This is a genomic window from Acidovorax sp. FG42 (assembly GCF_057809195.1).
In genome coordinates this window covers 114685-171188 of sequence record NZ_JBMDJM010000006.1, presented here as the reverse complement: position 1 = coordinate 171188, position 56504 = coordinate 114685, and the positions used below count along the sequence as shown (strand labels likewise).

Here is a 56504-nt window from a genome sequence, read left to right as displayed (position 1 = left end):
AGGCGGGGCCGGTGCGGTGGTAGGTAGAGGAAGGCTGTGGACAGCCATGTGCGATCTGAAGCGGCAGCTCAAAGCGCAAGCTCACCGCTCTAGATCACCAGCGCCATCGCGCGCAGGACACGGATACAGAATTTGTAAATGGCGAAGTCAAGGCCTGTCATAGCGCCAGCGCTGAACCATCAGTCAGGGCTGCGCATTTGCGATGCCCCTTTCTAGCGCCTTGCAAACTGCTTTGACGCCACACGAAGGTGGAGATTTTCTCTACACGCCTCCCAACGCTCATTGTGAGCAGCCGATAAGCCGCAAGCAAGGTGCGCGAACTCATGACAGAGCACTTCCACTAGCTCACTATCCGGCAGCTCCCGTCGAATGGCAATTTCTGGAGGCGAGCAACTGAAATCGCGCATTCCGGTGAACGAGCGATTCGTCGCATTCGCCACCTCTTGAACGAACAGCAACGTGAAAGGCAGTTCGCCATGAATCTCTTTGAATGCAGAAACTACGTCGGAGACCAAATCTGATTGATACAGCGGCACAGCGTGCTCCCCCAGTGGACCGAAGTTTGAAGTTGATGGGGCACGCGGTCGTCATACACGGCTGAATTTTGCGAACGACTGAACGCCATCCCCAACTTTGAGAGGCACTAACGTAAATTCCCTATGGCCCACAACCGCCTCTCGTTTGACGCAGCAAACAAACTCATACCGCACTCGACAGCGAGAGCGCCGCAACATCGCTTACTGCTTAGTCCCAAAGTCCACGTGACCAGCTTCATAACGTCCGCATCTGCCCCCAAAGCGGGTTTGGCGATCTGCACGCCGAAGCCTTAGGACTCCACCACTTGCGGTTGGCAGTCTGCCAATGCCAGCAAGATTCCAAAGCTCCATCCAATTGCAAGAAATCTCCTGGGAGTATTGCCTGTGAGGTAACGCAGTGGCATCCGGTGAGCGGGCCTGGGCCAGGCGGAGGCACAGGCGGGACAAACAGTCCACGGAACCGGCATAGGCGCCATGCAACGTCCCGCCTACTGCAGCACCAACTCCACCCGCCGGTTTTTGGCCTTGCCCTCGTCGCTGCTGTTGCTTGCCACAGGTGCCAACGATGCCACCCCATTTCCAACAAGGCGATTGGCCGCAATGCCGTAGTCCTTGGCCAGCACGGCCGCCACGGCGTCGGCGCGGCGTTTGGATAGCGCCAGGTTGCCGTCAAAGCTGCCCACGCTGTCGGTGTGGCCCACCACATGCAGCTTGACAGCAGGCTCGGCCTTCAAAAACGCGGCGATCTGGTCCAGCGACGGCTTGGACTCTGGCTTAACATCGGCTTTGCCGGTATCGAAAAGAATGCCGTAGATCGCCACCTTGCCGTTAGCCGTGATGGACTTGCTGATGTCGGATGCGCTGACCACCACCATGTTCTGCTCCATCGCCTTGGTTTCGAGGATGTCCACTGCGATGTAAGCCCCCTGCTTGGCCTTGTAGGTCCGGTCGTCCTTGGGCCAGTCCACAGCGATCAAGCGTACGGTGGTGTTGTCCTTCTGAAAGGTTCCTGTGCGCAGACTGCTGACGTTGGCCGCGTACATCACGTACTCAGTACGATTGTTTTTGATGTAATCGCGTCGGCTGCTGCTGAGCGTAGCCAAAAAGTTGTTGTACTTGCCCGCAGCACTGTCGCGCGTGGAGTCGTATAGCGCGGTGAAGCCGCTGGCAGTGAGGTCATTGGCATAGTTCCGAAACAGTTCTAAAGAGCGCGTTTCCCCGGGAGCCTCGTACCACAGACGAGTGAGCTTCCCTTCCAGTGCGAGCGGAGGCTGCACGTAGATGCGCCGGTAGGCCTGCAGATCGAATTCCTTGAAGGTGGATGTCTGAAACTCCACAGCATCAAAGTTGCGCACCTCGTAACCCACTATGGTGCTACCGCCAAAACGTTTGACTGCAGGGTGGTCCTTGGCCCCCGCAAGGTCTTGCGCAAGCGCTGGCACCACACAGGCCATGGCCAGAAAACCAAGGCCCAACGACACTCCCCATTGACGAAAAATCTTCAAGCTCATGGACATTCTCCCCCTGATGTCTAGCAACGCGACTTGGTCTTGTACACCCCGTAAATCAAGGCCGAAGGCATCATAGGTGAGGTGCTGAACGAAGGCCATCCTCACTTGACGGATGCCCGGACGGTACAGCGCTGTTTTTGCCAAATGCATCACAGGTTCGCCAAGTTTGGGATCTGAACACTTCGCTTTCTGAAGACAACCTTTTGCATCGCGCGAAACGACAAGCCGATCAAAATTGGATAGTGAGCCCAGCGTTTCGTGGCATGGGCGTTGCATGCGCACGGCATACCTACCAGCACTCTCCATGACTTCGTCCTCTTCTGCCACCGCCCTACTCGCACATCGCCCCCCTGACGCGCCGCCCCCCGGCGCGCCAGGCCTAAGTACCCCCGTGCTCTTGCTCATGGCCGTGGCCTGCGGCCTGTGTGCGGGCAGCAACTACTTCAACCAGCCGCTGTTGCATTCCATTGCCACGCAGCTGCAGGTGCGCGATGCATCGGCAGCGCTCATCGTGACGCTGGCGCAGGTGGCGTATGCGGCGGGGCTGCTGCTGTTGGTGCCGCTGGGTGACCTGCTGGAGCGGCGGCGGCTCATCGTCACGCTGATGCTGCTGGCGGCGCTCGGGCTGTTCACCAGCGGTTTCGCTCGCAGCTACGCCATGCTGGGGCTGGGCACGCTGCTCACCGGTCTGTTCTCGGTGGCGGCGCAGGTGCTGGTGCCGCTGGCGGCCACCCTGGCGGCACCTGGGCGCAGCGGCCGGGCGGTGGGACTGGTGATGAGCGGGCTGCTCACCGGCATTCTGGCGGCGCGCAGCGTGGCGGGGCTGCTGTCGGAGGTGGGTGGCTGGACGCTTGTGTACCGCGTGGCGGGCGTTGCCATGGTGGCGGTGGCGCTGGCGCTGTGGTGGGTGATGCCGATGTCGCGCAATGCAGCCTCGGCACAGACGCAAACTTATGGCCAGGTCTTGCGGTCGCTGGGCACGCTGGCGCTGCGACACCCCCGGTTGCGCGGTCGGGCCTTGCTGGGTGCGCTGTCGTTTGCATCGGTGAGTGTGTTGTTCTCCACCATGGCGCTACTGCTCGCGGGACCTGCGCACCGTCTGGGTGATGCAGGCATCGGGCTGGTGGGGCTGGCGGGCGTGGCGGGTGCGCTGATGGCCAGTGTGGCGGGGCGCATGGCAGACCGGGGGCAGGCACAGGTGGCCACGGCCCTGTCGGTGGGCTTGTTGCTGCTGGGCTGGGTGGCGTTGTGGCTGGGCGCGAGCAGCCTGGCGTGGTTTGTGGTGGGCATGCTGGTGGCCGACCTGGCGCTGCAGGGCGTGCACATCAGCAACCAGAACGTGATCTACCGCCTGGACCCCACGGCCCGCGCGCGGCTGAACGCGGTGTACATGACCAGCTACTTTGTGGGTGCAGCGACCGGCTCGGCCATGGGGTCGGTGGCCTGGCTGTGGGGCGGCTGGGGCGCCACCTGCGCGCTGGGGCTGGGTCTTGCCGTGCTGAACGCACTGGCACTGGCACATGACCAGCGGCTGGCCCGGCGGGCGCGCAGCGGCGCGGCGGCGCCGCAGGCGCTCCAAGGCGCGGGGATGTAGCCGCGTGGCGACCGCCAACGACGCACGTTGTGACGTACCATGCTTGTACGGTCCCATCCCGAGACCTTTCAAGGAGGCCCCATGGCCAAAGGCGAACAGCGCAGCAACAAGATGGCGAAGAAACCCAAAAAGGACACCTCGCCACCCAAGGAACACAGCGCATCAGACCGGCCCATGCCGCCCGTGACCACTGTCATGCCCAAGGGCAAAGAAAAAAACAGGTAATCCACCACAGTGCGCTGCCGCCCCAAAAGGCGAAGCGCTACCAAATCAATAGCTGCAGGCGCATATTCAACAAGCCCCTGCAGCTATTTTTTCTTATAACCACGTATCAACAGCGCTGCACCCGGCGCGCAACGCCACCTCGCTCATGCAGGCTGGGTCAGCCGCTCCAGCCACTGCACATCGGGCTCGGGCCGGCCAAACAGGTAGCCCTGGTACACGATGTCCGGCGCACGCTGGCGCAGGAAGTCGGCCTGGGCCTGGGTCTCCACCCCCTCGGCCACCACGCGCAGGCCAAAGTGCCGGGCCACCGACAGGATGCCCTCGACCAGCACGCCGTCGTCGGCATTGGTGGGGGCCTCGTGCACAAACGACCGGTCGATCTTGATCTCCTGGATCGGCAGGCGCTTGAGGTAGGCCAGCGATGAATAGCCGGTGCCGAAGTCGTCCAGCGACATGTCCACGCCCAGTGCCGCCAGGGCGCGCATCTTGGCCACCGCATCGTCAAAGTCGTCGATCACTAGGCCTTCGGTCACCTCCAGCGTGAGCAGCCGGGGGTCGGCCCCCGTGGCGGCCAGCACGGCCCGCAGTTGCCCCACAAAGCCCGCCTGCCGGAACTGCCGCGCGCTGAGGTTGACCGACAGCCGCAAGCGCCGCTCGCGGAACACCGGCTGCGCCAGCAGCGCACAGGCATGGGCCAGCACCCACTCGCCCAGGCTGACGATGAGGTCGGACTCTTCGGCCACCGGGATGAACACGCCCGGCGCCACCAGCCCGTCGCGCGGGTGTTGCCAGCGCACCAGCACTTCGGCCCCTGTGACCTGCCCCGACACATCGACCTGCGACTGCAGGTGCAGCCGCAACTCGCCCGCGCCAATGGCGTGGCGCAGCTCGCGCTCCACCCGAAACCGCTGCTCGGCCGCCTCGCCCATGCCCTGTTCAAAAAAGGCCGCCTGGCCGCCGCCGGCCTGCTTGGCCCGGTGCAAGGCGGTGCCCGCGCGCCGCAGTGCGTCGTGCGCCCCATCGTCCGAGGTTTGGGGGTACAGGGTGATGCCGATGCTGGCGCCCAGTTGGGCGTCCTGCGCGTCGCCCTCCAGCCGCAGGGGGCGCAACAAGGCGGTCTGCAGCTTTTCGGCAAAGGCCAGCGCGTGGCGGCCGGCCAGCGAGGCATCGGCCCCCAGGCCATGCAGCACCACGGCAAACTCGTCGCCCGCCACCCGCACCAGCAGGTCCTGCGGGGGCAGGATCTCGGACAGGCGCAGCGCCACGGCACACAGAAGGCGGTCGCCCATTTCGCTGCCACGCGCATCGTTGAAGGTGGTGAACCGGTCCAGGTCCAGCAGCAGCAGGGCGTGCTGGGTGGACAACACACGGCCGGGGCGCCCACGCAGCGCATGAAGGCGCTCCATCAGCGTGGACCGGTTGGGCAGGCTGGTGAGGCTGTCGAAATGCGCCAAGCGGTGGATCTCGTCGGCGGCGCGCTTGCGTTCGGTGATGTCCTGCTTGAGTTCCACAAAGTGGCTCACACGGCCATCGGTCTGGCGGATGGGCGCCACCACCACGGACTCGATCAGCGGTTGCCCGTCCTTGCGGTAGTTGACCTGCTCACCCGCCCAGCTGTCCCCGCGTGCCAGCGTGGTGCGCAGGCCCTCGCGCTGCGCGGGCGCCAGGCCGTTGCTGGAGTAGTGGGCCGAGGCCTGGCCCACCACCTCGTCGCGCGCGTAGCCGGTGCGGCGCACAAAGGCCTCGTTCACGTACTCGATGTCCTCGCGCAGATCGGTGATGACGATGGCCTCGGGGCTTTGCTCCACGGCCCGCAGCAGCTTGCGCAGCGACGCCTCGCTGGCTGCCAGATTGGCTGCGGTCTGCTGGGCCTCGCGCACCCGGCTCATGTAGTTGCGGCGCGACAGCAGCGTGGCGGCGGCGGTCAGCACCAGAATGCCCGCAAGGTACACCGCACCCGCCACGCGGTTGGCCACCTGCACGGGCTTGAGCAGGCCCTGCATGTCCGCCCAGATGAAGCCCAGGAACAGCAGCGCCGTGAGTACCACCAGCGTCAGCGTGGCACGCACGCCCAGCAGCCATCCGGCCAGCACAACGATCACGGGGTAGTTCAGCAGATTGGGGCCATTGACGCCGCCATTGCGCGCCGCCACCAGCGACACCGACACCCACACGCCCCACACCAGCAGATGGGTGGCCAGCGTCCACCGCCGCCAGCGCGCCAGCAGCAGCGCGGTGCCGCCAATGCAGCCCGCAACAAAGTTGAGCGCCACGCGCATCGGCTGCACGGGCTGGTCCCAGAGCAGCAGCAGGCCGATGACAAAACCCAGCAACATCACGGACCAGCCCGCCACCCGCACCAGGTGGCGCGTTGTGGCGTCTTCGTGGTCTGGCAGCGGAACAGCGGGAGCTTCGGCCATGGCGACGGGAAGTGCGGGGGAGGAAACCATCGTAACCGCAGGCATAGAAAACGCCTATGAACAAAATGCCGCTGGCGAGGCTGCAGCGCCCGCCCGTCGGCATCCCGTCGGCCCCCCCGTCGGCATCTGTACGTTGCGCCCCCGGTACCGTCGCCAGCGTCGGCACGGGATGGCCTACAGCGCCTGCTGGCCCACAGGCGCAGGCCGGCTCACTCAGTCCGCGTCGCTGTCCGGCGCGGGCTCACGCACGCCAGAGCCTTTGCCCTTGGCCTTGGCGCGCGCAGCCTTCTTGGCCTGGCGCTTGGCGTCCTCGGCCAGGCCAGCAGCGCGCCAGGCCTCGAACTCGGCCGGGGTCTCCAGCGTGATGCGGCCCAGGATGGCGCTGCGGAAATCGGTCATCACGATCTCGGCCGCCTTTTGCAAGTTGACCTTGCCGCCACCCAGCATGGCCCCGCGTTTGCGGCCAATGGCTTCGAGCAGTTCTTCGTCGTGCATCTCGGCCACCGCACCCGCAGGCAGGCCCAGCTTGTAGCGCGCCTCCAGCAAGGGGGCGTAATGCTTCTGCAGGCGGCGCAGCAGCTCCAGCGCGACCAGTTCTTCGTCATACGCATTGCGGCCTACGGCGCCGCTGGCGGCCAGGTTGTAGCCGGTCTCGGGCACCACGATGCGCGGCCACAGCATGCCCGGCGTGTCCCACAGGTAGAAGTCGTCAGCCAGCGTGATGCGCTGCTCCAGCTTGGTGATGCCCGCCTCGTCACCGGTCTTGGCCTGGCGCTTGTTGCTCAGCGTGTTGATCAGCGTGGACTTGCCCACGTTGGGCACACCGCAGATCAGCACGCGCATGGGCTTGGCCATGCCGCCCCGGCTGGGCGCCAGCAGGTGGCAGGCGTCGATGAGCTTGCGCGCAGGGGCGGGGTCAGACGCATCGAGCGGCACGGCGCGCGTGTCGCTCTGGGCGTTGTACCAGTCCACCCACAGCGCGGTGCGCTCGGGGTCGGCCACGTCCTGCTTGTTGAGCACCTTGAGCGTGGGCTTGTGGCCCGTGATCTCGGCCAGCAGCGGGTTGGCGCTGGAGCCGGGCAGGCGCGCGTCCAGCACCTCGATCACCACGTCAATGTCCTTGATGCGTTCGGTGATGGCTTTGCGGGTCAGGTGCATGTGACCGGGGAACCACTGGATGGCCATGCGGTGTACTTTCTACGTTGTTCTGAGGTGTCCGAGGGTGGCAAGGATAATCGCGGTCTTCCTTCTGCCCACGCCACGGCGTTTTTATCTGCATGCCAGCCCCTCTCGACACCTCGCGCAAGCCCAAGGCCACCAAGGCCGACACAGAGCTGCTGTTCAAGGGCGTGACCCTGGCCCTCATCGGCCTGGTCATCTTGCTGGCGCCCTATGTGGCCCGCTCCACCAGTGTGCGCGACCTCATGGGCCAGGTGGCGCTGGTGGGCTGGTTTGCGCTGGTGCTGGGCATTGCGTTTGGCGTGCAGTACGGCCTGCGCCGCGCCAAAGCAGGGCGCCGCCAGCCGTGACCTTGCCTGAGGAGACAGCCCCGGTCCCGGCGGTGGACGGCGCCACGGCGCAAGCCATGTTCGCGGTACTGCAGCAGCGCGCGGCCGCTCTTGGCATCACACTGCGCAACCCGCCGCCCGAGCCCACGACCTGCTGCGGGCGCGGCTGCAACGGCTGCGTGTGGGAAGGGTTTCTGAGCGCCGCCGAATACTGGCGGCAAGAGGCCTTGCTGCAGCTGCAGGACTGACTTTGAGGCGTTTTGGGCTGGTAGCGCTAGTGCAATATGCCTGAGCAGCTACTAATTCAATAGCAGATCAATTTGACCTGCCCCTGATCGCGCCTTCAGCCTAGTTGCTCCACCGCCATGTACTGCTCGCGCCACTCCTCAAACGGCAGCGTGTCGGCAGCCTCGATGGCCTTTTGTGCAGCGATCGACTCATCGGCCATCGCCACGTAGCGCGCCTGCTGCTCGGCCGTCCAGGGCAGCGACAGCAGCGCGTCGCGGGCGGCCATGGACTGCTGGCGCGCAAAAGCTTCAAAGCTGTGCTGGTGGCTTTGCACGATGCTGTCCAGCACGCGGGCTGAGGGCGTGCGCTCGGGTGCAGCCATCAAGGCACGGGCGTCGCGCAGTGCGGCGCTGTAGTCGCCGGTGCCATGGGTGGCATCAAGGGCTGCGGCCAAGGGCTCGCACGCCGCCAGCACCTCGGCGCCCCATTCGGTGAGCAGCACGCTCTGGCCATTGCGGGACAGGCGCAGGCCGGGCTCGCGGCCGCGCTCTGCGGTCAGGTGCTGGTTCTGCTTGAGTTCGGCAATCTCGGCGGGCGTATCGGGCGGGCTGTCGGACAGCAGGCAGTGCAGCAAGAACACATCCAGCAGGCGCATGGTGGGCGCGGTGATGCCCACAGGCACGAACGGGTCCAGGTCCATCAGACGGACTTCGACGTATTCGACCCCGCGTTCGCGCAGCGCGTGCAGCGGGCGCTCGCCCGTGCGCACCGTGCGCTTGGGGCGGATGGTGCCGTAGAACTCGTTCTCGATCTGCAGCAGGCTGGTGCCCAGCTGGTTGTAGTCGCCGCCCGGGTTGCGGATGCCCACGGCTTCATAGGCCGGGTACGGCTTGGTCAGCGCCTCGTGCAGCGAGTTGGCATAGCCCGTCAGGCCGTTGTAGCTCACGGCCAGCGTGGCCTGCGCATCGCTCTGGTAGCCCAGGCGGCCCATGCGCAGCGAAGTGGCGTGGGGCAGGTACAGCGCGCTGCCGCCCTCCATGGGCTGCAGGCGGTGTTCGCGCCCTTCCACAAAACAGGGGCACAGCGCAGGCGATGCGCCAAACAGGTACAGCAGCACAAACGCGTGGCGACGAAAGTTGCGGATGAGCGCGAAATACTGTTCGCTGTCCACACCCGGCAGCGACCAGTTGTAGTGAATGCCCGAGATGGTCTGCATGCGGCGGCCATAGCGGTGGCCCAGGCCCATGCGGTACACGCTCTTGGCGCGGCCCACGTTGGAGCTGCCGTAGCGACCAATCGGAATCGTCTCGTCGGTGGGCAGGCCGCAGGGCATGCTGGAGGCCCACAGCAGCTCGCCGCCGCTGTCCTTCAGCGTGTGGTGCACGAACTGGTGCACCTCGGTCAGCTCGTCCAGGCACTGCTGCACGCCCTTGTGGGCGCCGGTGATCAGCTCCAGTTGCGACTCGCTGTAGTCGGTGGTGATCAGGGGGTGTGTGAGGGCCGAGCCCAGCGCCAGCGGGTGGGGCGTGAGGGCCAGGCCGCCGGTGGGCAGCACACGCAGCCCTTCCTTTTCAATGCCGCGGCGAATCCCCCCCAGGGCGTCCGCCGGGTAGGCGGCCAGTCTCTCGTGCAGTTTGCTCATATGTTTATACCGATCCAACTTCTGTCGGCCCGGAACTTAGCACGTTGAGCGCTGGCCCGCCCACGGGGGTGTCAAGCCCTTGCGGCCAAAGCGCGTCCAACCTCGTTGGTTCCTTGCGCTGCGCCACTTTGTGGTACTTGCTCGCCCGCGCGCTCGGTCACCTCGGCCAGGCGGGCCGCCAGTTGCTCTGGCACATCGGCGCCAATACCCAAGTGGATGCCCTGCGTGAGGGTGATGTGGGCCGCTTCAAACGTGCCCGCACCGGCGCACAGGATGGTGCGCGAAGGCGCGCTTTCGTGCGCCAGCACCAGCATGGCGGGCACCACGGCCTCGGGCTTCAGGGCGTCCAGCACCTCCTGGGGCATCAGGCCCTCGGTCATGCGCGTGGCGGCCGTGGGGGCCAGGGCGTTCACGTGGATGTTGTACTTGGCGCCTTCGATGGCCAGGGTCTGCATCAGCCCCACCTGGGCCAGCTTGGCCGCGCCGTAGTTGGCCTGGCCGAAGTTGCCGTACAGGCCCGTGGACGAGGTGGTCATGACGATGCGGCCGTACTGCTGGGCCACCATGTGCGGCCACACGGCCTTGCAGCAGTTGGCGGCGCCCATCAGGTGCACGTCCACCACCAGGCGGAAGTCGGCCATGTCCATCTTGGCGAACGACTTGTCGCGCAGGATGCCTGCGTTGTTGACCAAGATGTCCACCCGGCCCCAGGCGTCGATGGCCTGCTGCACCATGGCTTCGACGGCCGCGAAGTCGGTGACCGATGCGCCGTTGGCCAGGGCCTCGCCGCCTGCGGCGCGGATCTCCTCGACCACAGCCTGCGCGGCCGTCACCGTGCCGCCGCTGCCGTCCACCGCGCCGCCCAGGTCATTGACCAGCACCTTGGCGCCGCGCTTGGCCAGAGCCAGTGCATGCTGGCGGCCCAGGCCACCGCCTGCGCCCGTCACGATGGCCACGCGGCCTTGGAAATCAATACCCATGGTGAAGGTTCTCCTGTTGTCTTGGTCGATGAATGTGTGGAACGCAAAAACCCCTGGCACCCCACCGCAGGTGTGGATGCCGCGCGCTGCACTGTAAGCCACTGCGGGGCCCGTGCGCGTTGCGCAGGCGACTAGGTACCTCATCAACCCATTCCAGAGCCAGAACATGGCGCACGGTAACGCGGCACATTGGGAATAATGGGCAGCTGCGCAGGTCCTCACGAGTGGCTGGCGCATCCCTCCTTCACTCATTTTTTGATAGCTGCTAGCGCTTGCAGTACTAGCGCTACCGGCCACTTTGACCCAAGGATCTCCCATGAAAGCCATCTGGAACGGCGTAGTGCTTGCCGAAAGCGATGACACGGTGGTGGTGGAAGGCAACCACTACTTTCCCGAAAGCGCGCTGCACCGCGAGTACTTCACGTTCAGCAACCACAAGACCACCTGCGCCTGGAAGGGCCAGGCCAGCTACCTGTCGCTGCTGGTCAACGGCGAGATGAACACTGACGCCGCCTGGTTCTACGCCGACCCCAAGCCCGAGGCCGCCGAAATCAAGGGCCGCGTCGCGTTCTGGAAGGGCGTGAAGGTCACGGCCTGAAAAGGCCTTCCAGCACGCTCAGCAGGTTATCCCTGCGCGCGCTGGACAATCATGTGGATAAGTTTTGGCAAGTCCTGTATGACAACGCCAAGTGCTTGATTTGCAAGGGAATGCACTGCATTGCCTCATTTTTAGGCAATTTACAAAATCTTGGCGCGGGTTATCCCAACAGGCACTGGACAATGGTGTGGATAACCTTGGATAAGCCTTGTATGGCACGTTTAAGTGATTGATTTACAAGGATTATCCTTGTGTCGCTCAAAAAACAGGCACTCGCAACCCGCTGTGCACGGACCTTTCCCACTGCCCCACAGAAGGCTCCAAAACCCCTGGTTATCCCTGTCTGCACTGGACAATCTTGTGGATAACTGTGAACAAGCCTTGTATGGCAGTTTTAAGTCATTGATTTACAAGGAAACTTCTTGTGCCGCTGAAAAAACAGGCAGCTACGGTGGGTAAGGCGTCTGCGGTACAGTCCACGGCGGTTCTTTGTTGACCGCTCTTTATTTCATAGCTGCCAGCGCATGGTCCACTAGCGCTAGCGGCCCAAAACACTCCATATCCTCGTGTCCACCCCGCCCCTTCAGCATAGCCCCGCCGCAGAGCGCAACCAGGGGCCCATCCTGGCCCAGCTGCTGGCGTTGCTGCCCCCCACCGGCACTGCGCTGGAGATCGCCAGCGGCACCGGCCAGCATGCGGCCCACTTTGCCGCCGCCCTGCCCGGCTGGATCTGGCAGCCCACCGACCTGCACGACACGCACTTTGGCTCCATCACCGGCTGGGCCGCGCAGGCCGGTGCCCGCAACGTGCAGGCGCCACGGCGGCTGGACGTGCTGCACGACTGCTGGCCCAGCGAGGGCCCGGCATTCGGCGCCGCATCGTTTGACCTGGTCTACTGCGCCAACATGCTGCACATCGCCCCCTGGGCCTGCTGCACCGGGCTGATGCAGGGCGCGGCGCGGCACCTGGCACCGGGCGGTCGCCTGGTCACGTATGGCCCCTACCTCGAAGACGGTATCCCCACCGCACCGGGCAACCTGGCCTTTGACGCCAGCCTGCGTGCGCAAGACGCCGCCTGGGGCATTCGCCGCATCGAAGACGTAACGGCCGTGGCTGCCCAGGCCGGTCTGCAACTGGCCGCGCGGCACGCCATGCCCACCAACAACCTGCTGCTGGTGTGGACCCACGCCGCCCACCAACCCTGAAGAGACACGTCCATGACGACACCCACCGCCGCCCCCTTCTTCATCGCCAAGGTCGAGCCCGATGGCACCCAGTGCGACGCCTGGCCCGAGCAGCCGCTGCTGCTGTCCATGGAGCAAGGCGGCATCGACTGGCCCAGCTCCTGCCGCAACGGCACCTGCCGCACCTGCCTGGGCCAGCTGGTCGAAGGCACGGTGCGCTACGCCATCGAATGGCCAGGCCTCACGGCCGAGGAAAAGGAAGAAGGTTGCGTGTTGCCCTGCGTGGCCTACCCCACGTCGGACGTGGTGCTGCAGGGCAGCGCCATCTGATCTGCGTCAGGCACCGCGCCCTTCAAACACCAAGCAGGCCCCGGTGCACTAAAATCCAGGGCTTTGGGGGCCAGGGAGCCTCTGCATGAATGACGCGGCGTGTGCGCTGCGGATCGGGATGGGTTGCAAGGCGCAAAGCACAGCAATAGCGGGGCTATTGCGAGCATTTGCAACGCAGCAGACCGCCCGAGACCGCAGATGCACGCGGTGCGATGATTCATGCAGAGGCTCCCCAGCTCCTTTGACGTGCGGCAGCGCCGCATCGCATGTTCTTTGGGGCGGTTTCTTGGGGGCACACCAGCTGCCTTCGGCCACGGGGACCTGTGCTGCAGCACACCGCCAGCTGGCACACCGCCAGAGGCTCCCACAGAAAGCCCCAACCTTCCATGAACACCCCCCTCACCCCCGTGCCGATCTCGCCCGTCGAGGACATCGTGGCCGAGATGCGCGCCGGGCGCATCGTCATCCTGGTGGATGAAGAAGACCGCGAAAACGAAGGCGACCTCGTCCTGGCCGCCGACCATGTGACGCCCGAGGCCATCAACTTCATGGCCCGCTTTGGCCGGGGCCTGATCTGCCTGACGCTCACCCGCGAGCGCTGCGAGTTTCTCAAGCTGCCGCCCATGGCCGCGCGCAACGGCACGGTGTACAGCACCGCGTTCACCGTCTCCATCGAAGCCGCCGAGGGCGTGACCACCGGCATCTCGGCCGCCGACCGCGCCCGCACCGTGCAGGTGGCGGTGGACCGCAACAGCCAGCCCAGCGACCTGGTGCAGCCCGGCCACATCTTCCCGCTGCAGGCGGTGGACGGCGGCGTGCTGATGCGCGCAGGCCATACCGAAGCCGGTTGCGACCTGGCCGCCATGGCGGGCTGCAGCCCCGCTTCGGTGATCTGCGAGATCATGAAAGACGACGGCACCATGGCCCGCCTGCCCGATCTGCAGCTGTTTGCGGCCGAACACGGCCTCAAGATCGGCACCATTGCCGACCTCATCGAATACCGCAGCCGCAACGAGTCGCTGGTCGAAAAGGTCGGCACGCGCACGCTGCACACAGCCTATGGCGAGTTCACCGCCCACGCCTTCCGCGACCAACCCAGCCAGGCTGTGCACCTGGCGCTGGTCAAGGGCCAGTGGAGCGCCGACGACGTGGTGCCCGTGCGGGTGCACGAGCCGCTGTCGGTGTTCGATGCGCTCGAAGTCAACCGCTCCATGCACTCGTGGGGCCTGGACACCAGCCTGCAGTACCTGGCCAAACAGGGCAAGGGCGTGGCCGTGCTGCTGAACTGCGGCGAAAGCGCCGCGCAACTGCTGGCGCAGTTTGAAGGCACCGCGCGCTCTGCCCAGGCGCCCGAGCGCGGCCGCATGGACCTGCGCACCTACGGCGTGGGCGCGCAGATCCTGCGCGAATGCGGCGTGCATAAGATGGCCCTGATGGGCCAGCCGCGCCGCATGCCCAGCATGACCGGCTACGGCCTCGAAATCACCGGCTTCATCCCCAAAGAATAAAGACAGGAACAGGATCACTATGTTTGGCGCAGACAAAGGCACCGCAGACAAACTGGACGGCAAGAAGCTGCACATCGGCATCGTGCAGGCCCGGTTCAACGAGAGCATCACCAACACCCTGGCCGCCGCCTGCCGCGCAGAGCTGCTGGCCCTGGGCGTGCAAGAAAAGCACATCAAGCACGTGCTGGTGCCCGGCGCACTCGAAGTGCCCGTGGCCCTGCAGGCCATGGCCGAGAGCGACGAGTACGACGCGCTGATCGCGCTGGGCTGCATCATCCGCGGCGAGACCTACCACTTCGAGCTGGTGGCCAACGAATCCGGCGCGGGCGTCACACGCCTGTCGCTGGACTACCAGATCCCGATCGCCAACGCGATCATCACCACCGAAAACATGGAACAGGCCATCGCGCGCCAGACCGAAAAGGGTGTGGACGCGGCCCGCGTGGCGGTGGAAATGGCCAACCTGCTGGACGAACTGTCATGAGCGAAAACACCCCCACGCCCTCGTCGGCACGCCCGCCCAAGCAGAGCCGCACCGGCCTCAAGAGCACCGGCACACGCAAGGCTGCCTCCAAGTCCAACCGCAGCCGCGCGCGCGAATTCGCGTTGCAGGCGTTGTACCAGCACCTGGTGGGCGGCAACGACGCTACTGCCATCGATGCGTTCACGCGCGACCTGGCGGGCTTCCACAAGGCTGACTCGGCGCACTACGACGCGCTGCTGCATGGCTGCATCGAGCATGCCGCCAGCATGGACGCATTGATCACCCCGTTGCTGGACCGCAAGATGGCCGAGATCTCGCCCATCGAACACGCCACCATGTGGATCGGCGTGTACGAGTTCCAGAACTGCCTGGATGTGCCCTGGCGCGTGGTGCTCAACGAATGCATCGAACTCGCCAAGGAATTTGGCGGCACGGACGGCCACAAGTACGTGAACGCCGTGCTCAACGGCCTGGCCCCGAAGCTGCGCGCAGTGGAAGTGGCGGCCGACAAGGCCGCAGGCGCGGGCGCTGCCTGACCTGCCACCGCCCCGCTGCCGCCCTGCCCGTTGAACCGGGGCGGCTTGGTTTCTTTTCTTTCTACGCCCTCACGCCACCACGCCCACAAGGGGCCCGGTCGGGGCAGGATGCCATTCCATGAAGTTTTCCACGCGCGCCGAGCGCATTGAACCGTTTTATGTGATGGAGGTCGCCAAGGCCGCGCAGGCCCTGGCCCGCGAGGTGGCGGGCACGCGCGAACCGATGATCTTCTTGAACATCGGCGAACCCGACTTCACCGCCCCGCCCCTGGTGCAGGAAGCCGCCGCCCGCGCCGTGCACGACGGCGCCACGCAGTACACCAACGCGCTGGGGCTGGATGCGCTGCGCGAGCGCATCAGCGGCTGGTATCAGAGCCGCTTTGGCGTCAACGTGCCTGCGCGCCGCATTGTGGTCACCGCAGGCGCATCGGCCGCGCTGCAACTGGCGTGCCTGGCGCTCATCGAGTCGGGCGACGAAATTTTGATGCCCGACCCGAGCTACCCCTGCAACCGCCACTTTGTGAGCGCCGCAGAAGGCAAGGCCGTGCTGCTGCCCACCACGGCGGCAGAGCGCTACCAGCTGAGCGCCGACAAGGTGCGTGCGGCATGGAATGAAAAAACGCGCGGCGTGCTGCTGGCCTCGCCCTCCAACCCCACGGGCACCTCGATAGCGCCCGATGAGCTGCGCCGCATCCACGACGTGGTGCGGTCGCATGACGGCATCACGATGATCGACGAGATCTACCTGGGCCTGTCGTACGAGGAAGAGTTTGGCCACACCGCGCTCGCCATCGACGACAACATCATCAGCATCAACAGCTTCAGCAAATACTTCAACATGACCGGCTGGCGCCTGGGCTGGATGGTGGTGCCCGAGGCCATGGTGCCGGTGGTCGAGCGCCTGGCGCAGAACCTGTTCATCTGCGCCAGCACCGTGTCGCAGCATGCAGCGCTGGCCTGCTTCGAGGCAGAGAGCATTGCCGAATACGAACGCCGCCGTGCCGAGTTCAAGGCGCGGCGCGACTTCTTCATCCCCGCGCTGCAATCGCTGGGTCTGAATGTGCCCGTGATGCCTGATGGCGCCTTCTATGCCTGGGCCGACTGCACGCAGGCCGCGCAGCATCTGGGCGTGAGCGGCAGCTGGGACTTTGCGTTTGAGCTGATGCGCCGCGCGCACATCGCCGTGACACCGGGGCGCGACTTTGGCACGGCCGAGCCCGAGCGGTTTATCCGCTTCTCGGCCGCCAACTCCATGGCGCAACTGCAGGAGTCCGTGGAGCGGCTGCGCAAGCTGCTCGGATGACCAAGGCGAGCGACCCCACGATGGCGTTTGAATTTCCGATCCGGATTTACTGGGAAGACACCGATGCCGGTGGCATCGTGTTCTACGCCAACTACCTCAAGTTCTTTGAGCGCGCACGCACCGAGTGGCTGCGGTCGTTGGGTGTGGGGCAACAGCAGTTGCGGGAACAAACCGGCGGCATGTTTGTCGTAACCGACGCGCAGCTGCGCTACCACCGCCCCGCGCGGCTGGACGATGAACTGATTGTTACTGCCGCCCTGCAAAGCAGTGGCCGCGCATCGTTGACAATAGTGCAGCAGGCGCTCCTGAAACCAGAGCAGATGACCGACCAGCCCCCGACCTTGTTGACCGAAGGCACCATCCGCATCGGATGGGTGGACGCAGCGACGATGCGCCCCGCCAGAATTCCCAGCACCCTCCTGGAACAACTCACACCATGAATTCCCAAAACATGTCCATCATCTCCCTGGTGCTGCACGCCAGCTGGGTGGTGCAACTCGTGATGCTGCTGCTGCTGGGCGTGTCGGTGGCCAGCTGGGCCGCCATCTTCCGCAAGCTGTTTGCCCTGAAGCGCGTGAAGACACTGAACGAGGACTTCGAGCGCGAGTTCTGGTCGGGCACCAGCCTGAACGACCTGTACGCCGCGGCCGCCCAAAACGCCAAGCAGGCCGGCCCCATGGAACGCATCTTCGCCAGCGGCATGCGCGAATACCAAAAGCTGCGTGAACGCCGCATCACCGACCCCGGTACCTTGCTGGACGGCGCTCGGCGCGCCATGCGCGCGAGCTTCCAGCGCGAGATGGATGTGGTCGAGTCCAGCCTGTCCTTCCTGGCCTCGGTCGGCTCCGTGTCGCCGTATGTGGGCCTGTTCGGCACCGTGTGGGGCATCATGCACGCCTTCACCGGCTTTGCCGGCATGGAGCAAGTGACGCTTGCCACCGTGGCCCCCGGCATTGCCGAGGCGCTGGTCGCTACCGCCATCGGCCTGTTCTCGGCCATCCCGGCCGTGATCGCCTACAACCGCTTTGCGCGCGACATCGACCGCGTGGCCACTCACCAGGAGACCTTCATCGAAGAGTTCTCCAACATCCTGCAGCGCAACCTGGGCGCACAGCCCGCGTCCACAGGCCACACGGCCTCGGGCCACTGATCCGGGAGGCGCCCCATGCCCGCCATGGCATCCCGCGGCCGAGGCCGCCGCACCATCAACGAGATCAACATGGTCCCGTTCATTGACGTCATGCTGGTGCTGCTCATCATCTTCATGGTGACGGCGCCCATGCTCACCCCCGGCGTGGTCGATGTGCCCAGCGTGGGCAAGGGCAAGAACATGCCCAAGGTGGTGGCCCAGGTCATCGTCAACAAGGACGGCACCCTGCAGTTCAAGACCCCCGAGGCCACGCGCAGCCTGAACCAGCGGGAGATTGGCGACGCCGCCAGCCGCTGGCAAAAGGGCCAGGGGCCCGAGAGCGCTGTGGTCATCAGCGCCGACAAAGGCGTGCAGTACGAAACCGTGGTGAAGGCGATGGACGCCCTGCAAAAGGCCGGCGTGCAGCGCGTCGGCCTGTCGGTCAAGCAAGGCGGTTGAACCGAACCCGCCCGGCACCGCTCAGACGCCCATGCACGCCCACACCGACCGCGATCAGTTTGCCCCGCCCCGCCCGCCGGCGCGCATGCGCGCCATCACGCTGGCGGTGCTGGTGCACGCAGTGCTGATCGGCGCGCTGACCTGGGGCGTGAGCTGGAAGAACACGGCCGACCAGCCCGCCGTAGAGGCTGAGTTGTGGGCCGCCGTGCCCACGCAAGCGGCGCCACGCGCCGTGGAGCCCCCACCACCTCCTCCCCCCCCTCCCGTGCAGCAGGCCACCCCGCCCGCCCCCCCGCCACCGCCGGTGCGGGCCACAGAGCCGCCGGACACGCGTGAGGCAGACATTGCCATCGAGCGCGAGAAGAAGCGCCTGGAACAGGAAAAGAAGGCCCGCGAGCAGCAGGAGCTGCGCGAGAAGCGGGAGCGGGAGCGCGAGCGCAAGGAAGAAGAGCGCCGCGAACGCCTGGAGCAGGAGAAGAAAGAGCGCCAACAGAAGGAGCGCGAAAAAGAGAAGGAACAGCGCGAAAAGCAGCTGGCCGAGCAGAAGAAGGCCGAGCAGGAAAAGCAGAAGAAGCTGGCCGAGGACAAGCGCAAGGCTGACGAGGCCGCCAAGCGCAAGGCGGAGGCCGAGGCCAAGCAACTAGCCGAACAGCGCGAGGCCAACCTGCGCCGCATCCAGGGCATGGCAGGCGCCACGGGTGGCGAGACCGCGACCGGCAAAGACAAGGACACAAGAGGCCCCTCGGGCGGCTACGGCGGCAAGGTGGCGGCCAAGGTCAAGCCCAACATCGTGTACCCCGACGCGATCTCGGGCAACCCGCGTGCCGAGGTCGAGGTGCGCCTGTCGCCCGACGGCACCATTGTGGGCAAGCGGCTGGTGCAGTCCAGCGGCAACAAGGCCTGGGACGACGCGGTGCTGCGGGCCCTGGACAAGACCGAAACTTTGCCGCGCGATGTGGATGGGCGCGTGCCTCCGTCCCTGACCATTGGCTTCCGGCCCCAGGATTGAGCGGAACTCCGGGCCTTGAATGGGCTTGTCCCACTACAGCGGCCCCCCGGCCCTGCCGACGCACTGCCAAGGCCCACGCGCGACGCGCTCACCAACTGCGACTGGAACACCGTAGCAGTTGGCACCGGCACGCTGGACTGAGCCGTGACCCGTGAGGCCCAATAGCAAAGCGCCCGGCAGAACCGGGCGCTTTTTTTGGCCTTTTACGCCTGTAGCGCTAGTGGAATATGCGCTTCAAGCTATACATTCAATAGCAAACCACCGTTGTGCATCAGCGGTCGCGTCGCTCCATGCGGCGGTTCAGGTTCAGCGCGCCCAGCGTGCAGGCAACGCCCGACAGCAGGTACACCGTCACCGCCAGCAAACCGAACTGCGACGACAGATACAGAGCCACCAGCGGAGCAAACGCTGCGCCGATAATCCAGGCCAGGTCGGCCGACAGGGCCGCACCGGTGTAGCGGTACTGGGGCGAGAAATTGGCCGTCACGGTGCCCGAGGCCTGGCCGTACGACAGGCCCAGCAGCACAAAGCCCAGCAGCAGGAACATGGTGCTGCCCACTTCGCCAGTGTTGAGCAACACCGGCGCCATGAAGCTGAACACGCCGATCAACACGGCCATGCCGCCCAACAGCTTGCGGCGGCCCAGGTGGTCTGACAGCCAGCCGGACACCATGATGGCGCCCGCCGCAAGGAAAGCGCCGACGATCTGCACGCCCAGGATCTGGGTTACGGGCTGCTCGGAGTACAGGGTGATCCACGACAGCGGGAACACGGTGACCAGATGGAACAGCGCAAAGCTGGCCAGCGCCGCAAAAGCGCCCAGCAGCACGTTGCTGCCTTCGTCGCGCATGACGCGGCTCACCGGCACCGGCTGCAGCTCACGCTCCTTGAGCAGTTCAGAGTACGACTGCCCCACCACCAGGCGCAGACGCGCAAACAGGGCCACCACGTTCACCGCAAAGGCCACAAAAAACGGATAGCGCCAGCCCCAGGCCAAAAACTCCTGCACCGTGAGGCTGCTGTACAGATAGGCAAACAGGCCGGCAGCCAGCACAAAGCCCAGCGGTGCGCCCAACTGGCCGATCATGGCGTACCAGCCCCGGCGCTCCTTGGGGGCCGACATGGCCAGCAGCGACGGCAGGCCGTCCCACGACCCGCCCAGTGCCAGCCCTTGGCCCACACGCAGGATCAGCAAGGCCACGATGGCGGCAGTGCCCGCATCCTTGTAGCCCGGCAAAAACGCCATGCCCACGGTGCAGACGCCCAGCATGAACAGCGCAATGGTCAGCTTGGTGCCCCGCCCCCAGCGCCGCTGGATGGCCATGGAGATGGCGGTACCCACCGGGCGCACCACGAACGCAACGGCCAGCAGCGCAAAGGCCATCAGCGTACCGTCCAGGCGGGACATAAAGGGAAACAAGAAGGATGGGAAGACAAGAACGCAGGCGATCCCGAAAACGAAGAAGTCGAAATACTCGGACGATCGTCCGATGATCACGCCCACAGCGATTTCGCTGGGGGTGACGTCCTCATGCGTATCAGCCCGCGAGAGAGAGGCGGCGCTTTCGTGAAAACCGGCCGCAGGGTAAGTGGCAGTGGCGGGGCTGCTCATGAACATGGCTCCTTGACGTTGTGTAGCTAACTCAGACCGTTCCGTTCTACACGCAACTTCTGTGGGCCACAAGTGCGGTTTCACTATGCCGGCTGCAGGAAATGTCCTTCAAAGCCCTCAAATGCACCACTTTGGTGCAAAAACAGCCTGCGCGTTTGACCTTGGACAAAATGTCCAATCGACAAAAAAGCTAGCGCTAGTACATTCGCACACATCCCGTTATCCGCGTTTACCCTGAAACGCATTGATCGCGCTCTTCACATGCTCAAACTTCCCCAACTTCGTGGGCCCACCTGGCTGCTCGCCCTGACAGCGCTGGGCAGCCTGGCAGGCTGCAGCAAGGCTGTCGTGCTCAACCCGGCCGGTGACGTCGCTGCCCAGCAGGGCCAGATGGTCATCACAGCCACGCTGCTGATGCTGATCATCATCGTGCCCGTGATCGCGCTCACCCTGCTGTTTGCCTGGAAATACCGCCAGGGCAACACCGAGGCAGAGTACGACCCGGAATGGCACCACTCCACCACGCTGGAGCTGGTGATCTGGACGGTGCCGCTGCTGATCATCATTGCGCTGGGCGCCATCACCTGGATCGGCACCCACAAGCTGGACCCCTACCGGCCTCTGGACCGCATCGACGCGCAGCGCGCCGTGCCCGCCGATGTGAAGCCGCTCGAAGTGCAGGTGGTGGCCATGGACTGGAAATGGCTGTTCTTCTACCCCGAGCAAGGCATCGCCACCGTCAATGAAGTGGCCGCCCCGGTGGACCGCCCCATCCTGTTCAAGCTGACGGCCACGTCCACCATGAACGCGTTTTACGTGCCCGACCTGGCCGGCATGATCTACGCCATGCCTGGCATGCAGACCGAACTGAACGCGGTGATCAACAAGCCTGGCGTGTTCAAGGGCATGTCGTCGCACTACAGCGGCGCGGGCTTTTCGGGCATGACGTTCAAGTTCCACGGCCTGAGCAACGAAGACTTCGCCCAGTGGGTGCAAAAAGCCAAGACCGAAGGCAAGCCGCTCGACAAGGGCACCTACCTGAACCTGGTCAAGCCCAGCGAACGCGACCCGGTGCAGCGCTTCGCCTCGGTCGAAGAAGGCCTTTACGACAAAGTGCTCAACCGCTGCGTCGAAGACGGAAAGATGTGCATGCACCACATGATGGCGATTGATGCCCAGGGCGGCGACGCCTATGTGCGCGCCATGGGGCTGAACCTGCCCCAGGACGTCTGCACCGTGCAAAACGCCGCCCAGGTGGTGGCCGCACTTGAATCCCGCAACGCACCGGCCTCCGCATCCGGCGCCAGCATCCGTCAATGAGCTTCCCTATGACCTCCGAAACCCTTTCTCCATCCCACTGGGCGCTGGGCCGCCTGAGCTGGGACGCCGTGCCCATGGCGCACGAGCCCATTGTGTTGTGGACCTTCATTGCCGTGGTCCTGGGCGGCCTCGTCGTCATGGCGGGTATCACCAAGTTCCGCCTGTGGGGCCCGCTGTGGCGCGACTGGATCTGCAGCATTGACCACAAGCGCATCGGCATCATGTACATGATCCTGGGCCTGGTGATGCTGCTGCGCGGCTTTGCCGACGCGGTGATGATGCGCCTGCAGCAGGCCATGGCCTTTGGCGACAACATGGGCTACCTGCCGCCGCACCACTACGACCAGATCTTCACCGCCCACGGCGTGATCATGATCTTCTTCGTGGCGATGCCGCTGGTCACCGGGCTGATGAACTACCTCGTGCCGCTGCAGATCGGCGCGCGCGACGTGTCCTTCCCGTTCCTGAACAACTTCAGCTTCTGGATGACCACGGCCGGCGCCGTGCTGGTGATGGTGTCGCTGTTCCTGGGCGAGTTCTCCACCTCTGGCTGGCTGGCGCTGTCCAACCTGGGGGCACAGAGCCCCAGCACCGGTCTGGACTACTACATCTGGGCGCTGCAGATTGCCGGGGTGGGTACCACGCTCTCGGGCATCAACCTGATCGTGACCATCATCAAGATGCGCGCGCCGGGCATGAGCCTGATGAAGATGCCCGTGTTCACCTGGACGGCCCTGTGCACCAACGCACTGATCGTGGCGTCCTTCCCCGTGCTGACGGCTGCGCTGGTGCTGATGTCGCTGGACCGCTACGTGGGCACCAACTTCTTCACCAACGAGCTGGGCGGCAACCCCATGCTCTACGTGAACCTGATCTGGATCTGGGGCCACCCTGAGGTCTACATCCTGGTGCTGCCGGCCTTCGGCGTGTTCTCCGAAGTGGTCGCCACGTTCAGCAAGAAGCGCCTGTTCGGCTACACCTCCATGGTGTACGCCACCGTGTGTATCACCATCCTGTCGTACCTGGTGTGGCTGCACCACTTCTTCACCATGGGCTCGGGCGCGAGCGTGAACACCTTCTTCGGTATCACGACGATGATCATCTCGATCCCCACGGGCGCGAAGATCTTCAACTGGCTGTTCACCATGTACAAGGGCCGCATCCGCTTCGAGCTGCCCATGATGTGGACCGTGGCCTTTATGGTGACGTTTGCCATCGGCGGTATGACGGGCGTGCTGCTGGCCGTGCCCCCGGCCGACTTCGTGCTGCACAACAGTCTGTTCCTGATCGCCCACTTCCACAACGTGATCATCGGCGGCGTGGTGTTTGCCATGTTTGCCGGCATCAACTACTGGTTCCCCAAGGCGTTTGGCTACAAGCTGGACCGCACCTGGGGCGTGCGCTCCTTCTGGCTGTGGCTGGTGGGCTTCTGGGTGGCGTTCACGCCGCTGTATGTGCTGGGCCTGATGGGTGTCACCCGCCGTGCCAACCACTTCGAAGACCAGTCGCTGCAGATCTGGTTCGTGATCGCTGCCATCGGCGCGGCCATGATTGCCGCCGGCATTGGGTGCTTCCTGATCCAGCTGGTGGTCAGCTTCCTCAAGCGCGAACAGCTGCGCGACTGGACGGGCGACCCCTGGGACGGCCGCACGCTGGAATGGGCCACCTCGTCGCCCCCGCCCAACTACAACTTCGCCTTCACCCCTGTGGTGCACGAGATCGATGCCTGGTGGGACATGAAGAAGCACGGGTACAAGCGTCCTCTGGCGGGCTTCCAGCCCATCCACATGCCGGCCAACACCGGCGCTGGCGTGGTGATCTCGGGGCTGTCGCTGGTGTTCGGCTTTGCGCTGATCTGGCACATGTGGCTGCTGGCGGCCGTCTCGTTTGCGGCTGTCGTTCTGGCCGCCATCATCCACACGTTCAACTACAAGCGTGACTTCTACATCCCGGCATCCGAAGTGATCTCCACTGAAGAAGCCCGCACACTCCAACTGGCCCGCCATGTCTGATATCCGCATCCACGCTGGCGCCGCAGCAGGCGCCCTGGCCCCGCGCGAGTACCACCTCGCGCACGAGCCCCATCCTGAAAACGGCACGGCCCTGGGTTTCTGGCTGTACTTGATGAGCGACTGCCTCATCTTTGCAGCGCTGTTCGCTACCTACGGCGTGCTGGGCCGCAGCTATGCCGCAGGCCCCACCGGCGCGCAGCTGTTCGACCTGACCCTGGTGGCCATCAACACCGCGTTTCTGCTGCTGTCGTCCATCACCTTCGGGTTTGCCATGCTGCGCAAGCAGCTGGGCGATGTGAAGGGCACACTGCTGTGGCTGGCCATCACGGGCGTGTTTGGCCTGTGCTTCCTGGGCCTGGAACTGTATGAGTTCTCGCACCTGCTGCACGAGGGCGCAGGCCCACAGCGCAGCGCCTTCCTGTCGGCGTTCTTCACGCTGGTGGGCACCCACGGCCTGCACGTCACCTTCGGCCTGATCTGGCTGGTGGTGCTGATGGTCCAGATCGGCAAGCACGGCCTGATCCCCGAGAACAATCGCCGCCTGATGTGCCTGTCCATGTTCTGGCACTTCCTGGACGTGGTCTGGATCGGCGTTTTCACCTTTGTGTACCTGATGGGGGTGCTGTAAATGAGCGCACAACACGCAACACACGCCAACGGTGCGCACGATGCGCATGGGCATGACGATCACCACCACGACGCAGGCCCCCACAGCACCTTTTCGGGCTACATGACGGGGTTTGTGCTGTCCGTCATCCTCACGGCCATTCCCTTCTGGCTGGTGATGGCCAAGGTGATTGCGGACCGCAACACCGCCGTGCTGGTGCTGGGCGGCTTTGCCGTGATCCAGATCCTGGTGCACATGGTGTTCTTCCTGCACATGAACGGCAAGATCGAAGGCGGCTGGACGCTGCTGTCCACCATTTTCACGGTGGTGTTCGTGGCCATCGCCATTGCGGGCACCTTGTGGGTGATGTTCCATATGAATGCCAACATGATGCCGGAGCATCCCACGCCCACACCGCCTACACACGAGGCGCCCGGACACTCCACGCCCTGATGGACACAGCCCCCACCACCATGGCACTGCCGCGCCGGGGCTTGCGCCGCGCAGTCCTGCTGGTGCTGGGCATGGCCTTGTTCCTGGGCTTTGTGTCGCTGGGCACCTGGCAGGTCCAACGCCGCACCTGGAAGCTGGACCTCATCGAAAGGGTGGACCAACGGGTACACGCCGCACCGGTCGCCCTGCCCCCCGTGGCGCAATGGCCGGGCATCAGTGCCGCACGGCACGAGTACCTGCCAGTGGTCTTTCAGGGCCACTGGCTGCCCGGCAAGACGGTGCTGACCCAGGCCGTCACCGAGCTGGGCGCGGGGTTCTGGGTGATGACGGCCCTGCAACAAGACGACGGCACCCAGGTGCTGGTGAACCGTGGCTTTGTGCCCCAGGAGCAACGCGCCCAATGGCTGGAGGCCCCGCCCCCCGCCGATGGCCCGGCCACCGTCCAGGGGCTGTTGCGCATGACCGAGCCCGGTGGCGGCTTTCTACGCACCAACGATCCGGCACAGCAGCGCTGGTACTCGCGTGATGTGGCCGCCATCAGCGGCGCGCTGGGTCTGACCCGGGCGGCTCCGTTTTTTGTGGATGCCGGGCTACCCGGTACCACAGCGGCTTCTTCAGCCGCCTCTGGCTGGCCCCGTGCTGGCCTGACCGTCATCCGGTTTCACAACAGCCACCTGGTGTACGCCCTGACCTGGTATGGTCTTGCGCTCATGGTTGTCGTTGCCGGCTGGTATGTGGCACGCTATGAGCGCCGCATGGGCGCACGGGCTGCCAGCCGCCTCCCGACCCACGATGAACACCCACCCACCACGCCCTGACCCTGCGCTGGCCACTGCGCCGCGCAACGCACGTTCCGCTGATGCTGCCGCCGGCATCAAGAACCTGCAGCAACTGATTGAGCTCCGTTGGATTGCAGTGGTGGGCCAGGTGTTCACCATCGAGATGGCGCACTACAGCCTGGGCTTAAAGCTGCCGCTGCAGGAGATGCTGCTCGTCGTCGGCTGCCTGGCAGTCTTCAACGTGGTGAGCCTGCTGCGCCTGCGCACGGGCCGCGCGGTGCGCAATGTGGAGCTGTTTCTGGCGCTGCTGATTGACGTGGCAGTGCTCACGGTGCAGCTGTACCTGAGTGGCGGCACCAGCAACCCGTTTGTTTTTCTGTACCTGCTGCAGATCACGCTGGGCGCCGTGCTGCTGCGCGGTGCCTACATCTGGTCCATCGTGATCATCACCGTCCTGTGCTTTGCGGCGCTGGCAGACTACCACCTGCCGCTGGCCCTCCCGCAGGACCTGCACCAGGGCCTGTCAAGCCTGTATGTGCTCGGGCTGCTGGTGTGCTTTGTGCTCAACGCCACGCTGGTGATGGTGTTCATCACCCGCATCCACCGCAACCTGCGCGAGCGCGATGCCCGCCTAGCGGCCGCACGCCGGCGCCGCGTGGAAGAAGAGCACATCGTGCGCATGGGCCTGCTGGCGTCGGGGGCCGCACACGAGCTGGGCACACCCCTGTCCACCCTGGCGGTGATCCTGGGCGACTGGCAGCACGACAAGCGGCTGACCAGCAATGCCGCACTCAAGGAAGACATTGCCGAGATGCAGTCGCAGGTGCAGCGCTGCAAGAGCATCGTGAGCGGCATCCTGCTGTCGGCGGGTGAAACGCGCGGCGAGGCGTCGGTGCAGACCACCGTGCGCAAGTTTGTGGATGCGCTGGCAGAGGAATGGCGCAGCACCCGCACGATCCCCCAGTTTGACTACGACAACGACTTCGGCACCGACACGCCCATGGTGTCGGACACCACCCTCAAGCAAATGGTTTTCAATGTGCTGGACAATGCACGCGACGCCTCGCCAGGCTGGGTGAGATTGGCGGTTACGCGCAATGCAGATGCCTTGTGCATGACCGTGACCGATGCCGGCCCTGGCTTTGCGCCCGACATGCTGTCCAAGCTGGGCACGCCGTACCAGTCCTCCAAGAACCGCCCTGGCGGAGGGTTGGGGCTGTATCTGGTGCTTAATGTCGCCCGCACCCTGGGTGGCAGCGTGGAGGCGCGCAACCGGCCCGAAGGTGGCGCACAGGTGACCATCGAATTGCCCCTGGCCTCGATTGCGCTGCCCCAGAAGGTATGAATGAACGAAAGAACCCACCGTGGACACTGAAGAAGCGCAACGACAGCTGCTGATCGTCGAAGACGACGAAGCCTTTGCGCGCACGCTGGCCCGTTCGTTTGAACGGCGCGGCTACAGCGTGCTGCAGGCAGCCAGCCTGGCCGACGTGGAGGTGTTGCTGGAGCAGTACCAGCCCGGCTATGCGGTGGTGGACCTGAAGCTCAAGGGTGAGGCCTCCGGTCTCGCCTGTGTGCAGACGTTGCACGCTGCGGACGAAGAGATGCTGATCGTGGTGCTCACGGGTTTTGCGAGCATTGCCACCGCTGTGGAAGCCGTGAAGCTGGGCGCCTGCCACTATCTCGCCAAGCCCTCCAACACCGACGACATCGAAGCGGCATTTGGCCTCAGGGAAGGCAATGCCGAGGTGGAGCTGACCAACCGCTCCAGTTCCATCAAGACGCTCGAATGGGAACGCATCAACGAGGTGCTGGCAGAGACAGGTTTCAACCTGTCGGAGGCCGCGCGGCGCCTGGGCATGCACCGCCGCACCCTCACGCGCAAGCTCGAAAAGAAGCAGGTGCGCTAGCGCCAGCGGCCTTGGAGCCGCCCTCTCCTGCGTCGGTACTCAGCCATCCCGGGGGGCACAGTCTGTGCGGCCATCACGCGCCCCCGCAGGCATCTGAACCGCTCTCAGGCGGCCTCAGGCCCTGCCTTGAGCATCTGCTGCTCGAAAGCGCGCAAGCGCTTGTAGATCGAGATCTGCTCCACCACTGTGCTCCAGTTCAGCACCAGAAACTGGAACGACTCCAGCACCTTGTCAAAGGCCCGGGCAATCTGCTGCATCACTCCCAGGGTGATCACCCCCGCGATCAGCGTGGGGCCCAACGCCACCAGGGGCACCAGCACACTCACCTGCAGGTAGGACCACTTCACCACATCGAAGTACAGGTAATGGAAAAACAGCCGGAAGTAGTTGCGGCGCACGCCTGCGAACAGCTCGGCCGCCGTAGGCGGAGAAGCCCGGTTCGGGTCGTCCTCGCCCAGTACCAGTTCCTTGCGGTACGCCGCCTCCACCCGCTGGTTGTGAAACTCCAGCCCTGGCAGCTTCACGCCCACGCAGGCCAGCAGCAACGTGCCCCCCAAGGACCAGGCCAGAGCGACCCAGACCAGGGAATGCGGAACGGCACCGATGAGGGGCAGCGCAGTGACTTTGTCGGACAGCGTCCAGAGCACCGGCAAAAAGGCGCCTAACGTCATGAGGCTGCGCATGAAGCTCAGGCCCAGGTCCTCCATGGTGCGGGCGAAACGCATGGTGTCCTCCTGCACACGCTGTGCCGCGCCCTCGATGTGCCGCAGGCGTGGCCAGGCCGCCATGTAGTGCTCATTCATCGCCTGGCGCCAGCGGAAGATGTAGTGTTTGCTGAAAAAATCCACCAGCACCGCCGTCGTCACATAGATCATGGCGATACGTGCAAAGGTCGAAAGCTGCCCCCAGAACTGCTCTGCGGTAATGCTGCCGGGCTTGCCCAGAGCCTCTTGGATCAGGTCGTAAAAGCTGCCGAACCAGTCGTTGATCTGCACGTCCAGCTGCACACGGTAAGCGGTGGCCAGAAGAATGACGACAGAACCGAGGAGTGACCAGGCCCACCAGCGGCGGGCGAAAAAGAAGGACTTGAACATCGTGGTGCCGTGTTGGAATGGTTCTGCGAATTCAGAGTGCCGCACGCAATGATCGTTCCGCGGCAAACAATGCCGCCGGCCATCCGCCTAAAGTGCAGACACCGGCCAATCAGCCTTCGCACCGAGCGCAGACCCGGCGCCAGCCTCTGGCGAGCGCGGCCGGGCCCTTTGCTCCAGCCATTCCTGAGCCGCCTGCTGCCCACCCCAGCGAGCCCAATCCAACGCGCTCTTTCCGTGCGGGTCTTTCTGCGAAAGATCCACCCCCTGCTCATCCAGCCAACTCAGCACGGCCACCTGCCCTTTGGCCGCAGCCAGCATGGCGGGGGTCTCGCCCCGGCTGGCGGGGGCGGGTTCGGTCAGCGATTGCCCTTGCTCTTTGAGCCAATCCAGGCACGGCACACAGCCGCTTTGCGCGGCCATGTGCACGGGCCCCCAGTCCCAGCGGTTGCGGGCTTGCAGGCTGGCACCAGCCTGTACCAGGCGTTGCGCCACCACCAGATGGCCGCCATAAAAAGCCCGCAGCAGGGCCGTGTCACCACGCTCACTGTCTTTGGCCGTCTGCCGCAAATCGGGCTGGGCCCCAGCCTGTAACAGCGCCTCCACATGCGCCAGCTGCCCCCGGTGGGCGGCCAGCATCAGCACGGAGGAGCCGGAGTCCGCCAGCAGGTTGGGGTTGGCGCCATCGCGCAGGGCCTGCGCCAATGCGCTGGCATCGCCCGCATTCTGGGCGTCCATGAGGCGGGCATCTGCAGGTGCCCAAATGCGCGATGAGGCCACGGCCGCAGGGGCTTGCAGCACCGCGCTGCGACCTGCCCACCACACCGCACGCCCGCCATGTGCCCACCAAACGAGCAAGCCAAAAGCCAAAAGCCATGCCCAGCAACCCCAGGCTGCACGTGAATGGGCCGCCACCTGGGGCCGCTGCGCCCCTGGCGTGAAGCGCCCTCGCCGATCCAGCCACGCACGTGCCACCGCCTGGCCCACGGCCTGCGCGGCAGCCGTGCCGCTCAGCCCTGGCGTCAGCATTTGCGAATGCCCTGACACATCCTTGCCCAGCACCGCGTGGTAGGCCTGCCCCCCCGCCGTGTACTGCAGCTTGTGCACCAGCGACTGGCTGGATTCGCCTGGCAACGTTGCCATGTGAGACCAAACCCACGAGCCGCGACGCACGACCAGGCCATCGTCTTGCACCCGCAGCGTCCACCGCCGGGTGGCCGCATGCAAGGCCCAGGCGGGCAGCACCAACAAAGCCAACCAACCCCAAAAGCCGCTCGGCAGCACCAGGGCGCCCGGCTGGATGCGGTCGTTCACCCACCACTCCAGCGCCAGCAAAGCCAATGCCACCGCCGCGGACCAGCGCCAAGCGGTCTGCTTGAACGCGAGGGACCAGGCGTCTGGTGTCTCGGTCAAACGCACGCCAGGGGGAATAAAGCCTGGGGATTCAGCGGACTTACCTATGCCCGGAGAATCCAACGGCGGAGAGGCGGCATCGCGCCCTAAGCCGGGTGGCTCGATGGGGACTTCCTGCACCCACTGTGCCCGCCGATCAAAGCGGTCTGGCACCGAAGCAGCCTCCGCCCAGGACGGGGTGGAGGCCTCGACCGCCAAGTCATACGCCAGCTCCAGCGCACCATCAGCACGCACCAGTTCCAGCCGCCAGTCCACCCGCTCGCCACCGCGCCGCGCACTGTGGGTGGGGGCGTCATCAGGCAGGTCAAAACGCGCTACCAGTCGCATGCCGCCCTCGCCCGTCGGCTGGCGCCGAGCCGTGGCCTGCAGCACCTCCACCTGGCGCTCGGGCGAGCCAGAGCTGGATTCGTCCACACGGTATTGCGCCACTTGCAGGCGCATGTTTTCAGCCCCAGCTTGCTGCACAGCCCGCGCAGGCAGCACCAGCGTGATTTCGACAGAACGCCCCGCCGTGGGCCGCGATGGCAGGGCCGTCATACCAACCCCGTGGTAGCGCCAGGCCTTGCGGCTGTTCTGCCAAGCAGCAGCGACCAAGCCCACGCCGATCACCACAAAGACGCCCATGAAGCCCTTGGCCCACCAGGGCCCTTTGCCGTCCGACCAGAACAAGGCGGCCATGGGGAAAGCGATGCCACACCAGAACACCGCGAAGAACCACAACGCCCCCTGCCCCTTGGCCAGAGAATGCGTTGGCTCCAGGTCTGGCACATCGTCCTGGGGGCGCCTCAAGATGCGCAGAAACAACCATGCAGCAGTCACCCCGACGCCGGTGAACACCAGGGCAAACGGCAGCCGAAAAATCTGCAGCCGCCAGCGGATGCTGCGGTCCAGCAGAGCCTGGGCCGGGGCCTCGGGGTTGACCCAGGCGGTGATGGATTCGCCCCGCTCCTGCGCTTGGCGCAGGGTGCGGTGCCATTGCGCCTGCCAGTCGCCCACGTTGTCGGCACTGGAATTCGGGTCCAGCCCCACGCGCTGCGCTTCGTACGTTTGGCCCGCCACGGTGTAGCGGTACCGGGCCAGCACCTGGTAGGTGGTGCCGCCCTCGCTGCCCGCGTGCTGCTTCAGTTGCACATCCAGCACCTGGGCCGGTACAGGCTGCCATGAGCGCACCGTCCAGGCTGCCTGAGCCGTTTCAGCCAAGGGGCGCAAACCTGCCCAATACCCGCCGGCACCGAACACCATCGCAAAGATGGCGCAGAAAACCAGCAAAACCCCTCGTCCCATTGTGTTGCCCATGGCTCCCTCCTTTTGTTGTTGTTATGGATGTCTTGTTATGGGCTCCAGCATAGTGACGAATGGATGACGTTTGTGTGACAACCAAGATGGGCCAAAAAAAGCGGCCCCTGAGGGCCGCTTCTGTTACGCAAAGAACGCGAGGATCAGGCGGTGACGCCCTTGGCGGTTTCTGCGTACTCTTCGATCTGGTCGAAGTTCAGGTACTTGTAGATCGACGCGCCATCCTTGTTCACGATGCCCATGGCTTCGTGGTATTCGGCCACCGTGGGGATCTTGCCCAGCTTGGACGCAATGGCGGCCAACTCGGCGGAGGCCAGGAACACGTTGGTGTTCTTACCCAGGCGGTTGGGGAAGTTGCGGGTGGAGGTGGACACCACCGTAGCGCCTTCGCGCACCTGTGCCTGGTTGCCCATGCACAGCGAGCAGCCGGGCATTTCAGTGCGAGCACCGGCGGCCCCAAAGTTGGCGTAGTGGCCTTCCTTGATCAGCTCGCTTTCGTCCATCTTGGTGGGCGGTGCCACCCACAGCTTGACGGGGATGTCGCGGCTACCGCCCAGCAGCTTGGCGGCTGCGCGGAAGTGGCCGATATTGGTCATGCAAGAGCCGATGAAGGCTTCATCGATCTTGGTGCCAGCCACTTCCGACAGGGTCTTGGCGTCGTCCGGATCGTTGGGGCAGCACAGGATGGGTTCCTTGATGTCGGCCAGATCGATCTCGATGACGGCGGCGTATTCCGCATCCTTGTCGGCTTCGAGCAGGTTGGGGTTGGCCAGCCAGGCTTCGACCTTCTCGATGCGGCGCTGCAGCGTGCGGGCGTCTGCATAGCCATCGGCGATCATGTTCTTCATCAGCACCACGTTGCTGGTCAGGTATTCCTTGACCGGCTCGGGGTTGAGCTTGATGGTGCAACCAGCGGCAGAGCGTTCTGCAGAGGCGTCGGACAATTCAAACGCTTGTTCAACCTTCAGATTGGGCAGGCCTTCAATTTCCAGAATGCGGCCCGAGAAGATGTTCTTCTTGCCCGCCTTGGCCACCGTCAGCAGACCCGCCTTGATCGCGTACAGCGGAATCGCATGCACCAGGTCGCGCAGCGTCACGCCCGGCTGCATTTCGCCCTTGAAACGCACCAGCACCGACTCGGGCATGTCCAAAGGCATCACGCCCGTAGCAGCGCCGAAAGCCACCAGGCCAGAGCCTGCGGGGAACGAAATACCGATGGGGAAACGCGTGTGCGAGTCGCCGCCTGTACCCACGGTGTCAGGCAGCAGCAGGCGGTTGAGCCAGCTGTGGATCACGCCGTCGCCAGGACGCAGAGCCACGCCACCACGGTTGCTGATGAACGCAGGCAGTTCGCGGTGGGTCTTCACGTCCACGGGCTTGGGGTAGGCCGCCGTGTGGCAGAACGACTGCATGACCAGATCGGCCGAGAAGCCCAGGCAGGCCAGGTCTTTCAGCTCGTCGCGGGTCATCGGACCGGTGGTGTCTTGCGAGCCCACGGTCGTCATCTTGGGTTCGCAGTAGGTACCGGGGCGCACGCCCTGGCCTTCTGGCAGACCCACGGCGCGGCCAACCATCTTCTGAGCGAGGGTGAAGCCAGCCTTCGAAGCGGCAGGTGCCTGGGGCAGGCGGAACAGCGTGGAGGCTGGCAGGCCCAGGAACTCGCGCGCCTTGGCCGTCAGCGAACGGCCGATGATGAGGTTGATACGGCCGCCCGCACGCACTTCGTCAAACAACACATCGCTCTTGAGCTTGAACTCGGCCACGGTGGCGCCGTTCTTCACGATCTTGCCGTCGTAGGGCAGGATGTCGACCACGTCGCCCATTTCGAGCTTGGACACATCGACTTCGATCGGCAGCGAGCCCGAGTCTTCTTGCGTGTTGAAGAAGATGGGAGCAATCTTGCCGCCCAGGGTCACACCGCCAAAACGCTTGTTCGGCACGAACGGGATGTCCTGGCCGGTGGCCCAGATCACGCTGTTGGTGGCCGACTTGCGGCTGGAGCCGGTGCCCACCACGTCGCCCACGTAGGCCACGAGGTTGCCCTTCTTCTTGAGGTCTTCGATGAACTGCATCGGACCGCGCTTGCCGTCTTCCTCGGGCTTGAACGCCGCATCGGGGCGGGTGTTCTTCAGCATGGCGAGGTAGTGCAGCGGAATGTCGGGGCGGCTCCAGGCATCAGGCGCCGGCGACAGGTCGTCGGTGTTGGTCTCGCCAGGCACCTTGAACACGGTGACGGTGATCTTCTTTTCGACTTCAGGACGGGTGGTGAACCACTCGGCATCGGCCCAGCTCTTGATGACTTCCTGCGCCTTGGCGTTGCCGGCCTTGGCCTTGGCGGCGACGTCATTGAAGAAGTCGAACATCAACAGGGTCTTCTTCAGGCCTTCTGCGGCCACGCCAGCCACTTCGGCATCGTCGAGCAATTCGATCAGCGGGTGCACGTTGTAGCCGCCCACCATGGTGCCCAGCAGTTCCGTGGCCTTGGCCTTGGAGATCAGGCCCACCTTGATGTCGCCATGCGCCACGGCCGCCAGGAAGCTGGCCTTGACCTTGGCAGCGTCGTCCACACCCGGTGGCACGCGATGGGTCAGCAGATCCAGCAGGAAGGCCTCTTCACCGGCGGGTGGGTTCTTAATCAGTTCGATCAGTTCAGCCACCTGCTTTGCATCCAGGGGCAGGGGCGGGATACCCAGTGCAGCGCGTTCGGCAGCATGGTCTCGGTAGGCTTTCAACATTGTTTTCTCCAGTTGCGTTCTAAAGTGGGGCGTAGGGTGTGTCGGCGGGCTCGACACACACCGGTCGTTGAGAGGTGCGCGCGATCTTTTTATTTGGCAGCGGGCAGCGGGTCCAGCACGCTCACGGGTGGGTTCTTCTTGATGGCTTCAGCCACTACGACCTGCTCGGGACTCATGCACTCGTCAGCCAAGCGCTGACCCGCGCGCTGGTTCATCAGCATGGACTTGTTGGCGATCTGCAGCCACACGGCGCCGCCCTTGGCGTCCTCCAGGCGCACCGTGCCTGTGGTCGTGGCCACCGGCGACATGTAGTACTTGAAACCCTTGCCTTCCACGTGGAAGTGGCCGGGGGTTGCGGGGTCTGCGGTCACCGTGACAAAAGCGCCCAGTTCGCAGGGCATGCGCCCCACATGGACGCGCTCGGCAATCGCCAGTTCGGCGGGCGACAGGGCTGCTTCGGCAGCAATGATGCCGGCCGCCACCTGGTTGGTGGCGCTCTTCAGCTGGGTGCGGCTGCTGGTGGGTTCGGCCTTGGCATGGCTCTTGGCAGGAGCCTTGGCCGCGGTCTTGCCCTCTGCAGGCTTGGCAGCCGTCTTGGCGGCTGGCTTGGCTGCTGGTTTGGCGGCAGCCTTGGTGTCGGACTTGGCCGCTGGCTGGGCTGTTGTTTGCGCCAGGGCGAAGGCCGGGGCCAGCAGCATGAGGGCGGAGGCAATGACGAATTTCATAGGATGTCCTGCGTGGAAATGTCCAGGGGTGTTCACGATGGAACGAAAGCGGATGCGTCAAACCATTGACGCACCGCCAAGGGTAGCGCGCGCCCGGTACGGTGGGCGCGCTCCAGAATCTGCCAATAAAAGCGGTAGCTGGCCCGGTCGTGCAATACCCCCTCCACACTGATGGGGGCCCAGTCAGCCAACGCTGCCGCCGCAATAATCCGGGACGCGCTGTCGATATCGTCCTGCTGGGGGGCAAAGGCCTGCAGGATGGTGCGGATCTGCGCTGGATGGATGCTCCACATCCGTGTGTAGCCCAGCTCGCGCGATGCGCGGCCTGCAGCACCTTGCAGGGCCGCCATGTCCGAAAACTCGGTGACCACACAATGGGACGGCACCTTGCCATGCGCGTGGCAGGCCGAGGCGATTTCGAGCTTGGCTCGCACCACCAGCGGGTGCGTGAACTGCCCGGCAGAGGTCATGGCTTGCGCGGGAATGGCGCCGCCATGGGCCGACACAAAATCCATGAGCCCGAAACTCAGGCTCTGCACGCGGGGGTGGGCCGCGATGTCAAACGCACGCTGCACGGCGGCGGGAGACTCGATCAACACGTGCAAAGGCACATGGGCCGCCGACGCGCGCTCCAGCGCACGTTCAGCCAGCAGAACATCGTCTACCGACTCGACCTTGGGAATCATGATATGGCACAGCCTGTGCCCCGCCTCGCCTGCAATGGTGGCGACGTCGTTGGCAAATGCAGGGTGGTCCACTGCGTGAACGCGGGCAGCAACCCGTGCGCCCGGGGCTGCATTCAGTGCCAGGCTTGCCACCAACGCTGCATGCGCGGACTCCAGCCCGACAGGGGCCCCGTCTTCGCAATCGAGGGTGACATCAAAGACGCAGGTGCCAAACTCCTGCGCCATCTCGGCCTGCAATTGCAGGCTCTTGCGCATGCGCGCTTCGACGCCGCTGTAGTGGTCGCAAACCGGCAGAAAACCGGTTTGCGCCTGGGCGCCGAGCAACACATCACGCGGATGGACAGACGCAGCGCCCTGCCCCGGTGCGGGGGCTTGGGCGGCCCGAAGGCCCGATGCCACAGGCGTCGGCTGCATTGCGTCGTTCAACAGCTTGTTTACAGCAGATGCTTGACGCCGTCTTGCTCGCCTTGCAGTTCGGCCAGCGTGATGTTGATGCGCTCTTGCGAGAACGCATCGATGTCCAAACCTTCGACGATCTTGTACTCGCCGTTTTCGCAAGTCACAGGGAAGCCAAACATCACGTCCTTGGGAATGCCATATTCGCCATTGGATGGAACACCCATGGTGACCCACTTGCCGTTGGTGCCCAGGGCCCAGTCGCGCATGTGGTCGATGGCGGCGTTGGCTGCAGACGCTGCCGACGACAGGCCACGGGCTTCGATGATGGCTGCGCCACGCTTGCCCACTGTTGGCAGGAACGTGTTGGCGTTCCACTCCTGGTCGTTGATCATCTTGGCCACGCTTTCGCCCTTGATGGTGGCAAAGCGGTAGTCGGCGTACATCGTGGGCGAGTGGTTGCCCCACACGGTCAGCTTCTCGATGTCAGCCACGGCCTTGCCGGTCTTGGCAGCGATCTGGCTGGCAGCACGGTTGTGGTCCAGGCGCAGCATGGCGGTGAAGTTCTTGCGTGGCAAGTCGGGGGCCGACTTCATGGCGATGTAGGCGTTGGTGTTGGCGGGGTTGCCCACCACCAGCACCTTCACGTCACGCGATGCCACTGCGTTCAGGGCCTTGCCCTGCGCTGTAAAGATGGCGCCGTTGACGGCCAGCAGCTCGGCACGCTCCATGCCAGGACCACGGGGGCGCGAACCGACCAGCAGTGCGTAGTCAGCGTCCTTGAAGGCGGTCATGGGGTCGCTGTGGGCGGTCATTTCGACGAGCAGCGGGAAGGCGCAGTCGTCCAGTTCCATCATCACGCCCTTGAGCGCTTTTTGAGGACCTTCGACAGGCACTTCGAGCAATTGCAGGATGACCGGCTGGTCCTTGCCCAGCATTTCGCCGGAGGCGATACGGAACAGCAGGGCGTAACCGATTTGACCGGCGGCGCCGGTGACAGCGACGCGAACGGGCTTCTTGCTCATGGTGAAAACTCCAGGAAGTGAGGAAAACAGGTGTGAGTGCAACGCAAGCACCAGCGCCTGTCACCAGTAGCCCGTGCCCCGCAAAACAGCATTGGAGTTTACCCCCGATTGGACACCTCGGTCAATTTGTCTTATGTCTTATATAAGATATGATTGCAACCTGTTTGTCGTCCGATTGTCATGGGGCAACCGCACTGCCGCACCACAGCACACGCACAACCTACACACCCACACCATGTCATCGCTTCCGTTCGCAGCCGACAACCCCACCGCTCCGCAAGGCGCTGCGGGCGTCGCCACGCCAGCGTTCAGCCCGCTGTACCAGCAGATCAAGGGGCTGATCCTGCAGAGCCTGCAACAGGGTGAATGGAAGCCTGGCGAGGCCATCCCGAGCGAAATGGAACTAGCCTCGCGCTTTCGCGTCAGCCAGGGCACGGTTCGCAAGGCCATTGACGAACTGGCCGCCGAAAACCTGGTCATGCGCCGGCAAGGCAAAGGCACTTTTGTGGCCACCCACGCCGAGCAGCATGTGCAGTACCGCTTTCTGAAGCTGCTACCCGACACCGGAGATGCCCGCGTGGAGGGTCCTGCGCAGCGCCGCGTGATCGATTGCCGCCGCGTGCGCGCCAACGCCGACGTGGCCCGTGCTCTGGCCTTGCGCAGTGGCGATGCCGTGATGCAGGCCCGGCGCATCCTTTCGTTTGCGGGAGTGCCCACCATTCTGGAAGACATCTGGCTGCCCGGCCAGGCATTCAAGGGCCTTACCGCCGAACAGCTGGCTAATTACCAAGGGCCGACTTACGCCATGTTTGAACTCGACTTTGGCGTGCGCATGGTGCGGGCCGAAGAAAAAATCCGCGCCGTGCTGCCCGACGAAGAACAAGCCCAGCTGCTGCAAATCACACCCGTCACGCCGCTGCTGAGCGTCGAGCGCATCGCTTACACCTACAACGATGTTCCCATGGAGTTACGCCGGGGCCTGTATCGCACCGATACCCACCACTACCGTAATGAATTGAGCTGACAGCAGGCTGGCACCCGAGCATTAACGTCGAAAATTTCAAGCCCGGCTAAACCCTTGTGTTGCGTTGCAATAGAATTTTGCGTTCTTTGCATCTTCAAATTACAAAGCAGTTACATCCACGAAAGCACCAGAAATGACAGAACTAGCCAAAAAACGGCCTGAATTCCGCAACATCAATGCCTTCAAGGACTTGACGACCTACCGCATGACGCCTGCCGCGTGGGTTTCGATCTTGCACCGCGCCAGCGGACTGATCATGTTCCTGCTGCTGCCTTTCATCATCTGGATGTTCGACACCTCCGTGTCTTCCGAAATCTCGTTCGCCAAATTCTCGGCAGCCTTCAACATCGGCATCGGCTTTGTGCCCGGCTGGTTCATCAAGCTGGTCGCTCTGGCGCTGATCTGGGCCTACCTGCACCACTTCACGGCCGGCCTGCGCCACCTATGGATGGACGTGAGCCACAGCGCCGTGAACAAGCAATTTGGCAAGAGCTCTGCCCTGACCGTTCTGGTCATCAGCATCGGGCTGGCCCTGGTGCTGGGCGCCAAGCTGTTCGGTCTGTACTGATCAACCCACAAAAACGGCGGTCGCTGTAAGTCAGCGCCTGTTGAAGAACGAGAGGAAATTTCCATGTCCGTCAATTACGGTTCCAAGCGCGTCGTCGTCGGCGCCCACTATGGTCTGCGCGACTGGCTCAGCCAGCGCGTCACGGCAGTCCTGATGGCGCTGTTCACCCTGGCCCTGCTGGCCCAGGTCATCTTTTCCAAAGGCCCCATCGGCTACGACAAATGGGCGGGCATCTTCTCGGCCCAATGGATGAAGGTACTGACCTTCTCCGTGATCGTCGCGATCGCCTGGCATGCGTGGGTCGGCCTGCGCGAAGTCCTGATGGACTACATCAAGCCCGTGGGCCTGCGCCTGGCACTGCAAGTGTTCAGCATCGTCTGGCTGGTCAGCTGCGCCGGCTGGGGCATCCAGGTTCTGTGGCGTCTCTGATTCCCGCGATTGAAGGTACACAATGAGCTACACACAAGCCAACATCACCAAGCGCAAGTTTGACGTCATCATCATCGGGGCCGGCGGCTCCGGCATGCGGGCATCCCTGCAACTGGCCCGCGCGGGCCTGAACGTTGCGGTTCTCTCCAAGGTCTTCCCCACCCGTTCGCACACCGTGGCGGCCCAGGGCGGCATCGGCGCGTCGCTGGGCAACATGTCCGAGGACAACTGGCACTACCACTTCTACGACACCATCAAGGGTTCCGACTGGCTCGGCGACCAGGATGCCATCGAGTTCATGTGCCGCGAAGCCCCCAAGGTCGTGTACGACCTAGAACACATGGGCATGCCGTTTGACCGAAACACCGACGGCACGATCTACCAGCGCCCCTTCGGTGGTCACACCGCCAACTACGGCGAAAAGCCCGTGCAACGCGCTTGCGCTGCGGCCGACCGCACCGGCCACGCCATGCTGCACACGCTGTACCAGCAAAACGTCAAGGCCCGCACCAATTTCTTCGTGGAGTGGATGGCCCTGGACCTGATCCGCGACGCCGACGGTGACGTGGTGGGCGTGACGGCGCTGGAAATGGAAACCGGCGACCTGCACATTCTTGAAGCCAAGACCACTCTGCTGGCCACCGGTGGCGCAGGCCGTATCTTTGCAGCCTCGACCAACGCCTTCATCAACACCGGTGACGGCTTGGGCATGGCCGCGCGCGCCGGCATTCCGCTGGAAGACATGGAGTTCTGGCAGTTCCACCCCACCGGCGTGGCCGGCGCGGGGGTGCTGCTGACCGAAGGCTGCCGCGGCGAAGGCGCCATCTTGCTCAACAGCAATGGCGAGCGCTTCATGGAGCGCTATGCGCCCACCCTGAAGGACCTGGCACCGCGCGACTTTGTGTCCCGCTCGATGGACCAGGAAATCAAGGAAGGCCGTGGCTGCGGTCCCAACAAGGACTACGTGCTGCTCAAGCTCGACCACCTGGGCGCAGACACCATCCACAAGCGCCTGCCTTCGGTGTACGAAATCGGCGTCAACTTCGCCAACGTGGACATCACCAAGGAACCGATTCCTGTGGTGCCCACCATCCACTACCAGATGGGTGGCATCCCCACCAACATCAACGGCCAGGTCGTGGTGCAGCAAGGCGGCAACGACAACCTGGTGGTCAACGGCCTGTACGCAGTGGGCGAATGCTCCTGCGTATCGGTGCACGGCGCCAACCGTCTGGGCACCAACTCGCTGCTGGACCTGCTGGTCTTCGGCCGCGCAGCTGGCAACCACATCGTCGAGTTCAACGACAAGAACAAGAACCACAAGCCCCTGCCCAAGGACGCGGCCGACCGCACCCTGGAGCGCCTCAACCGCCTGCAAGGCGCGAGCAGCGGCGAATACGCCCAGGACGTGGCCAACGACATCCGCGCCAGCATGCAGCTGCACGCCGGCGTGTTCCGCACGCAAGCGAGCATGGACGAAGGCGTCAAGAAGATTGCCGAGCTGCGCAACCGCGTGAACAGCGTGGGCCTGAAGGACCACTCCAAGGTGTTCAACACCGCCCGCATCGAAGCGCTGGAAGTCGAGAACCTGATCGAAGCTGCGCAAGCCACCATGGTGTCTGCAGCTGCCCGCAAGGAATGCCGTGGCGCCCACACGGTGAGCGACTACGAGCGCCCCGCAGACGACCCAGTGGCACCGCTGGGCCGCGACGATGCCAACTGGATGAAGCACACCCTGTGGCACAGCGAGAGCAACAGCCTGACCTACAAGCCCGTCAAACTCAAACCCCTGACCGTGGACTCAGTTCCGCCCAAGGTTCGCACGTTCTAAACGGATACAGGAGCACCCCACCATGGCAAAACGCACCTTCCAAATCTACCGCTACGATCCTGACAAGGACGCCAAGCCCTACATGCAGACCGTCGAAGTCGAACTCGACGGCAGCGAACGCATGCTGCTGGACGCCCTGATGAAGCTCAAGGCGCAAGACCCCACGCTGTCGTTCCGCCGCTCCTGCCGCGAAGGTGTTTGTGGCTCGGACGCCATGAACATCAACGGCAAGAACGGCCTGGCCTGCCTGACCAACATGAACACGCTGCCCGGCACCGTGGTCCTGAAGCCCCTGCCCGGCCTGCCCGTCATCCGCGATCTGATCGTGGACATGACGCAGTTCTTCAAGCAGTACAACTCCATCAAGCCCTACCTCGTCAACGACAACGTGCCGCCCGAAACCGAGCGCCTGCAGTCGCCTGAAGAGCGCGAAGAGCTGAACGGCCTGTACGAGTGCATTCTGTGCGCCAGCTGCTCGACCAGCTGCCCCAGCTTCTGGTGGAACCCCGACAAGTTCGTGGGTCCTGCGGGTCTGCTGCAGGCCTACCGCTTCATCGCCGACAGCCGCGACGAAGCCACCACGGAGCGCCTGGACAACCTGGAAGACCCGTACCGCCTGTTCCGCTGCCACACCATCATGAACTGCGTGGACGTGTGCCCCAAGGGCCTGAACCCCACCCGGGCCATCGGCAAGATCAAGGAACTGATGGTGCGCCGCGCCATCTGAGCGCGGCCCGTTCATCGTCCTACACACCGGTCCATGCAAACGCTATCCACCCCCTCCATCGCGCCAGAGGCGGCTTCGCCGCTGCTGGACGAACGCGAGCTGAGCAAGCTGCACTGGCGCTGCCGGCGCGGCTTGCTGGAGAACGACTTGTTCATCGAGAAGTTCTTCCACCGCTTCGAATCGACGCTGACGCAGCGCCATGCGCAAGGCCTCAACGCGTTGATGGATCTGGCGGACAACGACCTGCTGGACCTGCTGCTGCGGCGGCGAGAGCCCTCGGGCGACCAAGACACACAAGAAGCGCGTGAAGTGCTCGGCATGCTGAGACAAAGCGGTGGCGCCACGGCAGTGCATGCCTGACACCCGGCCCTCGCACCAAGACCGGATTCGTATCGGCAACCTACCCAAGGAAAGTAACAATGAAGCTAGCTGACAACAAAGCCACCCTGTCGTTCAGTAACGGCAGCCCCAGCGTGGACCTGCCGGTCTATCAGGGCAGCATCGGCCCGGACGTCATCGACATCCGCAAGCTGTATGCGCAGACGGGCATGTTCACCTACGACCCGGGCTTCCTGTCCACAGCAGCCACCCAGTCGGCCATCACCTACATCGATGGAGACAAGGGCGAGTTGCTGTACCGCGGCTACCCCATTGAGCAGCTGGCCGAAAACTGCGACTTCCTGGAAACCTGCCACCTGCTGCTGTACGGCGATCTGCCCAACGCAGCCCAGAAGGCCGACTTCACCAGCCGCGTGACCAACCACACCATGGTCAACGAGCAGATGCAGTTCTTCCTGCGTGGCTTCCGCCGCGACGCGCACCCCATGGCTGTGCTGACCGGTCTGGTGGGCGCTCTGTCGGCTTTCTACCACGACAGCACGGACATCAACAATCCGCAGCACCGCGAGATCGCCGCGATCCGCCTGATCGCCAAGATGCCTACCCTGGTCGCCATGGCCTACAAGTACGGCATGGGCCAGCCCTACATGTACCCGCAGAACCACCTGAGCTATGCAGGCAACTTCCTGCGCATGATGTTCGGTACGCCCTGCGAAGAGTACAAGGTCAACCCCGTGCTGGAACGCGCGCTGGACCGCATCTTCATCCTACACGCTGACCACGAGCAGAACGCCTCGACCTCCACCGTGCGCCTGTGCGGTTCGTCGGGCACGAACCCGTTCGCTGCCATCGCCGCTGGCGTGGCCTGCCTGTGGGGCCCTGCCCACGGCGGCGCCAACGAAGCAGCCCTCAACATGCTGTACGACATCCAGGCCCAAGGCGGCGTGGAAAAGATCGGCGACTTCATCAAGCAGGTCAAGGACAAGAACTCCGGCGTCAAACTCATGGGCTTTGGCCACCGCGTGTACAAGAACTACGACCCCCGCGCCAAGCTCATGCAAGAGACTTGCAATGAAGTGCTGGCCGAGCTGGGCCTGGAAAACGACCCGCTGTTCAAGCTGGCCAAGGAGCTGGAAAAGATCGCCCTGGAAGACGACTACTTCGTGCAGCGCAAGCTCTACCCGAACGTGGACTTCTACTCCGGCATCGTGCAGCGTGCCATCGGCATCCCGGTGAACCTGTTCACCGGCATCTTCAGCCTGGCCCGCACCGTGGGCTGGATCGCCCAGCTGAACGAAATGATCGGTGACCCCGAGTACAAGATCGGCCGCCCCCGCCAGCTGTTCACCGGCTCCGTGCGCCGCGACGTGCCTCCCCTGGCCAGCCGCTGATCGGTGCGGCGCACTGCGCCGTACGCTCCCAACCAAAAAGCCCGCAGGCAATGCCTGCGGGCTTTTTTGTTGCCTCACGCATGCGCTTCAGCGACCGCCGCGGAGTGGTGGGCATGATCCCGAACCTGCGCCCGAGCGTAGCGCCCAGGTGGCATGCCCACGTGGCGGGTGAACGCCACGCCAAAGGTGTTGACCGAGCTGTAGCCCGTGCGCTCGGCAATCTCTGCCATGCCGCAATCGTCGCGCCGAAGCAGGTCTTTCGCCAACGCCATGCGCCAGGTCAGCAGGTATTCCATGGGCGCCACACCCAGCACGCGGCTGAAGCGCTCAAAGAAGGCGGAGCGTGACAACGCCGCCTCCCTGGCCAGCTGCGCAACCGTCCAGGGCTGCGCAGGGCTGGCGTGCATGCTGCGCAATGCCGCCGCCAGCCGCTCGTCCGCCAGCCCGCGCGCAAGGCCCGCCGAGGCCACCGTCCCGGCCGTCGAGCGCAGCGCCTCCACCAACAGCACTTCGAGCAGGCGGGCGAGCACCACATCGCGGGCGGGGCGGTTTGCCCGGCATTCCTCGGCCACCAGCTGCACAAGGGTTTCCAAGCGGCTGTCTCCGCGCACGTGCACCAGCTGGGGCAGCAGCGTCACCAGCAGGTCCGCGTCGGGTGCGCCAAACACGCAGTAGCCGACCAGGTACCGCACCTCCGGCGCTGCCGTGGTACTGCCCAGGCGGAATTCGCCGCCCGGCAAGACCACCGGCACCGCCTCTGGCTGGTCCTGCCCTGGGGGCGGCAGGCTGGACATGGAAAAGCCTTGGGTGGAAGGGATGAGGACGAAATCCCCCGCTTGCAGCGCCACGGGCTCATGCCCTTGCGCTTCCAGCTGGCATGCACCGTCAAGGATGGCGCAGTAGAACGTACGCCCGGGCTCGCTGCGGCGCACACGCCATAGCCCTGCCGCGGTGACGACCTTGGAGAAAGGCGCGCCCGGCTGCAGCAGGGCCACCACATCGGCAAAGGGGTCGGACATCTGGACTTTCAGAACATATTTGACGACTTTGCAGTGTATCAAGTCCTGCCTCGCCGGCCTATCGTTGGGGCACCTCAACCACTGATTGGAATACCCATGAAAACAGTCCTCATCACCGGCTGCTCCTCCGGTTTCGGCCTCGAAACCGCCCGCCACTTCCTGGACCAAGGATGGAACGTGGTCGCCACCATGCGCACGCCGCAGCCACAACTGCTTCCGACCAGCGAGCGCCTGCGCATCGTGGCGCTGGACGTGACCCGCGAGGACAGCATCCGTGACGCCGTCGCTGCGGCCGGCCCACTCGACGTGCTGGTCAACAACGCCGGGATCGGGCTGCTGAATGCGCTGGAGGGCACACCGATGGCGACCGTGCGGGACGTGTTCGAGACCAACACGCTCGGCACCATCGCGATGACGCAGGCGGTGCTGCCGCAGCTCCGGCAGCGGCGCTCCGGGGTGATCGTGAATGTGACGTCGAGCGTGACGCTGGAGCCGTTGCCGCTGCTGTCTGTGTACAGGGCGAGCAAGGCGGCAGTCAACGCGTTCACCGAATCGCTGGCGCTGGAGCTGGAGTCCTTCAACGTGCAGGCACGTCTGGTCCTCCCGGGGCGCGCACCGCAAACCCGCTTCGGGGAGAACGCCCGCCCACGGATGGGCTCGGTTCCCGAGAGTTACGACGCCGTGGCCCAGCGTGTCTTCGCGGGGTGGGCGCAATCCCATGCGCTGGTCACCCATGCTGCCGACGTGGCGCAGGCCGTGTGGCGCGCCGCCACCGATCCGTCGTGCCCGATCCGGCTGCCTGCGGGCGCCGACGCGGAAGCCCAGGCTGCGGCACTGCACAGCAGCAGCGCGGCGTAAACCCCGGGGGCGAGGGGCAAAGGCGAACGCCAGCATATACTACCCCCTAGTAAAAGCATCTTTTGCACTCGTAGCGCTTATCTATCAAGCGCTTCAGATTTATACTACCGCCTAGTATCTCGTTCCATACGCCCCTCCCGCCACCCCTGGCCGTGACGGGCGCCGCCCCCATGCCCCATTCCGCCGAAGACAAGCAACGCGCCATCACCCGCCTGCGCCGCATCCGTGGCCAGGCGGAAGCGCTGGAGCGCGCCGTCGAGGCGGGCAGCGACTGTGCGCCCATCCTGCAGCAGCTGGCGGCGATGCGCGGCGCCGTGCACGGGTTGATGACCGACCTGCTGGACAGCCATGTGCGCGAAACGCTGATGGCCCAGCCCTCCGCCGCACCGCAGGCGCTGGACGAGACACTCACGCTGCTTCGCTCGTACCTGAAGTAGCCTCGCCCCTCTTCACCACCGCCCACCCAAGGAGCCACCCCATGAAATCCCGCGCCGCCGTTGCCTTCAAAGCCGGAGAACCCCTGCAGATCGTCGAGATCGACGTCGCCCCGCCCAAGAAGGGCGAAGTGCTCATCAAGATCACCGACACCGGCGTGTGCCACACCGACGCCTTCACCCTGAGCGGTGACGACCCTGAGGGCCTGTTCCCCGTCGTACTGGGCCATGAAGGTGCGGGCATCGTGGTGGAAGTGGGTGAGGGCGTGACCAGCGTGAAGCCCGGCGACCATGTGATCCCGCTCTACACCGCCGAATGCGGCGAATGCCTGTTCTGCAAGAGCGGCAAGACCAACCTGTGCGTGAGCGTGCGCGCCACGCAGGGCAAGGGCGTGATGCCCGACGGCACCACGCGCTTCAGCTACAACGGCCAGCCCATCTACCACTACATGGGCTGCAGCACCTTCAGCGAATACACCGTGGTGGCCGAGGTGTCGCTCGCCAAGGTCAACCCCAACGCCAACCCCGAGCAGGTCTGCCTGCTGGGCTGCGGCGTGACCACGGGCCTGGGCGCCGTCAAGAACACCGCCAAGGTGCAAGAGGGTGACACGGTGGCCGTGTTCGGCCTGGGCGGCATCGGCCTGGCCGTGATCCAGGGCGCCAAGCTGGCCAAGGCCGGGCGCATCATCGCCATCGACACCAACCCCAGCAAGTTCGATCTGGCCCGCACCTTTGGCGCGACCGACTGCGTGAATCCCAAGGACTTCGACAAGCCCATCCAGCAGGTCATCGTGGAGATGACGACCTGGGGCGTGGATCACAGCTTTGAGTGCATCGGCAACGTCAACGTGATGCGCGCTGCGCTCGAATGCGCGCACCGGGGCTGGGGCCAGTCGGTCATCATCGGCGTGGCAGGCGCGGGGCAAGAGATCAGCACCCGCCCCTTCCAGCTCGTCACCGGCCGCAAATGGCTGGGCACTGCGTTTGGCGGCGTCAAGGGCCGCAGCGAGTTGCCCGGCATGGTCGAAGACGCGATGGCGGGCAAGATCCAGCTCGCGCCGTTCGTCACGCACACCATGGGCCTCAAGGACATCAATGAAGCGTTCGATCTGATGCACGAAGGCAAGTCGATCCGCTCGGTCGTCAAGTACGCCGCGTAACCCGGCCACTCGCCAGCGCCCGCAGCCCCAGAAACAACGGGACAGTCTGGGTGCTGGCCCCGGCGGGCCATGAAAAACGGCCTGGAGCCGGTTTTTAGGTCTCCTACCAGCGAAAACTGCCTCAAGCGCTACGATTTATTGCCTGAGCAGCTATCAATTCAAGAGCAATCACCATGACCACTCCCCTGGACCTGCTCAGCAGCCACGCCTGCTTTGGCGGCGAGCAGCGCTTTTACCAGCACACCTCCACCACCATCGGCTTGCCGATGAAGTTCTCGGTGTACCTGCCGCCCCAGGCACAACAGGGCCCTGTGCCCGCCGTGTTGTACCTGGCGGGGCTGACCTGCACCGAAGAGACCTTTGCGATCAAGGCTGGCGCCCAGCGCCTGGCCGCCGAACTGGGCCTGGCCCTGATCGCACCCGACACCAGCCCACGCGGCGAGGCCGTGTCGGCCCTGCCCGGCGCCACGGCCAGCTGGGACTTTGGCGTGGGCGCAGGCTTTTACCTCGACGCCACACAGAGCCCCTGGAACACCCACTGGCGCATGGAGAGCTACCTGCTGCAAGAGCTGCTGCCCCTGGTGGGCCGGCACCTGCCCATCGACACGCAGCGCCTGGGCATCTTCGGCCACAGCATGGGCGGCCACGGCGCGCTCACACTGGCCCTGCGCCACCCCGGCCGGTTCAAGACGGTGTCGGCCTTTGCGCCCATCTGCGCGCCCACCCAGTGCCCCTGGGGCGAAAAGGCCTTCACCGGCTACCTTGGCTCCGACCGCACCACCTGGCTGGAGCACGATGCCACGGTGCTGATGCAGCACCAGCCCATCGCGCCCTACCCGGCCGGCATCCTCATCGACCAGGGGCTGGACGACAAATTCCTGGCCGACCAGCTGCACCCCCACCTGTTCGAGGCCGCGTGCCAGGCCATCGGCCAGCCGCTCACGCTGCGCCGGCACGCGGGCTACGACCACGGCTACTACTTTGTGCAGAGCTTTGTCGGCGACCATTTGGCCCACCATGCGCGGGGTCTTGGCGCCGGGCATTAATGCGCACTTAAGCAACTGGCAGCACACTCGGGGGCTATGCTTTTGTCCCTGCGGCGCCTGCTGCCCTTTGCCTCGGCTTCACGCTCGGAGCCTCCCACCGCATCCCCTGCCCCCCGCCCCATGCACCCCGCCTGGGTGGTGGTGCTGGTCAGCACCTGGCTGGCCACGGCCTGCAACGTGCCACTGTGGCAAGAGGTGGCCCAGCTGCCCGGCCAGGGCAGCCTGCGCGGCTGGGGCTTTGCGCTGGCGTTTGCGCTCATCGTGGCGGCGGGCAACGCCGCGCTGCTGAGCCTGCTGGCCTGGCGCTGGACGCTCAAGCCCGCTGTGCTGGTGCTGGTGCTGATGGCCGCGTTTGGTGCGTACTTCATGCTGGCCTACGGCATCGCCATCGACGCCAGCATGCTGGTCAACGTGATGCAGACCGACGTGAAGGAAGCAGGCGACCTGCTCAACCTGCGCATGCTGGGCACGGTGCTGATCCTGGCGGCGCCGCCGCTGCTGTGGCTGTACCGCCGCCCCGTGCAGCGCCTCACGGCCCTGCGCCATGTGGCGCACAACGGGCTGCTGCTGGTGGGCTCCATCGCCGTCATCGTGGTGTGCCTGCTGCTGGTGTTCCAGGACTTTGCATCGACCATGCGCAACCACACCAAGCTGCGCTACCTGATCAACCCGCTCAACAGCGTGTACGCACTGGGCAACATTGCCACCAAGCCCCTGCGCATGGACACCAGCAAGATCCTGCCCCTGGGCCGCGACGCCCAGCTGGGCGCCAGCTACGCCGGCCAGGCCAAGCCCCCGCTGCTGGTGCTGGTGCTGGGCGAGACGGGCCGCAGCGGCAACTTTGGTCTGAACGGCTATGAGCGCGACACCACCCCCCGCCTGTCGGCCCGCAAGGACCTGGTGAGCGCACGCAATGCCTGGTCGTGCGGCACCAGCACCGCCGCGTCGGTGCCCTGCATGTATTCGCACCTGGACCGCACGGGTTACGAGGGCCGCTCGGCCAACTACGAAAGCCTGATCGATGTGCTGCACCACGCCGGCCTGGCCGTGCTGTGGGTGGACAACCAGTCGGGCTGCAAGGGCGTGTGCGACCGCGTGGGTGAAACCAGCACCAGCACCCAGAAAGACCCGGCGCTGTGCGCTGGCGGCGAGTGCCTGGACCGCGCGATGCTCAAGGACCTGGACGCCCAGATCGCCGCCCTGCCTGCCGAGCAGCGCCAGCGTGGCACCGTGGTGGTGATGCACCAGATGGGCAGCCACGGCCCCGCGTACTACAAGCGCTCCGCGCCCGAGAACAAGAAGTTTGGCCCCGAGTGCACCTCCACCGCGCTGCAGGAATGCCAACGCGAGCAGGTGGTCAACGCCTACGACAACAGCATCGTCGAGACCGACCATTTCCTCGATTCAGTGCTCCAGTGGCTGGGAGCGCAGGAACAACATGCCCAGACAGCTATGATTTACGTAGCAGACCATGGTGAGTCGCTGGGTGAGAACAACATTTACCTGCACGGTCTGCCCTACTCCATTGCCCCCGACGTGCAAAAACACGTGCCCTGGATCACCTGGCTGTCACCCGCCATGCAGGCCCGCACCCACCTCACCACGGGCTGCCTGCAGCAAGACCTGGGCGAGCGTCGCATCACGCACGACCACTACTTCCACTCGGTACTGGGCCTGATGGATGTGAAGACCGAGGCGTACAACACCGAGCTGGACATGTTTGCCGCGTGCCGCAAGCCGGCCGCAGCGGGCTGAGGTGGGCCGAAAGCTGGGCGTTGGGCGTTGGGCGCTACGCCCCGCCCGCTCAGCGCGCCTCGGGCAGCAACAGGATCTTGCCGATGCTGGCGCCAGACTCCATGCGCCGATGGGCCTGTGCGGCATCGGCCAGTGCAAACGTGCTGTCGATCACCGGCCGGATCACGCCAGCGGCCAGGGCTGGCAGCCACTGCTGGGCAAACCGCTGGACCATGGCCTGCTTGACCTCGGGCGGGCGGGACTTCATCACGGTGCCAAAGATCTGCAGGTGGCGGTACAGCACCACATCCATGGGCAGCTCCGCACCCTGCGCGCCCCCTAGCAGCCCCACCGACACCAGGCGCCCGCCGTCGGCCAGCGACCGCACGTTGCGCTGCAGGTACGGAGCCCCGATGAAGTCAATCACCACATCCACGCCCCGGCCCTGCGTGGCCTGCGCCACCACCGCCTGAAAGTCTTCGCTGCGGTAGTCGATGAACACATCGGCCCCGCAGCCCAGCACGGCGGCACGCTTGTCGCCCCCGGCCGTGGCGAACACGCGCGCTCCCGCCGCATGGGCCAGTTGCACTGCGGCTGAACCCACGCCGCCCGCTGCGGCATGGATCAGCACCGACTCGCCCGCATGCAGGCGCGCCAGGTGGAACAGCGCCTCATGCGCGGTCACGAACACCTCGGCCACGGCGCCAGCGGCTACCAGGTCCATGCCCGCAGGCACCGGCATGGCCATGCGGTGGTCGATGCGCGACAGCTCCGCGTAGGCGCCGCCGCCTACGATGCCCATCACGCGGTCGCCCACGGCAAAGCCCTGCACCTCAGGCCCCATGGCGACGACGGTGCCCGCAATCTCCAACCCCATGGTGTCGGCATCGCCAAAGTAGGCACGGCCATAGGCCCCCTTGCGGTGCAACAGGTCGGCCCGGTTGACGCCGATGGAGGCGTTGCGCACCAGCAGGTCGTGCGGGCGCACCTCGGGGACGGGGATATCGCGCGCCACCAGCACTTCCGGGCCGCCGAAGTCATCGAACACGATGGCTTGCATGGTGGGTTGTGGGTTTGCAGGTTGTTCGGCCGCTGGTGTGGACATGGGTGTTACTCCTCAAGCAATGGTTTCAGTGCCTTCAAGGATAGAGCGCCACGCAGTGATTTAAACGCAGCAATTTCGCTCTATAGCGATGCAAATTTGCATCACACTCACCCCTCATCCGCAACCTCCATACGGCCATGAACTGGGACGACACCCGCATCTTTCTTGCCCTGACCCGCGCGCCCTCCTTGCGCGCCGCCGCGCGCAGCCTGGGCGTGGACCAGGCCACCGTCGGGCGGAGGCTGAACGCGCTGGAGGCCGAACTGGGCGCCAAGCTGTTTCTGCGTGCCAAGGACGGCTACCTGCTCACCGCTGCAGGCGAGACAGCGCTTGCCGCCGCCCGCCGCATGGAAAGCGCGGCCCTGGACCTGCGCACCCGCATCGAGGGTCAGGACACCAGCCCGGGCGGCCTGGTGCGTGTGACCAGCACCGACTCCATCGCCATCGATCTGCTCATGCCCGCCATCGAACGCCTGCAGCATCATTGGCCCCACATCCGCGTGGACCTGGAGGTGTCCACCCAGTTGCTCAGCCTCAGCCGCCGGCAGGTGGACATCGCGTTCCGCAACGTGCGGCCCGAGGCCCCCGACCTGGTGGTGCGCCGCGTGGCGTCGTGGCCCGTGGGCCTGTTTGCCAGTGCAGGCTATGTCGAGCGTTTTGGCATGCCCGTGCCCGAGGACGAGCTGCGCGGCCACCACCTGGTGGCCTACGCGCCCTACCTGGAGCACAACGCGTTTCTCACAATGGCGGGTGTGCCCGCGCGCCAGGCCCGGATCGCGCTGGCGGTGCGCTCCAGTCTGCTGGTGCGCAAGGGCGTGGCGGCGGGCATTGGGCTGGGCGAGATGCCGGTGTGGATGGGCGAGCGCGAAGGCCTGGTGCGTATCTGGCCCGAGCGCCGCCGGGCGAACGACTACGAGGTCTGGCAGGTGATGCACCCCGACCTGCAACGCACCGCCCGGGTGCGCGCCACCGCAGAGTTTTTGTCCGAGGCGTTCCAGATCGGGTAGCACCCTCACCGATGGAGTCAGCCCTTCGCGTATTGGCCTGCGAGCGACGTCCAGTGCGGCTCCAGCATCCTGTGCCCCATACTCTGGCGCACATCTTTGCCACTGCAACGAACCATGTCACACACCATTCACCACCAGGAGCAGGACGCCAAAGGCGCGTTCTACATCACGCACGACGGCCAGCGCCTGGCCGAGATGACCTACAGCCGCACCAACGCCACGATGATCATCGTCGACCACACCGAGGTGGACCCGTCGCTCAGCGGCCAGGGTGTGGGGCGCGCGCTGCTCGGGGCGCTGGTGGAGTGGGCACGGACAACAGGCACCAAGGTGGTCCCGCTGTGCCCGTTTGCCAAGGCACAGTTCGGCAAGGACGCGTCTATCCGCGACGTGCTGGCCTGACGGGCCTGTGGACGATGCGGCCGCCGGACCTAGTTCCGCAGGGACCAGCAAACAATTCGAGCGCCCCAACCCGCGCCCGTCGAGATCGCAAAGAGCCGCTAAAACAAGCTGCCCTGCCCGCGCAGCAGCCCCGGCCTGAACTGGCCCAGGTCCAGGCCCTCACGCTCGCGGTTGAGCCCCAGGCGACGGCAGGTGTTGGCAAAGCGCTGGCGCAGCAAATCGGCCCACAGCCCGCTGCCCTTCATGCGCGTGGCGAAGTCGCTGTCATAGGTCTTGCCGGCAGCGCGCTGCGCATCGGTGAGGTGGTGCAGGTCTTGCACCCGTGCCATGACGCGCGCTGCACGCTGCGGGTAATGCACCGTGAGCCATTCCCGAAACAGCGCATCCAGCTCCCAGGGTAGGCGCAGCACGGTGTAGAAGGCGGTGCGCGCACCGGCGTCGCGCGCGGCCTCCAGTACCTGCTCCATGTCTTCGGTGATGAAGGGAATCTGCGGCGCCACGCTCACGCCCACCGGCACTCCCGCCTCGGCCAGGGCACGTATGGTGCGCAGCCGCCGGTGGGGTGCGGCAGCACGGGGCTCCATGCGGCGGGCCAGTGTGGCGTCTAGCGTGGTGATGGTGACGTACACCGCCGCCAGGCGCTGTGCGGCCAGCGGGGCGAGCAGGTCCAGGTCGCGCTCCACTCCGCTGGATTTGGTGATCAGCGAAAACGGGTGGCGCGCCTCGCGCATCACTTCGATCACGCTGCGCGTGAGCTTCAGGTCGCGCTCTACAGGCTGGTAGCAGTCGGTGGCCGAGCCGATATTGAGCAGGCGCGGCACATAGCGTGGCTGCGCAAGCTCCTGGCGCAGCACCTGCGCAATGTTGTGCTTGGCCACGATCTGCGTCTCAAAGTCGAGCCCGGGGGAGAAATTGAGGTAGCTGTGCGTGGGCCGCGCGTAGCAGTAGATGCAGCCATGCTCGCAGCCCCGGTAGGGATTGACCGATAGCTCAAAGAAGATGTCGGGCGAGTCGTTGGCGCACAGGGCACTGCGCGCGGTCTCGAAATGCACGCGGGTGACGGGCGAAGGACGGATGTCGCCTTCCCCGTCTTCGCATGCAGCAAGCCCGCCCGGCGCCCCGGAGCCCCATTCATCTTCGCCCTCCTGGCATCCGTCGACCGTGACCAAATCCTGCGCATTGCCAGTTGCCCTGACATGGCTCCACCCATCATCTGCGGGCTCCCGCTGGTCTTTGGCAAACCGGTGCGCCATGGCCGTCGCCGCCCCTCGGCCGCGAATGGCTTGCAGCGGGACGCGGATTTCCTGCGGCTGCTCGGGCAGGTCGTCTTCAGGAGGGGGTAAGAGGCCCATAGCGAGCGGGGGTGGAGTCGGCGCTAAAAAACTGTTTATTTATACAGTATTTTGAGCCTCCATTCTTCCATCACACCATCAAGCCCCAAATCAGTGCAAAACCTTGCACCAACTCTTGGCGCGCTTCTTGCTTCAACTTGGTGCAAATCTGTGGCGTCTCACGAAAACGCACCAGAGTCGATCAATCACTATCGCGAGGACGTTATGGAAGCACTCAAACAGGGCACAGATGCCTTGTTCATCTTGCTCGGGGCGATCATGGTGTTGGCCATGCACGCCGGGTTTGCGTTTCTGGAGCTGGGCACGGTTCGCAAAAAGAACCAGGTGAATGCGCTGGTCAAGATCCTGGTGGACTTTTCGGTGTCCACGGTCGTCTATTTCGTCGTCGGTTACACCGTGGCCTACGGCACGCATTTTTTTGTTGGCGCAGAGTCGCTGGTGCAGCTCAGCGGGTATGCGCTGGTCAAGTTCTTCTTCCTGCTCACGTTCGCAGCCGCCATTCCGGCCATCGTGTCGGGCGGCATTGCAGAGCGCGCCAAGTTCTGGCCGCAACTGATGGCAACGGCAGTCATTGTCGGTTTTGTGTACCCGTTTTTTGAGGGCATCGCCTGGAACCAGCATTTTGGTGTGCAGGGCTGGATCAAGGCCGTGACGGGGGAGGAGTTTCACGACTTTGCGGGCTCGGTGGTGGTGCACGCCATGGGCGGCTGGATTGCCCTGCCAGCGGTGATCCTGCTGGGCTCCCGCGCCAACCGCTACCGCAAGGACGGCGCGATCTCGGCCCACCCGCCATCGAACATTCCCTTCCTGGCGCTGGGCGCCTGGATCTTGGTGGTGGGCTGGTTCGGCTTCAATGTAATGAGCGCGCAGTCCGTGGACAAGCTCTCGGGACTGGTCGCCGTGAACTCGCTGATGGCGATGGTGGGCGGTACGCTCGCCGCCCTGGTGCTGGGCAAGAACGACCCCGGCTTTGTGCACAACGGCCCGCTCGCAGGTCTGGTGGCCGTGTGTGCGGGATCGGACCTCATGCACCCGCTGGGTGCGCTGGTGGTGGGCGCAGTGGCCGGGGCCATCTTTGTGCTGATGTTCACCCTGACCCAGAACAAATGGAAGATCGACGACGTGCTGGGCGTGTGGCCGCTGCACGGCTTGTGCGGCACCTGGGGCGGGCTGGCTGCGGGCCTCTTTGGCAGCAAGGCATTGGGCGGTCTGGGCGGGGTGAGCCTGTCGGCCCAGCTCATCGGCACGGGCCTGGGCGTGGTGTGGGCCCTGATCGGCGGCGTGGTGGTATACGGCATCCTCAAGCAGACGGTGGGCATCCGGCTGACGCAGGAAGAAGAGTTCGACGGCGCCGACCTGAGCATCCACAAGATCAGCGCCACACCCGACCGCGAAGTGAGCTGGTAACCCAACACCTGGCGACGGCCTCGGACCGGCGAGGGACCCGGTGCAGGGCCAGATGCGGGCCCAAGCCTTCGCCTTGGCGCGCTGTCTGACAGCGGATGGACCGGCGCGCAGCTATACCTGAGCCCTGCGCCCCAGCGGCTCCACGGTCACAATCGCGCCATGCTGTCTTCGCCCCCCTTGTCCCTCACCCCGCCCCAGTCAACCCGCCCCGGCTGGCCGCGCTGGGTCGTGCTGCTGGTCGCCATGGCCCTCGCGGGCTGCGCGGGCCTGCCCAAGGAGGTGGACCGCCCGGTGTCGGTTGCTCTGGCTGCCCCCGGCGATACCCCGCTGGGGCAGCTCGTCGCAGCACGCAGGGCCGCCGAGGGGGCACGGCATGCCTCAGGGTTTGCACTGCTCAGCGGCCCACAGGCCGCCTACAGCAGCCGCCTGGCCCTGGTCGACGCCGCCCAGAAAACCCTGGACCTTCAGTACTACGCCATCCATGCAGACGCCAGCAGCGAGCGCCTGCTGCTCAGCGTGATGGCCGCGGCACAGCGTGGTGTGCGGGTGCGCGTGTTGCTGGACGACTTTCACAGCACCGGGCGCGACGCGCAGGTGATGCGGCTGGCGTTTGTGCCCAACATTGAGATGCGGATGTTCAACCCCGTGACCGGTGCCCGGGGGTCGCCCATCGGCCGCATGCTGAGCCTGCTGGGCGACTTCTCGCGCGTGCAGCAGCGCATGCACAACAAGCTGTTCATTGCCGACAACGCCATGGCCGTCACCGGGGGACGCAACCTGGGCGATGCCTACTTCGGTAACGCCGATTCGGGCAACTTTGTGGACCTGGACGTGCTGGCCGCAGGCCCCATCGTGCAGGACCTATCACGCAGCTTTGACAGCTACTGGAACAACGAACGCGCCTACCCGGTGCAGTCGCTTATCACCCAGAGCGAACTCGACCACTTGCGCGACAGCATCCGAGTGGCCGACGAAGGGCGGAGGCGCCGTGTCGCAGGCCAGGGTGGCACCACGGCGCCCGACCGCTCACCGCCCGACATGGGGCCCGGCACCACCGCTGCGCAGCGGGCGCGCATCTGGAACTACGAGCCCATGGACCTGGAGCGCACGCCCTTTGTCTGGGCAGCAGCAGCGGTCCTGGTAGACCAGCCCGCCAAGATTCCGGCCGACAGCGCAGCGGTGGGCAGCGTGCCCAATGGGGCCGCCCCTGCAGTGTCCCCAGCGCCACCCAGTCCTGCCGCGAGCACCCCGGCAGGGGTACCCGGCAACCTGAGCAGCCCCAGCAGTCCCAAGGCCGCTGCCGCCGCGCTGGTGTCGGGCTCCCGCAAAGTAGCGACAGCAGACAGTCCACCAAGCCCCCTGCCCCGCACCGGCACCGAGGTCAACGAAGCACAGACCGATACGGTGGTGGATGGCCTTCTGCAGCT

54 protein-coding genes (2 of these 54 only partly in view) are annotated in these 56504 nt (G+C 64.9%); 39 read left to right on the top strand and 15 right to left on the bottom strand.

What is annotated here, in order from left to right:
* Positions 1 to 23 carry the end of a WD40 repeat domain-containing protein gene (locus ACODSM_RS08935; RefSeq protein WP_488805008.1) on the top strand. It extends 3121 nt beyond the left edge of the window, so only the last 23 of its 3144 coding nucleotides appear in the window; the start codon falls outside the window, past its left edge; the stop codon is at positions 21 to 23.
* A gap of 1001 nt (positions 24 to 1024) precedes the next feature.
* On the opposite strand, the gene ACODSM_RS08930 is transcribed toward ACODSM_RS08935, so the two are convergent.
* On the bottom strand, positions 1025 to 2353 hold the full coding sequence (locus tag ACODSM_RS08930) for an OmpA family protein (protein ID WP_488805007.1): 1329 nt from the start codon (positions 2351 to 2353) through the stop codon (positions 1025 to 1027).
* On the opposite strand from ACODSM_RS08930, the gene ACODSM_RS08925 reads away from it, so the two are divergent.
* Together ACODSM_RS08925 and ACODSM_RS08920 are read left to right on the top strand one after the other, a co-directional pair.
* On the top strand, positions 2352 to 3641 hold the full coding sequence (locus ACODSM_RS08925; RefSeq protein ID WP_488805006.1) for an MFS transporter: 1290 nt from the start codon (positions 2352 to 2354) through the stop codon (positions 3639 to 3641). The genes ACODSM_RS08930 and ACODSM_RS08925 overlap by 2 nt on opposite strands.
* 81 nt (positions 3642 to 3722) lie before the next feature.
* Positions 3723 to 3866 carry a hypothetical protein gene (locus tag ACODSM_RS08920; protein ID WP_015015020.1) on the top strand — a complete coding sequence of 48 codons (144 nt, stop codon included), beginning with the start codon at positions 3723 to 3725 and terminating at the stop codon, positions 3864 to 3866.
* Positions 3867 to 4009: 143 nt separating this feature from the next.
* Here ACODSM_RS08920 and ACODSM_RS08915 read toward each other — a convergent pair whose 3' ends face one another.
* A complete protein-coding gene (locus tag ACODSM_RS08915; RefSeq protein WP_209819902.1) occupies positions 4010 to 6286 on the bottom strand; it encodes a putative bifunctional diguanylate cyclase/phosphodiesterase in 2277 nt (758 codons plus the stop codon).
* Positions 6287 to 6499: 213 nt separating this feature from the next.
* Positions 6500 to 7471 carry a ribosome biogenesis GTPase YlqF gene (gene ylqF, locus ACODSM_RS08910; RefSeq protein ID WP_488805005.1) on the bottom strand — a complete coding sequence of 324 codons (972 nt, stop codon included), beginning with the start codon at positions 7469 to 7471 and terminating at the stop codon, positions 6500 to 6502.
* Positions 7472 to 7563: 92 nt separating this feature from the next.
* Between ylqF and ACODSM_RS08905 the strand changes: the two genes are divergently transcribed.
* On the top strand, positions 7564 to 7815 hold the full coding sequence (locus ACODSM_RS08905; RefSeq protein WP_488805004.1) for a hypothetical protein: 252 nt from the start codon (positions 7564 to 7566) through the stop codon (positions 7813 to 7815).
* A 56-nt stretch (positions 7816 to 7871) separates the two neighbouring features.
* Positions 7872 to 8042 (top strand): oxidoreductase-like domain-containing protein, encoded by a 171-nt coding sequence (locus tag ACODSM_RS08900; protein ID WP_051022734.1) that lies wholly within the window; start codon positions 7872 to 7874, stop codon positions 8040 to 8042.
* A 95-nt stretch (positions 8043 to 8137) separates the two neighbouring features.
* Here ACODSM_RS08900 and gshA read toward each other — a convergent pair whose 3' ends face one another.
* On the bottom strand, positions 8138 to 9664 hold the full coding sequence (gshA, locus tag ACODSM_RS08895; protein WP_488805003.1) for a glutamate--cysteine ligase: 1527 nt from the start codon (positions 9662 to 9664) through the stop codon (positions 8138 to 8140).
* Positions 9665 to 9735: 71 nt separating this feature from the next.
* Positions 9736 to 10644, bottom strand: a complete 909-nt coding sequence (locus tag ACODSM_RS08890) for an SDR family oxidoreductase (protein WP_488805002.1) — start codon at positions 10642 to 10644, stop codon at positions 9736 to 9738.
* A 316-nt stretch (positions 10645 to 10960) separates the two neighbouring features.
* Between ACODSM_RS08890 and ACODSM_RS08885 the strand changes: the two genes are divergently transcribed.
* The 11 genes from ACODSM_RS08885 (at position 10961) to tolA (ending at position 19184) form a co-directional block, all read left to right on the top strand.
* The gene (locus ACODSM_RS08885) at positions 10961 to 11242 is read left to right on the top strand and encodes a DUF427 domain-containing protein (protein WP_015015027.1); all 282 of its coding nucleotides are present in this window, start codon (positions 10961 to 10963) and stop codon (positions 11240 to 11242) included.
* Between the two features lie 566 nt (positions 11243 to 11808).
* Complete coding sequence (locus ACODSM_RS08880) at positions 11809 to 12447, top strand: DUF938 domain-containing protein (RefSeq protein ID WP_488805001.1); 639 nt, start codon at positions 11809 to 11811, stop codon at positions 12445 to 12447.
* Between the two features lie 12 nt (positions 12448 to 12459).
* Complete coding sequence (locus tag ACODSM_RS08875; RefSeq protein WP_056064834.1) at positions 12460 to 12756, top strand: 2Fe-2S iron-sulfur cluster-binding protein; 297 nt, start codon at positions 12460 to 12462, stop codon at positions 12754 to 12756.
* A gap of 386 nt (positions 12757 to 13142) precedes the next feature.
* Positions 13143 to 14264: a bifunctional 3,4-dihydroxy-2-butanone-4-phosphate synthase/GTP cyclohydrolase II gene (ribBA, locus tag ACODSM_RS08870; protein ID WP_060983967.1), complete on the top strand. Its 1122-nt coding sequence runs from the start codon at positions 13143 to 13145 to the stop codon at positions 14262 to 14264.
* A gap of 19 nt (positions 14265 to 14283) precedes the next feature.
* Positions 14284 to 14748, top strand: coding sequence for a 6,7-dimethyl-8-ribityllumazine synthase (ribH, locus tag ACODSM_RS08865; protein ID WP_015015031.1), 465 nt, complete (start codon positions 14284 to 14286; stop codon positions 14746 to 14748).
* Complete coding sequence (nusB, locus tag ACODSM_RS08860; RefSeq protein WP_060983965.1) at positions 14745 to 15284, top strand: transcription antitermination factor NusB; 540 nt, start codon at positions 14745 to 14747, stop codon at positions 15282 to 15284. The genes ribH and nusB overlap by 4 nt, the downstream gene beginning before the upstream one ends.
* Before the next feature lie 118 nt (positions 15285 to 15402).
* A complete protein-coding gene (locus ACODSM_RS08855) occupies positions 15403 to 16587 on the top strand; it encodes a pyridoxal phosphate-dependent aminotransferase (protein ID WP_488805000.1) in 1185 nt (394 codons plus the stop codon).
* Between the two features lie 20 nt (positions 16588 to 16607).
* Positions 16608 to 17027, top strand: a complete 420-nt coding sequence (gene ybgC, locus ACODSM_RS08850; RefSeq protein ID WP_343734467.1) for a tol-pal system-associated acyl-CoA thioesterase — start codon at positions 16608 to 16610, stop codon at positions 17025 to 17027.
* Positions 17024 to 17737, top strand: coding sequence for a protein TolQ (tolQ, locus tag ACODSM_RS08845; protein WP_015015035.1), 714 nt, complete (start codon positions 17024 to 17026; stop codon positions 17735 to 17737). Before ybgC ends, tolQ begins: the two co-directional genes overlap by 4 nt.
* 15 nt (positions 17738 to 17752) lie before the next feature.
* The gene (locus ACODSM_RS08840; protein ID WP_343734417.1) at positions 17753 to 18175 is read left to right on the top strand and encodes an ExbD/TolR family protein; all 423 of its coding nucleotides are present in this window, start codon (positions 17753 to 17755) and stop codon (positions 18173 to 18175) included.
* A gap of 31 nt (positions 18176 to 18206) precedes the next feature.
* Positions 18207 to 19184: a cell envelope integrity protein TolA gene (gene tolA / locus ACODSM_RS08835; protein ID WP_488804999.1), complete on the top strand. Its 978-nt coding sequence runs from the start codon at positions 18207 to 18209 to the stop codon at positions 19182 to 19184.
* Between the two features lie 271 nt (positions 19185 to 19455).
* On the opposite strand, the gene ACODSM_RS08830 is transcribed toward tolA, so the two are convergent.
* Positions 19456 to 20796: an MFS transporter gene (locus ACODSM_RS08830; protein ID WP_110961307.1), complete on the bottom strand. Its 1341-nt coding sequence runs from the start codon at positions 20794 to 20796 to the stop codon at positions 19456 to 19458.
* A gap of 261 nt (positions 20797 to 21057) precedes the next feature.
* Here ACODSM_RS08830 and cyoA point away from each other — a divergent pair, with 261 nt between their 5' ends.
* The 7 genes from cyoA to ACODSM_RS08795 are packed head-to-tail and all read left to right on the top strand — an operon-like array spanning position 21058 to position 27877.
* Positions 21058 to 22116: a ubiquinol oxidase subunit II gene (cyoA, locus tag ACODSM_RS08825; protein ID WP_060984683.1), complete on the top strand. Its 1059-nt coding sequence runs from the start codon at positions 21058 to 21060 to the stop codon at positions 22114 to 22116.
* A gap of 8 nt (positions 22117 to 22124) precedes the next feature.
* Entirely contained in the window at positions 22125 to 24128 is a 2004-nt protein-coding gene (gene cyoB / locus ACODSM_RS08820; protein ID WP_291446878.1) for a cytochrome o ubiquinol oxidase subunit I, read from the top strand.
* Positions 24121 to 24756, top strand: coding sequence for a cytochrome o ubiquinol oxidase subunit III (gene cyoC / locus ACODSM_RS08815; protein ID WP_422847326.1), 636 nt, complete (start codon positions 24121 to 24123; stop codon positions 24754 to 24756). Before cyoB ends, cyoC begins: the two co-directional genes overlap by 8 nt.
* Entirely contained in the window at positions 24757 to 25188 is a 432-nt protein-coding gene (gene cyoD / locus ACODSM_RS08810) for a cytochrome o ubiquinol oxidase subunit IV (protein WP_295943103.1), read from the top strand.
* Positions 25188 to 26006: an SURF1 family protein gene (locus tag ACODSM_RS08805; RefSeq protein ID WP_488804998.1), complete on the top strand. Its 819-nt coding sequence runs from the start codon at positions 25188 to 25190 to the stop codon at positions 26004 to 26006. Before cyoD ends, ACODSM_RS08805 begins: the two co-directional genes overlap by 1 nt.
* Positions 25981 to 27312, top strand: coding sequence for an ATP-binding protein (locus tag ACODSM_RS08800; protein ID WP_488804997.1), 1332 nt, complete (start codon positions 25981 to 25983; stop codon positions 27310 to 27312). Before ACODSM_RS08805 ends, ACODSM_RS08800 begins: the two co-directional genes overlap by 26 nt.
* A gap of 19 nt (positions 27313 to 27331) precedes the next feature.
* Positions 27332 to 27877, top strand: a complete 546-nt coding sequence (locus ACODSM_RS08795) for a response regulator transcription factor (RefSeq protein ID WP_060984687.1) — start codon at positions 27332 to 27334, stop codon at positions 27875 to 27877.
* Between the two features lie 104 nt (positions 27878 to 27981).
* Here ACODSM_RS08795 and sbmA read toward each other — a convergent pair whose 3' ends face one another.
* The 6 genes from sbmA to ACODSM_RS08765 form a co-directional block, all read right to left on the bottom strand.
* Positions 27982 to 28971, bottom strand: coding sequence for a peptide antibiotic transporter SbmA (sbmA, locus tag ACODSM_RS08790; protein ID WP_209819890.1), 990 nt, complete (start codon positions 28969 to 28971; stop codon positions 27982 to 27984).
* 87 nt (positions 28972 to 29058) lie between these two features.
* Positions 29059 to 31677, bottom strand: coding sequence for an ankyrin repeat domain-containing protein (locus ACODSM_RS08785; RefSeq protein WP_488804996.1), 2619 nt, complete (start codon positions 31675 to 31677; stop codon positions 29059 to 29061).
* 143 nt (positions 31678 to 31820) lie between these two features.
* Complete coding sequence (gene acnB / locus ACODSM_RS08780; RefSeq protein ID WP_060984690.1) at positions 31821 to 34412, bottom strand: bifunctional aconitate hydratase 2/2-methylisocitrate dehydratase; 2592 nt, start codon at positions 34410 to 34412, stop codon at positions 31821 to 31823.
* A gap of 89 nt (positions 34413 to 34501) precedes the next feature.
* Positions 34502 to 35137, bottom strand: a complete 636-nt coding sequence (locus ACODSM_RS08775) for a hypothetical protein (protein WP_015015050.1) — start codon at positions 35135 to 35137, stop codon at positions 34502 to 34504.
* 32 nt (positions 35138 to 35169) lie between these two features.
* Positions 35170 to 36237, bottom strand: a complete 1068-nt coding sequence (locus ACODSM_RS08770) for an HpcH/HpaI aldolase/citrate lyase family protein (RefSeq protein ID WP_291446857.1) — start codon at positions 36235 to 36237, stop codon at positions 35170 to 35172.
* Positions 36238 to 36257: 20 nt separating this feature from the next.
* Positions 36258 to 37244 (bottom strand): malate dehydrogenase, encoded by a 987-nt coding sequence (locus ACODSM_RS08765; protein ID WP_015015052.1) that lies wholly within the window; start codon positions 37242 to 37244, stop codon positions 36258 to 36260.
* A gap of 235 nt (positions 37245 to 37479) precedes the next feature.
* Here ACODSM_RS08765 and ACODSM_RS08760 point away from each other — a divergent pair, with 235 nt between their 5' ends.
* The 7 genes from ACODSM_RS08760 (at position 37480) to ACODSM_RS08730 (ending at position 43553) form a co-directional block, all read left to right on the top strand.
* The gene (locus ACODSM_RS08760) at positions 37480 to 38268 is read left to right on the top strand and encodes a GntR family transcriptional regulator (protein WP_488804995.1); all 789 of its coding nucleotides are present in this window, start codon (positions 37480 to 37482) and stop codon (positions 38266 to 38268) included.
* A 133-nt stretch (positions 38269 to 38401) separates the two neighbouring features.
* Positions 38402 to 38836 carry a succinate dehydrogenase, cytochrome b556 subunit gene (sdhC, locus tag ACODSM_RS08755; RefSeq protein WP_056064896.1) on the top strand — a complete coding sequence of 145 codons (435 nt, stop codon included), beginning with the start codon at positions 38402 to 38404 and terminating at the stop codon, positions 38834 to 38836.
* 63 nt (positions 38837 to 38899) lie between these two features.
* Positions 38900 to 39265, top strand: a complete 366-nt coding sequence (gene sdhD, locus ACODSM_RS08750; protein ID WP_015015055.1) for a succinate dehydrogenase, hydrophobic membrane anchor protein — start codon at positions 38900 to 38902, stop codon at positions 39263 to 39265.
* 22 nt (positions 39266 to 39287) lie between these two features.
* Positions 39288 to 41096, top strand: coding sequence for a succinate dehydrogenase flavoprotein subunit (sdhA, locus tag ACODSM_RS08745; RefSeq protein WP_015015056.1), 1809 nt, complete (start codon positions 39288 to 39290; stop codon positions 41094 to 41096).
* 22 nt (positions 41097 to 41118) lie between these two features.
* Positions 41119 to 41823 carry a succinate dehydrogenase iron-sulfur subunit gene (locus ACODSM_RS08740; RefSeq protein WP_015015057.1) on the top strand — a complete coding sequence of 235 codons (705 nt, stop codon included), beginning with the start codon at positions 41119 to 41121 and terminating at the stop codon, positions 41821 to 41823.
* Between the two features lie 33 nt (positions 41824 to 41856).
* Positions 41857 to 42183 (top strand): FAD assembly factor SdhE, encoded by a 327-nt coding sequence (locus ACODSM_RS08735; protein WP_056747015.1) that lies wholly within the window; start codon positions 41857 to 41859, stop codon positions 42181 to 42183.
* A gap of 59 nt (positions 42184 to 42242) precedes the next feature.
* Positions 42243 to 43553, top strand: coding sequence for a citrate synthase (locus tag ACODSM_RS08730; protein WP_015015059.1), 1311 nt, complete (start codon positions 42243 to 42245; stop codon positions 43551 to 43553).
* Positions 43554 to 43627: 74 nt separating this feature from the next.
* Here ACODSM_RS08730 and ACODSM_RS08725 read toward each other — a convergent pair whose 3' ends face one another.
* Positions 43628 to 44572 (bottom strand): AraC family transcriptional regulator, encoded by a 945-nt coding sequence (locus ACODSM_RS08725; protein ID WP_488804994.1) that lies wholly within the window; start codon positions 44570 to 44572, stop codon positions 43628 to 43630.
* A 96-nt stretch (positions 44573 to 44668) separates the two neighbouring features.
* Between ACODSM_RS08725 and ACODSM_RS08720 the strand changes: the two genes are divergently transcribed.
* From ACODSM_RS08720 to ACODSM_RS08700, 5 genes are all read left to right on the top strand, one after another.
* Positions 44669 to 45430 carry an SDR family oxidoreductase gene (locus tag ACODSM_RS08720; RefSeq protein ID WP_488804993.1) on the top strand — a complete coding sequence of 254 codons (762 nt, stop codon included), beginning with the start codon at positions 44669 to 44671 and terminating at the stop codon, positions 45428 to 45430.
* Positions 45431 to 45600: 170 nt separating this feature from the next.
* Entirely contained in the window at positions 45601 to 45867 is a 267-nt protein-coding gene (locus ACODSM_RS08715; protein WP_015015062.1) for a metal/formaldehyde-sensitive transcriptional repressor, read from the top strand.
* A gap of 41 nt (positions 45868 to 45908) precedes the next feature.
* On the top strand, positions 45909 to 47024 hold the full coding sequence (locus ACODSM_RS08710; protein WP_015015063.1) for an S-(hydroxymethyl)glutathione dehydrogenase/class III alcohol dehydrogenase: 1116 nt from the start codon (positions 45909 to 45911) through the stop codon (positions 47022 to 47024).
* A 173-nt stretch (positions 47025 to 47197) separates the two neighbouring features.
* Entirely contained in the window at positions 47198 to 48070 is an 873-nt protein-coding gene (fghA, locus tag ACODSM_RS08705) for an S-formylglutathione hydrolase (RefSeq protein WP_488804992.1), read from the top strand.
* Positions 48071 to 48106: 36 nt separating this feature from the next.
* Complete coding sequence (locus ACODSM_RS08700; protein ID WP_488804991.1) at positions 48107 to 49825, top strand: phosphoethanolamine transferase; 1719 nt, start codon at positions 48107 to 48109, stop codon at positions 49823 to 49825.
* A 49-nt stretch (positions 49826 to 49874) separates the two neighbouring features.
* Here the strand turns inward: ACODSM_RS08700 and ACODSM_RS08695 are convergent, their stop codons facing one another.
* Positions 49875 to 50909 (bottom strand): NAD(P)H-quinone oxidoreductase, encoded by a 1035-nt coding sequence (locus ACODSM_RS08695; protein ID WP_488804990.1) that lies wholly within the window; start codon positions 50907 to 50909, stop codon positions 49875 to 49877.
* Positions 50910 to 51046: 137 nt separating this feature from the next.
* Between ACODSM_RS08695 and ACODSM_RS08690 the strand changes: the two genes are divergently transcribed.
* Together ACODSM_RS08690 and ACODSM_RS08685 are read left to right on the top strand one after the other, a co-directional pair.
* Complete coding sequence (locus ACODSM_RS08690) at positions 51047 to 51916, top strand: LysR family transcriptional regulator (RefSeq protein ID WP_309825352.1); 870 nt, start codon at positions 51047 to 51049, stop codon at positions 51914 to 51916.
* 114 nt (positions 51917 to 52030) lie between these two features.
* A complete protein-coding gene (locus ACODSM_RS08685; protein ID WP_488804989.1) occupies positions 52031 to 52318 on the top strand; it encodes a GNAT family N-acetyltransferase in 288 nt (95 codons plus the stop codon).
* A gap of 98 nt (positions 52319 to 52416) precedes the next feature.
* On the opposite strand, the gene ACODSM_RS08680 is transcribed toward ACODSM_RS08685, so the two are convergent.
* Complete coding sequence (locus ACODSM_RS08680) at positions 52417 to 53670, bottom strand: PA0069 family radical SAM protein (protein WP_291446837.1); 1254 nt, start codon at positions 53668 to 53670, stop codon at positions 52417 to 52419.
* A gap of 204 nt (positions 53671 to 53874) precedes the next feature.
* Here ACODSM_RS08680 and ACODSM_RS08675 point away from each other — a divergent pair, with 204 nt between their 5' ends.
* Together ACODSM_RS08675 and ACODSM_RS08670 are read left to right on the top strand one after the other, a co-directional pair.
* Positions 53875 to 55077: an ammonium transporter gene (locus tag ACODSM_RS08675; RefSeq protein ID WP_291446835.1), complete on the top strand. Its 1203-nt coding sequence runs from the start codon at positions 53875 to 53877 to the stop codon at positions 55075 to 55077.
* A 159-nt stretch (positions 55078 to 55236) separates the two neighbouring features.
* Positions 55237 to 56504 carry the 5' portion of a phospholipase D family protein gene (locus ACODSM_RS08670; protein WP_488804988.1) on the top strand. The gene runs 637 nt beyond the window's last position, so the window shows 1268 of its 1905 coding nt (coding positions 1-1268); its start codon is at positions 55237 to 55239; its stop codon lies beyond the right edge, outside the window.

Bases quoted from the DNA above. Each gene is read 5' to 3' on its own strand.
- ACODSM_RS08925 (WP_488805006.1), top strand. From the start codon at position 2,352: ATGACTTCGTCCTCTTCTGCCACCGCCCTACTCGCACATCGCCCCCCT.
- ACODSM_RS08930 (WP_488805007.1), bottom strand. From the start codon at position 2,353: ATGGAGAGTGCTGGTAGGTATGCCGTGCGCATGCAACGCCCATGCCAC.
- ACODSM_RS08920 (WP_015015020.1), top strand. From the start codon at position 3,723: ATGGCCAAAGGCGAACAGCGCAGCAACAAGATGGCGAAGAAACCCAAA.
- ACODSM_RS08915 (WP_209819902.1), bottom strand. From the start codon at position 6,286: ATGGCCGAAGCTCCCGCTGTTCCGCTGCCAGACCACGAAGACGCCACA.
- ylqF (WP_488805005.1), bottom strand. From the start codon at position 7,471: ATGGCCATCCAGTGGTTCCCCGGTCACATGCACCTGACCCGCAAAGCC.
- ACODSM_RS08905 (WP_488805004.1), top strand. From the start codon at position 7,564: ATGCCAGCCCCTCTCGACACCTCGCGCAAGCCCAAGGCCACCAAGGCC.
- ACODSM_RS08900 (WP_051022734.1), top strand. From the start codon at position 7,872: ATGTTCGCGGTACTGCAGCAGCGCGCGGCCGCTCTTGGCATCACACTG.
- gshA (WP_488805003.1), bottom strand. From the start codon at position 9,664: ATGAGCAAACTGCACGAGAGACTGGCCGCCTACCCGGCGGACGCCCTG.
- ACODSM_RS08890 (WP_488805002.1), bottom strand. From the start codon at position 10,644: ATGGGTATTGATTTCCAAGGCCGCGTGGCCATCGTGACGGGCGCAGGC.
- ACODSM_RS08885 (WP_015015027.1), top strand. From the start codon at position 10,961: ATGAAAGCCATCTGGAACGGCGTAGTGCTTGCCGAAAGCGATGACACG.
- ACODSM_RS08875 (WP_056064834.1), top strand. From the start codon at position 12,460: ATGACGACACCCACCGCCGCCCCCTTCTTCATCGCCAAGGTCGAGCCC.
- ribBA (WP_060983967.1), top strand. From the start codon at position 13,143: ATGAACACCCCCCTCACCCCCGTGCCGATCTCGCCCGTCGAGGACATC.
- ribH (WP_015015031.1), top strand. From the start codon at position 14,284: ATGTTTGGCGCAGACAAAGGCACCGCAGACAAACTGGACGGCAAGAAG.
- nusB (WP_060983965.1), top strand. From the start codon at position 14,745: ATGAGCGAAAACACCCCCACGCCCTCGTCGGCACGCCCGCCCAAGCAG.
- ACODSM_RS08855 (WP_488805000.1), top strand. From the start codon at position 15,403: ATGAAGTTTTCCACGCGCGCCGAGCGCATTGAACCGTTTTATGTGATG.
- ybgC (WP_343734467.1), top strand. From the start codon at position 16,608: ATGGCGTTTGAATTTCCGATCCGGATTTACTGGGAAGACACCGATGCC.
- tolQ (WP_015015035.1), top strand. From the start codon at position 17,024: ATGAATTCCCAAAACATGTCCATCATCTCCCTGGTGCTGCACGCCAGC.
- ACODSM_RS08840 (WP_343734417.1), top strand. From the start codon at position 17,753: ATGCCCGCCATGGCATCCCGCGGCCGAGGCCGCCGCACCATCAACGAG.
- tolA (WP_488804999.1), top strand. From the start codon at position 18,207: ATGCACGCCCACACCGACCGCGATCAGTTTGCCCCGCCCCGCCCGCCG.
- ACODSM_RS08830 (WP_110961307.1), bottom strand. From the start codon at position 20,796: ATGAGCAGCCCCGCCACTGCCACTTACCCTGCGGCCGGTTTTCACGAA.
- cyoA (WP_060984683.1), top strand. From the start codon at position 21,058: ATGCTCAAACTTCCCCAACTTCGTGGGCCCACCTGGCTGCTCGCCCTG.
- cyoB (WP_291446878.1), top strand. From the start codon at position 22,125: ATGACCTCCGAAACCCTTTCTCCATCCCACTGGGCGCTGGGCCGCCTG.
- cyoC (WP_422847326.1), top strand. From the start codon at position 24,121: ATGTCTGATATCCGCATCCACGCTGGCGCCGCAGCAGGCGCCCTGGCC.
- cyoD (WP_295943103.1), top strand. From the start codon at position 24,757: ATGAGCGCACAACACGCAACACACGCCAACGGTGCGCACGATGCGCAT.
- ACODSM_RS08805 (WP_488804998.1), top strand. From the start codon at position 25,188: ATGGACACAGCCCCCACCACCATGGCACTGCCGCGCCGGGGCTTGCGC.
- ACODSM_RS08800 (WP_488804997.1), top strand. From the start codon at position 25,981: ATGAACACCCACCCACCACGCCCTGACCCTGCGCTGGCCACTGCGCCG.
- sbmA (WP_209819890.1), bottom strand. From the start codon at position 28,971: ATGTTCAAGTCCTTCTTTTTCGCCCGCCGCTGGTGGGCCTGGTCACTC.
- ACODSM_RS08785 (WP_488804996.1), bottom strand. From the start codon at position 31,677: ATGGGCAACACAATGGGACGAGGGGTTTTGCTGGTTTTCTGCGCCATC.
- acnB (WP_060984690.1), bottom strand. From the start codon at position 34,412: ATGTTGAAAGCCTACCGAGACCATGCTGCCGAACGCGCTGCACTGGGT.
- ACODSM_RS08775 (WP_015015050.1), bottom strand. From the start codon at position 35,137: ATGAAATTCGTCATTGCCTCCGCCCTCATGCTGCTGGCCCCGGCCTTC.
- ACODSM_RS08770 (WP_291446857.1), bottom strand. From the start codon at position 36,237: ATGCAGCCGACGCCTGTGGCATCGGGCCTTCGGGCCGCCCAAGCCCCC.
- ACODSM_RS08765 (WP_015015052.1), bottom strand. From the start codon at position 37,244: ATGAGCAAGAAGCCCGTTCGCGTCGCTGTCACCGGCGCCGCCGGTCAA.
- ACODSM_RS08760 (WP_488804995.1), top strand. From the start codon at position 37,480: ATGTCATCGCTTCCGTTCGCAGCCGACAACCCCACCGCTCCGCAAGGC.
- sdhC (WP_056064896.1), top strand. From the start codon at position 38,402: ATGACAGAACTAGCCAAAAAACGGCCTGAATTCCGCAACATCAATGCC.
- sdhD (WP_015015055.1), top strand. From the start codon at position 38,900: ATGTCCGTCAATTACGGTTCCAAGCGCGTCGTCGTCGGCGCCCACTAT.
- sdhA (WP_015015056.1), top strand. From the start codon at position 39,288: ATGAGCTACACACAAGCCAACATCACCAAGCGCAAGTTTGACGTCATC.
- ACODSM_RS08740 (WP_015015057.1), top strand. From the start codon at position 41,119: ATGGCAAAACGCACCTTCCAAATCTACCGCTACGATCCTGACAAGGAC.
- ACODSM_RS08735 (WP_056747015.1), top strand. From the start codon at position 41,857: ATGCAAACGCTATCCACCCCCTCCATCGCGCCAGAGGCGGCTTCGCCG.
- ACODSM_RS08730 (WP_015015059.1), top strand. From the start codon at position 42,243: ATGAAGCTAGCTGACAACAAAGCCACCCTGTCGTTCAGTAACGGCAGC.
- ACODSM_RS08725 (WP_488804994.1), bottom strand. From the start codon at position 44,572: ATGTCCGACCCCTTTGCCGATGTGGTGGCCCTGCTGCAGCCGGGCGCG.
- ACODSM_RS08720 (WP_488804993.1), top strand. From the start codon at position 44,669: ATGAAAACAGTCCTCATCACCGGCTGCTCCTCCGGTTTCGGCCTCGAA.
- ACODSM_RS08715 (WP_015015062.1), top strand. From the start codon at position 45,601: ATGCCCCATTCCGCCGAAGACAAGCAACGCGCCATCACCCGCCTGCGC.
- ACODSM_RS08710 (WP_015015063.1), top strand. From the start codon at position 45,909: ATGAAATCCCGCGCCGCCGTTGCCTTCAAAGCCGGAGAACCCCTGCAG.
- fghA (WP_488804992.1), top strand. From the start codon at position 47,198: ATGACCACTCCCCTGGACCTGCTCAGCAGCCACGCCTGCTTTGGCGGC.
- ACODSM_RS08700 (WP_488804991.1), top strand. From the start codon at position 48,107: ATGCTTTTGTCCCTGCGGCGCCTGCTGCCCTTTGCCTCGGCTTCACGC.
- ACODSM_RS08695 (WP_488804990.1), bottom strand. From the start codon at position 50,909: ATGTCCACACCAGCGGCCGAACAACCTGCAAACCCACAACCCACCATG.
- ACODSM_RS08690 (WP_309825352.1), top strand. From the start codon at position 51,047: ATGAACTGGGACGACACCCGCATCTTTCTTGCCCTGACCCGCGCGCCC.
- ACODSM_RS08685 (WP_488804989.1), top strand. From the start codon at position 52,031: ATGTCACACACCATTCACCACCAGGAGCAGGACGCCAAAGGCGCGTTC.
- ACODSM_RS08680 (WP_291446837.1), bottom strand. From the start codon at position 53,670: ATGGGCCTCTTACCCCCTCCTGAAGACGACCTGCCCGAGCAGCCGCAG.
- ACODSM_RS08675 (WP_291446835.1), top strand. From the start codon at position 53,875: ATGGAAGCACTCAAACAGGGCACAGATGCCTTGTTCATCTTGCTCGGG.